Source organism: Pseudomonas sp. AC255, assembly GCF_979258175.1.
The window spans coordinates 1,194,403-1,251,661 of record NZ_OZ409841.1; the positions used below are offsets into that span (position 1 = coordinate 1,194,403).

General features: G+C 60.6%; 46 protein-coding genes and 4 pseudogenes (2 of these 50 running past the window's edge). 21 read left to right on the plus strand and 29 right to left on the minus strand.

Annotated elements, in window-relative coordinates:
- Nucleotides 1–588, plus strand: the 3' portion of a protein-coding gene (locus ACZZ0K_RS05665) for a spermidine synthase (protein WP_258707021.1). 168 nt of this gene lie to the left of the window's left edge; 588 of the gene's 756 nt are visible here — the last part of the coding sequence; its start codon lies beyond the left edge, outside the window; the stop codon is at nt 586–588.
- 108 nt (nt 589–696) lie between these two features.
- On the opposite strand, the pseudogene ACZZ0K_RS05670 reads toward ACZZ0K_RS05665, so the two are convergent.
- A pseudogene (locus tag ACZZ0K_RS05670) lies at nt 697–1,486 on the minus strand (crotonase/enoyl-CoA hydratase family protein).
- Between the two features lie 419 nt (nt 1,487–1,905).
- Here ACZZ0K_RS05670 and ACZZ0K_RS05675 point away from each other — a divergent pair.
- Nucleotides 1,906–3,579 (plus strand): DEAD/DEAH box helicase, encoded by a 1,674-nt coding sequence (locus tag ACZZ0K_RS05675; RefSeq protein WP_016770859.1) that lies wholly within the window; start codon nt 1,906–1,908, stop codon nt 3,577–3,579.
- A gap of 116 nt (nt 3,580–3,695) precedes the next feature.
- Here the strand turns inward: ACZZ0K_RS05675 and ACZZ0K_RS05680 are convergent, their stop codons facing one another.
- Nucleotides 3,696–4,463, minus strand: a complete 768-nt coding sequence (locus tag ACZZ0K_RS05680; RefSeq protein ID WP_463559014.1) for a DODA-type extradiol aromatic ring-opening family dioxygenase — start codon at nt 4,461–4,463, stop codon at nt 3,696–3,698.
- Between the two features lie 103 nt (nt 4,464–4,566).
- Between ACZZ0K_RS05680 and ACZZ0K_RS05685 the strand changes: the two genes are divergently transcribed.
- Nucleotides 4,567–5,220 (plus strand): thiopurine S-methyltransferase, encoded by a 654-nt coding sequence (locus ACZZ0K_RS05685; protein ID WP_258707020.1) that lies wholly within the window; start codon nt 4,567–4,569, stop codon nt 5,218–5,220.
- Nucleotides 5,221–5,395: 175 nt separating this feature from the next.
- Here the strand turns inward: ACZZ0K_RS05685 and htpX are convergent, their stop codons facing one another.
- A complete protein-coding gene (gene htpX / locus ACZZ0K_RS05690; protein WP_007908619.1) occupies nt 5,396–6,283 on the minus strand; it encodes a protease HtpX in 888 nt (295 codons plus the stop codon).
- A 303-nt stretch (nt 6,284–6,586) separates the two neighbouring features.
- The gene (locus ACZZ0K_RS05695; RefSeq protein WP_016770856.1) at nt 6,587–7,798 is read right to left on the minus strand and encodes a pyridoxal phosphate-dependent aminotransferase; all 1,212 of its coding nucleotides are present in this window, start codon (nt 7,796–7,798) and stop codon (nt 6,587–6,589) included.
- Nucleotides 7,799–8,022: 224 nt separating this feature from the next.
- Here ACZZ0K_RS05695 and msrB point away from each other — a divergent pair, with 224 nt between their 5' ends.
- The 3 genes from msrB (at nt 8,023) to ACZZ0K_RS05710 (ending at nt 9,463) form a co-directional block, all read left to right on the plus strand.
- On the plus strand, nt 8,023–8,418 hold the full coding sequence (msrB, locus tag ACZZ0K_RS05700) for a peptide-methionine (R)-S-oxide reductase MsrB (RefSeq protein ID WP_252878644.1): 396 nt from the start codon (nt 8,023–8,025) through the stop codon (nt 8,416–8,418).
- 104 nt (nt 8,419–8,522) lie between these two features.
- Nucleotides 8,523–9,008, plus strand: coding sequence for a glutathione peroxidase (locus tag ACZZ0K_RS05705; protein ID WP_016770854.1), 486 nt, complete (start codon nt 8,523–8,525; stop codon nt 9,006–9,008).
- The gene (locus tag ACZZ0K_RS05710) at nt 9,005–9,463 is read left to right on the plus strand and encodes a MarR family winged helix-turn-helix transcriptional regulator (RefSeq protein ID WP_095182197.1); all 459 of its coding nucleotides are present in this window, start codon (nt 9,005–9,007) and stop codon (nt 9,461–9,463) included. The genes ACZZ0K_RS05705 and ACZZ0K_RS05710 overlap by 4 nt, the downstream gene beginning before the upstream one ends.
- Here the strand turns inward: ACZZ0K_RS05710 and ACZZ0K_RS05715 are convergent.
- Complete coding sequence (locus ACZZ0K_RS05715; RefSeq protein WP_258707019.1) at nt 9,447–11,768, minus strand: hybrid sensor histidine kinase/response regulator; 2,322 nt, start codon at nt 11,766–11,768, stop codon at nt 9,447–9,449. The two genes, ACZZ0K_RS05710 and ACZZ0K_RS05715, sit on opposite strands and share 17 nt — an antisense overlap.
- A 164-nt stretch (nt 11,769–11,932) precedes the next feature.
- On the opposite strand from ACZZ0K_RS05715, the gene ACZZ0K_RS05720 reads away from it, so the two are divergent.
- Nucleotides 11,933–12,823 carry an ATP-binding protein gene (locus ACZZ0K_RS05720; RefSeq protein ID WP_041478431.1) on the plus strand — a complete coding sequence of 297 codons (891 nt, stop codon included), beginning with the start codon at nt 11,933–11,935 and terminating at the stop codon, nt 12,821–12,823.
- The gene (locus tag ACZZ0K_RS05725; RefSeq protein ID WP_016770850.1) at nt 12,820–13,302 is read left to right on the plus strand and encodes a GAF domain-containing protein; all 483 of its coding nucleotides are present in this window, start codon (nt 12,820–12,822) and stop codon (nt 13,300–13,302) included. The genes ACZZ0K_RS05720 and ACZZ0K_RS05725 overlap by 4 nt, the downstream gene beginning before the upstream one ends.
- Here the strand turns inward: ACZZ0K_RS05725 and ACZZ0K_RS05730 are convergent, their stop codons facing one another.
- The 8 genes and pseudogenes from ACZZ0K_RS05730 to ACZZ0K_RS05765 all read right to left on the minus strand — a co-directional run bounded on the left by ACZZ0K_RS05730 (nt 13,303) and on the right by ACZZ0K_RS05765 (nt 24,676).
- Entirely contained in the window at nt 13,303–16,248 is a 2,946-nt protein-coding gene (locus ACZZ0K_RS05730) for an HD domain-containing phosphohydrolase (RefSeq protein ID WP_258707018.1), read from the minus strand.
- A 49-nt stretch (nt 16,249–16,297) separates the two neighbouring features.
- A pseudogene (locus ACZZ0K_RS05735) lies at nt 16,298–19,941 on the minus strand (transporter substrate-binding domain-containing protein).
- A gap of 8 nt (nt 19,942–19,949) precedes the next feature.
- Complete coding sequence (locus ACZZ0K_RS05740; protein WP_041478434.1) at nt 19,950–20,576, minus strand: response regulator transcription factor; 627 nt, start codon at nt 20,574–20,576, stop codon at nt 19,950–19,952.
- Between the two features lie 380 nt (nt 20,577–20,956).
- On the minus strand, nt 20,957–22,285 hold the full coding sequence (locus ACZZ0K_RS05745; protein WP_076563711.1) for a deoxyguanosinetriphosphate triphosphohydrolase: 1,329 nt from the start codon (nt 22,283–22,285) through the stop codon (nt 20,957–20,959).
- Nucleotides 22,286–22,354: 69 nt separating this feature from the next.
- Nucleotides 22,355–23,518, minus strand: a complete 1,164-nt coding sequence (locus tag ACZZ0K_RS05750; RefSeq protein ID WP_041478435.1) for an EAL domain-containing protein — start codon at nt 23,516–23,518, stop codon at nt 22,355–22,357.
- Between the two features lie 119 nt (nt 23,519–23,637).
- Nucleotides 23,638–23,976, minus strand: coding sequence for a hypothetical protein (locus ACZZ0K_RS05755; RefSeq protein ID WP_016770844.1), 339 nt, complete (start codon nt 23,974–23,976; stop codon nt 23,638–23,640).
- On the minus strand, nt 23,973–24,359 hold the full coding sequence (locus ACZZ0K_RS05760; RefSeq protein WP_008079909.1) for a phage holin family protein: 387 nt from the start codon (nt 24,357–24,359) through the stop codon (nt 23,973–23,975). Before ACZZ0K_RS05760 ends, ACZZ0K_RS05755 begins: the two co-directional genes overlap by 4 nt.
- A gap of 2 nt (nt 24,360–24,361) precedes the next feature.
- Entirely contained in the window at nt 24,362–24,676 is a 315-nt protein-coding gene (locus ACZZ0K_RS05765) for an ElaB/YgaM/YqjD family protein (RefSeq protein WP_016770842.1), read from the minus strand.
- A gap of 301 nt (nt 24,677–24,977) precedes the next feature.
- Between ACZZ0K_RS05765 and ACZZ0K_RS05770 the strand changes: the two genes are divergently transcribed.
- Nucleotides 24,978–26,186 carry an ammonium transporter gene (locus tag ACZZ0K_RS05770; protein WP_041478438.1) on the plus strand — a complete coding sequence of 403 codons (1,209 nt, stop codon included), beginning with the start codon at nt 24,978–24,980 and terminating at the stop codon, nt 26,184–26,186.
- Here ACZZ0K_RS05770 and ACZZ0K_RS05775 read toward each other — a convergent pair.
- Nucleotides 26,183–27,895 (minus strand): cation:proton antiporter, encoded by a 1,713-nt coding sequence (locus ACZZ0K_RS05775; RefSeq protein WP_041478439.1) that lies wholly within the window; start codon nt 27,893–27,895, stop codon nt 26,183–26,185. The genes ACZZ0K_RS05770 and ACZZ0K_RS05775 overlap by 4 nt on opposite strands.
- Before the next feature lie 198 nt (nt 27,896–28,093).
- Here ACZZ0K_RS05775 and ACZZ0K_RS05780 point away from each other — a divergent pair, with 198 nt between their 5' ends.
- From ACZZ0K_RS05780 to ACZZ0K_RS05790, 3 genes are all read left to right on the plus strand, one after another.
- Nucleotides 28,094–28,333, plus strand: a complete 240-nt coding sequence (locus ACZZ0K_RS05780) for a glutaredoxin family protein (RefSeq protein WP_122746645.1) — start codon at nt 28,094–28,096, stop codon at nt 28,331–28,333.
- 109 nt (nt 28,334–28,442) lie between these two features.
- Nucleotides 28,443–28,760 carry a hypothetical protein gene (locus ACZZ0K_RS05785; protein ID WP_016770837.1) on the plus strand — a complete coding sequence of 106 codons (318 nt, stop codon included), beginning with the start codon at nt 28,443–28,445 and terminating at the stop codon, nt 28,758–28,760.
- Nucleotides 28,761–28,830: 70 nt separating this feature from the next.
- On the plus strand, nt 28,831–29,721 hold the full coding sequence (locus ACZZ0K_RS05790; protein ID WP_056788516.1) for a pseudouridine synthase: 891 nt from the start codon (nt 28,831–28,833) through the stop codon (nt 29,719–29,721).
- 82 nt (nt 29,722–29,803) lie between these two features.
- Here the strand turns inward: ACZZ0K_RS05790 and ACZZ0K_RS05795 are convergent, their stop codons facing one another.
- Both ACZZ0K_RS05795 and mobA read right to left on the minus strand, forming a co-directional pair.
- Entirely contained in the window at nt 29,804–30,025 is a 222-nt protein-coding gene (locus ACZZ0K_RS05795; RefSeq protein WP_016770600.1) for a YgdI/YgdR family lipoprotein, read from the minus strand.
- Nucleotides 30,026–30,103: 78 nt separating this feature from the next.
- Nucleotides 30,104–30,705 (minus strand): annotated as a pseudogene (mobA, locus tag ACZZ0K_RS05800) (molybdenum cofactor guanylyltransferase MobA).
- Between the two features lie 81 nt (nt 30,706–30,786).
- On the opposite strand from mobA, the gene moaB reads away from it, so the two are divergent.
- On the plus strand, nt 30,787–31,326 hold the full coding sequence (moaB, locus tag ACZZ0K_RS05805) for a molybdenum cofactor biosynthesis protein B (protein WP_016770598.1): 540 nt from the start codon (nt 30,787–30,789) through the stop codon (nt 31,324–31,326).
- On the plus strand, nt 31,310–32,536 hold the full coding sequence (locus ACZZ0K_RS05810) for a molybdopterin molybdotransferase MoeA (protein ID WP_252884627.1): 1,227 nt from the start codon (nt 31,310–31,312) through the stop codon (nt 32,534–32,536). Before moaB ends, ACZZ0K_RS05810 begins: the two co-directional genes overlap by 17 nt.
- Nucleotides 32,537–32,595: 59 nt before the next feature.
- Here the strand turns inward: ACZZ0K_RS05810 and ACZZ0K_RS05815 are convergent, their stop codons facing one another.
- The gene (locus tag ACZZ0K_RS05815) at nt 32,596–32,904 is read right to left on the minus strand and encodes a hypothetical protein (protein ID WP_172834003.1); all 309 of its coding nucleotides are present in this window, start codon (nt 32,902–32,904) and stop codon (nt 32,596–32,598) included.
- A gap of 315 nt (nt 32,905–33,219) precedes the next feature.
- On the opposite strand from ACZZ0K_RS05815, the gene yegS reads away from it, so the two are divergent.
- Nucleotides 33,220–34,137 (plus strand): lipid kinase YegS, encoded by a 918-nt coding sequence (gene yegS / locus ACZZ0K_RS05820; RefSeq protein WP_217851645.1) that lies wholly within the window; start codon nt 33,220–33,222, stop codon nt 34,135–34,137.
- Here yegS and ACZZ0K_RS05825 read toward each other — a convergent pair.
- The 3 genes from ACZZ0K_RS05825 to ACZZ0K_RS05835 form a co-directional block, all read right to left on the minus strand.
- Nucleotides 34,121–34,780, minus strand: a complete 660-nt coding sequence (locus ACZZ0K_RS05825; RefSeq protein WP_041478445.1) for a response regulator — start codon at nt 34,778–34,780, stop codon at nt 34,121–34,123. The genes yegS and ACZZ0K_RS05825 overlap by 17 nt on opposite strands.
- Nucleotides 34,777–35,670: a sensor histidine kinase gene (locus ACZZ0K_RS05830; RefSeq protein WP_024013690.1), complete on the minus strand. Its 894-nt coding sequence runs from the start codon at nt 35,668–35,670 to the stop codon at nt 34,777–34,779. Before ACZZ0K_RS05830 ends, ACZZ0K_RS05825 begins: the two co-directional genes overlap by 4 nt.
- A gap of 463 nt (nt 35,671–36,133) precedes the next feature.
- On the minus strand, nt 36,134–36,604 hold the full coding sequence (locus ACZZ0K_RS05835; protein WP_217851858.1) for a hypothetical protein: 471 nt from the start codon (nt 36,602–36,604) through the stop codon (nt 36,134–36,136).
- A 454-nt stretch (nt 36,605–37,058) separates the two neighbouring features.
- Here ACZZ0K_RS05835 and ACZZ0K_RS05840 point away from each other — a divergent pair, with 454 nt between their 5' ends.
- Nucleotides 37,059–37,994: a chemotaxis protein CheV gene (locus ACZZ0K_RS05840; protein ID WP_252884626.1), complete on the plus strand. Its 936-nt coding sequence runs from the start codon at nt 37,059–37,061 to the stop codon at nt 37,992–37,994.
- A gap of 187 nt (nt 37,995–38,181) precedes the next feature.
- Nucleotides 38,182–38,988 carry an MOSC domain-containing protein gene (locus ACZZ0K_RS05845; protein ID WP_258707016.1) on the plus strand — a complete coding sequence of 269 codons (807 nt, stop codon included), beginning with the start codon at nt 38,182–38,184 and terminating at the stop codon, nt 38,986–38,988.
- Nucleotides 38,989–39,060: 72 nt separating this feature from the next.
- Here the strand turns inward: ACZZ0K_RS05845 and ppnP are convergent, their stop codons facing one another.
- From ppnP to ACZZ0K_RS05885, 8 genes and pseudogenes are all read right to left on the minus strand, one after another.
- The gene (gene ppnP, locus ACZZ0K_RS05850; protein ID WP_024013687.1) at nt 39,061–39,345 is read right to left on the minus strand and encodes a pyrimidine/purine nucleoside phosphorylase; all 285 of its coding nucleotides are present in this window, start codon (nt 39,343–39,345) and stop codon (nt 39,061–39,063) included.
- Nucleotides 39,346–39,416: 71 nt separating this feature from the next.
- Complete coding sequence (locus ACZZ0K_RS05855) at nt 39,417–39,959, minus strand: 3'-5' exonuclease (protein WP_024013686.1); 543 nt, start codon at nt 39,957–39,959, stop codon at nt 39,417–39,419.
- Nucleotides 39,960–40,029: 70 nt separating this feature from the next.
- Nucleotides 40,030–41,991 (minus strand): acetyl/propionyl/methylcrotonyl-CoA carboxylase subunit alpha, encoded by a 1,962-nt coding sequence (locus ACZZ0K_RS05860; RefSeq protein ID WP_258707015.1) that lies wholly within the window; start codon nt 41,989–41,991, stop codon nt 40,030–40,032.
- Nucleotides 41,992–42,112: 121 nt separating this feature from the next.
- Entirely contained in the window at nt 42,113–42,907 is a 795-nt protein-coding gene (locus tag ACZZ0K_RS05865; protein WP_258707014.1) for an enoyl-CoA hydratase/isomerase family protein, read from the minus strand.
- Nucleotides 42,904–44,061 (minus strand): citronellyl-CoA dehydrogenase, encoded by a 1,158-nt coding sequence (gene atuD, locus ACZZ0K_RS05870; protein WP_056788533.1) that lies wholly within the window; start codon nt 44,059–44,061, stop codon nt 42,904–42,906. Before atuD ends, ACZZ0K_RS05865 begins: the two co-directional genes overlap by 4 nt.
- Before the next feature lie 30 nt (nt 44,062–44,091).
- On the minus strand, nt 44,092–45,708 hold the full coding sequence (gene atuC, locus ACZZ0K_RS05875; RefSeq protein WP_150742496.1) for a geranyl-CoA carboxylase subunit beta: 1,617 nt from the start codon (nt 45,706–45,708) through the stop codon (nt 44,092–44,094).
- A 3-nt stretch (nt 45,709–45,711) separates the two neighbouring features.
- Nucleotides 45,712–46,596 (minus strand): SDR family oxidoreductase, encoded by an 885-nt coding sequence (locus ACZZ0K_RS05880; RefSeq protein ID WP_073472477.1) that lies wholly within the window; start codon nt 46,594–46,596, stop codon nt 45,712–45,714.
- Nucleotides 46,597–46,608: 12 nt separating this feature from the next.
- A pseudogene (locus tag ACZZ0K_RS05885) lies at nt 46,609–48,392 on the minus strand (acyclic terpene utilization AtuA family protein).
- A 184-nt stretch (nt 48,393–48,576) separates the two neighbouring features.
- Between ACZZ0K_RS05885 and ACZZ0K_RS05890 the strand changes: the two are divergent.
- From ACZZ0K_RS05890 to ACZZ0K_RS05900, 3 genes are all read left to right on the plus strand, one after another.
- Nucleotides 48,577–49,200, plus strand: a complete 624-nt coding sequence (locus tag ACZZ0K_RS05890) for a TetR/AcrR family transcriptional regulator (RefSeq protein ID WP_463559015.1) — start codon at nt 48,577–48,579, stop codon at nt 49,198–49,200.
- 93 nt (nt 49,201–49,293) lie between these two features.
- The gene (locus ACZZ0K_RS05895) at nt 49,294–50,091 is read left to right on the plus strand and encodes a substrate-binding periplasmic protein (protein WP_217851629.1); all 798 of its coding nucleotides are present in this window, start codon (nt 49,294–49,296) and stop codon (nt 50,089–50,091) included.
- An 85-nt stretch (nt 50,092–50,176) separates the two neighbouring features.
- Nucleotides 50,177–51,190 (plus strand): GNAT family N-acetyltransferase, encoded by a 1,014-nt coding sequence (locus ACZZ0K_RS05900; protein ID WP_258707012.1) that lies wholly within the window; start codon nt 50,177–50,179, stop codon nt 51,188–51,190.
- Nucleotides 51,191–51,326: 136 nt separating this feature from the next.
- Here ACZZ0K_RS05900 and ACZZ0K_RS05905 read toward each other — a convergent pair whose 3' ends face one another.
- Nucleotides 51,327–51,881 (minus strand): RNA polymerase factor sigma-70, encoded by a 555-nt coding sequence (locus ACZZ0K_RS05905; RefSeq protein WP_008088195.1) that lies wholly within the window; start codon nt 51,879–51,881, stop codon nt 51,327–51,329.
- A gap of 370 nt (nt 51,882–52,251) precedes the next feature.
- On the opposite strand from ACZZ0K_RS05905, the gene ACZZ0K_RS05910 reads away from it, so the two are divergent.
- A protein-coding gene (locus ACZZ0K_RS05910; RefSeq protein WP_258707011.1) for a non-ribosomal peptide synthetase crosses the window boundary here: on the plus strand, nt 52,252–57,259 show its beginning. Its footprint extends 7,991 nt past the window's final position; 5,008 of the gene's 12,999 nt are visible here — the first part of the coding sequence; the start codon lies at nt 52,252–52,254; the stop codon falls past the right edge of the window.

Below are 57,259 nucleotides of genomic sequence, written 5' to 3' on the forward strand. Positions count from 1 at the left end.
GCCATGCTGATCGGCGCGCTGTGCCACGAGCAGCCGGAGAGCGCGCTGTTTCTCGGTTTGGGTGCGGGCACGCTGACCCAGGCTTGCCTGAAGTTTCTGCCGCTGGAAGACGTCGAAGCCATCGAACTGCGCCCGGACGTGCCGCGCCTGGCCATTGAATATCTCGGTCTGGATGATGATCCGCGGTTGTATATCCGCGTCGGCGATGCGCTGGAATTGCTGCCGACTGCCGAGCCGGCGGATCTGATTTTCGTCGACCTCTATACCGATGTCGGTCCCGGTGTCGGGCATCTGGCCTGGAGTTTTCTCGGCGATTGTCAGAAGCGCCTGAATCCGGGCGGCTGGCTGGTGATCAACCAGTGGGCCACCGAGGATGGCAAACCGCTGGGCGCGGCGTTGTTGCGCGGGCTCTATCACCGGCATTACTGGGAGTTGCCGGTGAAGGAGGGCAACGTGATTCTGATCGTTCCTGCGGATCTCGATCAGGCGCTGGACATGCAGGCGCTGACCCAGCGGGCCGAAGCGCTGGCGCCGCAGCTGGGTTATTCGTTGCAGTCGTTGATCAACGCGATTCGCCCGGCGACCTGAGCCGGCAGGACCGCCCCTTCGCGAGCAGGCTCGCTCCCACATTTGAAATGCGTTCTACCTGTGGGAGCGAGCCTGCTCGCGAAAAGGCCCTGACAGGCAGCAGAATCTTCAGATGCCTTTGAAGATCCCCGGACGCCGCTCCACCAACGACCGCACCCCTCCCGGGCATCCTCAGTGGCGAGCAACTTCTTCACCAGCGCCGGTAACGCCTGCGCCGCCGCTGTCTCCCCTCATAGCGCGCCTGTCGCGCTGACATCAAGGTCGCCTGCACCCCCAGCGGCGCCTGCCGGGCAATCCGTTCGGCCAGCTCGATCGCGCGGGGCAGCAAATCTTCGCTGGCCATCACTTCCTGCACCAGGCCCAGATGCAACGCATCGTGGGCATCAAATTCATCGCCAGTGAGCAACCAGCGCATCGCATTGCCCCAGCCGGCAATCTGCTGGAAACGCAAAGTCGCGCCGCCAAACGGAAAGATCCCACGCTGCACTTCCATCTGCGCGAAGCGGGTATTGCTCGCGCACAGGTTGATGTCCGCCGCCAGCATCAGCTCGATGCCGATGGTCAGGCAGTAACCCTGCGCGGCGACGATGACCGGTTTGCTCACCCGTGGGCCGACGAAAACGCCCCAGGGATCGCAGCCGCCGCTCGGAACCTGCCAGCCTTCGGCCAGCGCCGCGCTGGCATTGACCAGATCGAGTCCGGCGGTGAAGTGTTCGCCATGGCCGAACACCACGGCGACCCGCGCTTCGCGGTCGGCTTCGAACTCGCCGTAGGCCAGGCTCAGGTCGTTGAGCAGGTCGATATCGAAAGCGTTGCGCTTGGCCGCACGATCGAGGCCGATCAAGTGCACATGACCACGACGTTCTCGACTGACGCGGCCGGCGCTGGGCTGATTCATGGCTAAATCCTCAAGCGGGAAGGGCGGGTGCGCGGCGCTTTGCCGCAGGTCGGTGAACCGTTTAAGCGTCATCGCCCGCAGGGCCGGGCCTTTGCAAAATAGACCGTTGCGCGATTATCCGCAAAACCCCGTTACACGGCGGTGACACACGGATAAGGGCCACAAAAAAAGCTCCCTTTTCGGGCGAAATCCGGTATAGTGCGCGCCGGCCTTTAACCGGGCCGCGTTTAGGTAGCGCATTTCCCGAAGTCAGCTTCGGCTGCACGTCCGCATTGCGGGCTCTTCCTTGACGATTCATCTTCATTCATTCGTTTTCGCAAATCCCCGCCGACAAAGCTGCCAGGGCGACTCTTGAGTCTCAACACGGCATGCGCAGCTTTGGAGCATGGGTCTTTGCGGATGCACTTAGAGGCAGACCCATGACCCAGGAAACCGGCGGATTCGCCGCTTTTAATCTCAACCCGAATATTCTTGCAGCCGTCGCAGCGACTGGCTACGAAGAGCCTTCGGCGATTCAGCAGCAATCGATCCCGATCATCATGGCCGGCCAGGACATGATTGGCCAGGCGCAAACCGGTACCGGTAAAACCGCCGCGTTCGCACTGCCTATTCTGCACCGCATCGATCCTGCCAAGCGCGAACCGCAAGCCCTGATCCTGGCGCCAACCCGAGAGTTGGCGCTGCAAGTAGCAACCGCTTTTGAAACCTACGCCAAGCAAATGCCAGGCGTCACCGTCGTGGCTGTCTACGGCGGCGCGCCGATGGGCCCGCAACTCAAGGCAATCCGTAATGGCGCACAGATTGTTGTCGCTACTCCGGGTCGTTTGTGCGACCACCTGCGTCGCGACGAGAAAGTCCTGTCGACTGTGAACCATCTGGTTCTCGACGAAGCTGACGAAATGTTGAAGCTGGGCTTCATGGATGACCTGGAAGTCATCTTCAAGGCTCTGCCATCGACCCGCCAGACCGTGCTGTTCTCGGCGACCCTGCCGCAGTCGATCCGCGCCATTGCCGAACGCCACCTGCGCGATCCGCAACACGTCAAGATCCAGACCAAGACCCAGACCGTTACCGCGATCGAACAGGCTCACCTGTTGGTTCACGCTGACCAGAAAACCTCGGCCGTACTCAGCCTGCTGGAAGTCGAAGACTTCGACGCCCTGATCATGTTCGTGCGCACCAAGCAAGCGACCCTGGACCTGGCCAGCGCCCTCGACGCCAAAGGCTACAAAGCCGCCGCGTTGAACGGTGACATCGCCCAGAACCAGCGTGAGCGCGTGATCGACTCGCTGAAAGATGGCCGTCTGGACATCGTTGTCGCGACCGACGTTGCTGCCCGTGGTCTGGACGTTCCGCGCATCACTCACGTGTTCAACGTTGACATGCCGTACGACCCAGAGTCCTACGTGCACCGTATCGGCCGTACCGGCCGTGCCGGTCGCGAAGGTCGTGCACTGCTGCTGGTGACTCCACGTGAGCGCCGCATGCTGCAAGTGATCGAGCGCGTAACCGGTCAGAAAGTTGCCGAAGTACGCCTGCCAGACGCTCAAGCCGTTCTCGATGCACGCATCAAGAAACTGACCAACAGCCTGTCGCCGCTGGTTGCTGATGCCGAATCGACTCACGGCGAACTGCTTGATCGCCTGACTGCCGACATCGGTTGCACCCCGCGTGCACTGGCTGCTGCGCTGCTGCGCAAGGCCACCAATGGTCAAGCGCTGAACCTGGCCGCGATCGAGAAGGAACGTCCACTGGTGCCGAACAACGCACCGCGTGGCGACCGTCCTGAGCGTTCCGGTGACCGTCCTGATCGTGGTGACCGCGAGCGTCGCGCGCCAATGCCTTTGGGCGAAGGCCGCGCTCGTTGCCGTACCGCGCTGGGTGCGCGTGACGGTATCGCTGCGAAAAACCTGCTGGGCGCCATCCTCAACGAAGGCGGTCTGGCCCGTGAAGCGATCGGTCGCATCCAGGTGCGTGACAGCTTCAGCCTCGTCGAACTGCCGGAAGAAGGTCTGGAAAAGCTCCTGACCAAGCTGAAGGACACTCGCGTGGCTGGTAAGCAGCTCAAGCTGCGTCGCTACCGCGAAGATTGATCTGCCCTTGGGCTGATTGATCGAACATAAAAAATCCCCGACTGGTTCGGGGATTTTTTTGCCTGCTTTTTGGGTTTACACAAAACCCTGTGGGAGCAGGCTTGCCAGCGATGACGTCAGCCGAAGCGATAAATATCCATACCCAGCGCCCCCATCGTGAAACCCTGATGCGCCACGCTGAAAACCCCGCCCGCGCCGCGAGCAAAATACAACGGCAACAGATGCTCATCACTCGGGTGACTGCGCACCGCATTTGGCGCCTGCTGGCGATAATCATGCAGCGCCGTTTCATCGTCGGCCGCCAGTTTGTCGATCATCCAGTCACGAAAATCCCGCGCCCACGGTTCAATGCTTTCCGGGCCGGCATGCCAGTCCAGCTCGCGGAGATTGTGGGTGATGCTGCCGGAGCCGATCAACAGAATGCCGTGTTCGCGCAGGCTCGCCAGCGCGCGGCCAACTCGCGTCTGCAACGCCGGCCCGCCACGACTCGGCAGCGAGACTTGCACCACCGGAATGTTGGCCTGCGGATACATCAACGACAGCGGCACCCAGACACCATGATCGAACGGTCGTTGCGGATCGAGCCGAGCCGGCAGGTCATTGGTGTTCAACCGCTCAGCCACCTCTGCGGCCAGTTGCGGATTACCCGGGGCCGGGTACTGAACTTCAAACAGCGCACGGGGGAAACCGCCGAAGTCGTGCCAGGTTTCCGGATGCGGGTGGCTGCTGTCCAGCAGTTCCTGGCTTTCCCAGTGTGCAGAGACGATGACGATGGCTTTGGGACGCGGCAGTTCGGCGGCCAGTCGCGCCAGTGCCGGGCCGCTGGCACCGGGCTCCAGCGCCAGCATCGGTGAACCGTGGGAGATAAACAGGCTGGGCAACATGGACGGGCTCCTGAGCGCTAAGATGAACCATCTTCAGTCAGATCATCGATCTGAATCCAATATAAGTTTCTGCGGTTTTTCATCGGTTTTTCGGGAGTGATCCATGCAGCCTGAGTTTTGGTACAAGAAATGGGATTCGAACCAGATCGGCTTTCATCAGGCCGAGGCCAACCCGTATTTGCAGCGCTATTGGCCGGAGCTGGCGATTGCACCGTCAGCACGCGTGCTGGTGCCGCTGTGCGGCAAGAGTCTGGACCTGCTCTGGCTTGCCGGGCAGGGACATCAGGTGCTTGGAGTGGAGCTAGCGGAAAAGGCTGTCGAGGAGTTTTTCAGCGAACATCAGTTGCAACCGCAGATCAGCGAGCAGGGCGCATTCAAGGTTTATCGCAGTGTTGCGTTCGAATTGTGGTGCGGTGATTTTTTTGCGCTGACGGCCGAGGACGTCGCAGATTGTACTGCGCTGTATGACCGCGCCGCGCTGATTGCCTTGCCGGACGCGATGCGCCAGCGCTACGCGGCGCATCTGCAGCAGTTGCTGGCGCCAGAGATGAAGGGGCTGGTGATTACCCTGGATTACGATCAGACGCAGATTCCGGGGCCGCCGTTTGCGGTGAATGATGATGAGGTGCAGCGGCTGCTGGGCCAGGGTTGGCAGCTGGAGAAACTGGAAGAGCGAGATATTCTGGCTGAGAGCCCCAAGTTTCTACAGGGCGGGGTTGAGTGGTTGGTGGAGCGGGTTTATCGGGTTTCTGCCTGATGGTTTTCTGTTAGCAGCTCCGGCGTCTTCGCGAGCAGGCTCGCTCCCACAGGGGAATGCGTTTCAAAGGTGGGAGCGAGCCTGCTCGCGAATGGGACTTTGCTGACAACGCATGATCTGAAGATACAAAAAAAGGCCCGCATCACTGCGGGCCTTCTTTTTTATTGCGATCAAATCAACCGCGACGACGCAGTGCGTCAATACGCTCTTCCAGCGGCGGGTGGCTCATGAACATGCGGGCGAAGCCCTGTTTGATGCCACCGTTGATGCCGAAGGCATTCAGGGTGTCGGGCATATGCACCGGCAGGCCCTGTTCGGCGCGCAGACGTTGCAGTGCGCCGATCATCGCGCTGGTGCCAGCCAGGCGGGCGCCGGCTTCGTCGGCACGGAATTCGCGCTTGCGCGAGAACCACATGACGATTGCGCTGGCGAGGATGCCCAATACCAGTTCGGCGAAGATGGTCGCCACGTAGTAGGCGATGCCCTGGCCTTCTTCATTCTTGAAAATGACCTTGTCGACGAAGTTGCCGATGATCCGCGCGAAGAACATCACGAAGGTGTTCACCACGCCCTGGATCAGAGCCAGCGTGACCATGTCGCCGTTGGCGACGTGACCGATTTCGTGGGCCAGTACGGCTTTCACTTCATCGGGCGAGAATCGCTCGAGCAGGCCCTGGCTGACCGCGACCAGCGCGTCGTTCTTGTTCCAGCCGGTAGCGAAAGCATTCGCTTCGTAGGCCGGGAAAATCCCGACTTCAGGCATCTTGATCCCGGCTTCGCGGGACAATTGCTCGACCGTTTGCAGCAGCCATTGCTCATGACGAGTGCGTGGCTGGCTGATGATTTGCGTACCGGTGCTCATCTTCGCCATCCACTTGGAGATGAACAGCGAGAACAGCGAGCCGGCGAAACCAAAGACCGCACAGAAGACCAGCAGCTGACTGAGGTCGAGGTCGACCCCGTTGGCCGCCATGAACCCGTTGAAGCCGAACAGGCTCAGGGTGATGCTGGCTATCAGCACGACCGCCAGGTTAGTGGCCAAAAACAGCAGGATGCGCATCATGGTTGTAGAACTCTCCTCAAGCTAAAGATGTAGCGTACTGCGGGGTATATAAGGTGCGGCACCGGGCTATTCAACCGAGTGACTATTTCAAACTGTGTCCTACAGCGGTTTCTTGAGGAAAAAGAAAATTCCCACCCTCGATTCCGATACGGATGACACAGCCTTTCGCCCCGCCGCCATTAGGTCAGACACGTCTGTACGGCTCGCATCGCAAGTGTAGAAGGGCTGCAAAGGCGCGGAACAAAGATGTGTTGCTGAATCAGACAGTGCGCAACAGCCAATCCGTTGCGCACTGCAGGCCGGTTACTGGCGGTAGGACTTGAGGAAGTTGCCGATGCGGCCGATGGCCATTTCCAGATCATCGACGCGGGGCAGGGTGACCACACGGAAGTGATCCGGCCACGGCCAGTTGAATGCCGTGCCCTGGACCACCAGCAGTTTTTCGGAAAGCAGCAGGTCGAGAACGAATTTTTCGTCGTTGTGGATCGGGCAGACCTTCGGGTCGATTTTCGGGAACGCGTACAACGCGCCCATTGGCTTCACGCAGCTGACGCCGGGAATATCGTTGAGCAACTCCCAGGTGCGATTACGCTGCTCCAGCAGGCGACCCTGCGGCAGCACCAGATCGTTGATGCTCTGGTAGCCGCCCAGCGCGGTCTGGATTGCGTGCTGGCTCGGCACGTTGGCGCACAGGCGCATGTTGGCCAGCATGTCGATGCCTTCGATGTAGCTCTGCGCGTTGTGTTTCGGCCCGGAGATGGCGATCCAGCCGGAGCGGAAACCGGCCACGCGGTAGGATTTCGACAGGCCGTTGAAAGTCAGGCAGAGCAGATCCGGCGCCAGCGAGGCAGTGCAGATATGCACGGCGTCGTCATAAAGAATCTTGTCGTAGATCTCGTCCGAGAACACCACCAGGTTGTGCGCGCGGGCGATTTCCAGCATGCCCAGCAACACTTCCTTCGAATACACCGCACCGGTCGGGTTGTTCGGGTTGATGATCACCATGGCCTTGGTGTTCGGAGTGATCTTGGCCTTGATGTCGGCCAGATCCGGGAACCAGTCGGCGCCCTCATCGCACAGGTAGTGCACAGCGTTACCGCCAGCGAGGCTGACGGCAGCGGTCCACAGCGGATAGTCCGGGGCTGGCACCAGCACTTCGTCGCCATTATTGAGCAGCGCCTGCAGCGACATCACGATCAGCTCGGAAACGCCGTTGCCCAAGTAGATGTCTTCGATGCCGACACCTTCAACCTGCTTCTGCTGGTAGTACTGCATCACCGCCTTGCGCGCGCTGAACAGGCCTTTGGAGTCGCTGTAACCTTGCGCGGTCGGCAGGTTGCGGATCACGTCCTGGAGGATTTCGTCCGGCGCTTCGAAACCAAACGGCGCCGGGTTGCCGATGTTCAGCTTGAGGATGCGCTGGCCTTCCTCTTCCAGTCGTTTGGCGTGCTTGAGCACCGGGCCGCGAATGTCATAGCAGACGTTGGCGAGCTTGTTCGATTTGCTGAACTGCATGGCGATGTGATCCCGAAAATGAACGATCCAGGCGGCAAAAGGACAACCGTACTGGGATTGCTGCGTCTTCGCACAGGCGGAGGTCTGGCGCTTTAGCGCTCAGAATCCGTTTGAATGCGCCCGGTCTGGCTGCCAGACTGGCGCGTGACGAGGCGCAATCATACGTGCCGCCCGATCCGTGGAAAAGGTACAGATCGGGCTTTTTCAGCCGCTGAGGTGTGATGATGGAAAAGTTGCAGAAAACCCTGGAAGAATGGCGTGCCATGCTCGACCCTGAGCAGTACAACGTCTGCCGTCTGAGTGCCACCGAGCGCCCGTTCTCGGGCAAATACAACAACACCAAAACCGACGGTGTCTACCACTGTGTCTGCTGCAACGAGCCGCTGTTCGATTCCAAGACCAAATTCGACTCCGGCTGCGGCTGGCCGAGCTTTTACGCGCCGATCGGCGATAGCGCGATGGCTGAGATCCGCGACACCAGCCACGGCATGATTCGCACTGAAGTGAAGTGCGCGCGCTGCGATGCGCATCTGGGGCACGTGTTCCCGGATGGCCCACCACCCACCGGCATGCGTTATTGCATCAACTCGGTGTGCCTGAATCTCGAGCCCCGGGAATAACCGAAACAGGCGACATCGCGTCGCCTTTTTATCGGTCAATTAGATTGCACGCAATTCAATTGCTCGTTATGTTTGCGCTTTCCTGACCATTGCGGAGCCGACCCATGAGCGACAACCTGCTGAATATCCCGTGCACTACCATCAAGGGCGAGCAAAAGACCTTGGCCGATTTCGCCGGCAAAGCCGTGCTGGTGGTCAATACCGCGAGCAAGTGTGGCTTCACTCCGCAATACAAGGGTCTTGAAGAACTCTGGCAGACCTATAAGGACCAGGGGTTGGTGGTATTGGGTTTCCCCTGCAACCAGTTCGGCAAACAGGAGCCGGGCAATGAGGGCGCCATCAGCGAATTCTGCGAACTGAATTTCGGCGTCAGCTTCCCGCTGTTCAAGAAGATCGACGTCAACGGCGCCGATGCCCATCCGCTGTTCGTGCAGTTGAAGAAGCGCGCCCCGGGCCTGCTCGGCTCGCAGGGCATCAAGTGGAATTTCACCAAGTTCCTGATCGGCAAGGATGGCCAGTTGGTCAAGCGTTTCGCCCCGACGACCAAGCCGCAGGACCTGAGCGGCGAGATCGAAGCTTTGCTGAAATGAGCCTGGCGGTTGATTCGCTGAAGCTCGACAGCCAGTTGTGCTTCAAGCTGTACGCGGCCTCGCGGGCGGTGATTCGCGCCTACAAGCCGATGCTCGATCAGTTGGGCCTGACCTACCCGCAGTACCTGGCGATGCTGGTGCTGTGGGAATGGCAGGATGCTGCGCCGGAGCAACCGACGGTCAAGGCCTTGGGCGAACGCTTGGCCCTGGACTCGGGGACGTTGACGCCTTTGCTCAAACGTCTGGAGCAGAGCGATCTGGTCCAGCGTCGGCGCTCGGCGCGGGATGAACGCGAGATGCACCTGAGCCTGACGCCTGCCGGAACAGCACTGCGCGAGCAGGTCGGGCCACTCAAGGCGCGCCTGCTCTGCGACAGTGGCGTAGATCTCGACCGGCTCAATGATTTGCGCGCCGGCCTCGATCATTTGCTCGGGCAGATCAAAGGGCTTTCGTAGTCGGCATCCACTGATCAAGCAGCGCGGCGAGTTCTTCGCGGCGAAACGGTTTGGCCAGATAGTCGCTCATGCCGGCCGCGCGACAACGTTCGCGTTCCTCGGACATGGCATTGGCGGTCAGCGCGACAATCGGCAGATTCGGCCAGCGCCCGCTCTGGCGAATCTGCCGACTGGCTTCATAGCCATCCATCACCGGCATGTTGCAGTCCATCAGCACCAGATCGAAATCGGCAAACTCCAGCTGATCCAGCGCCTCGGCACCATGGCCCGCCACCACTACATCGCAGCCAAGCTTGCCGAGCATGCCTTTGGCGACCAGTTGATTGACCGGGTTGTCCTCGACCAGCAGCACCTTGCCCCGGCGCGCGGACGGCAAGGCATCCGCTTGTGCTTCGCTGAGGGTGGCGGCGTCCGGTTGCAGAATCCGCCGCAGATGCTGGTACAGCGCGTTGCGCGCCAGCGGCCGGGCTTGCTGCTGCAAGGGCGCGAGGGCGGCGGCTTCTTCGCTGGGCAGAAAACTGCCATAAGCAGTCACCAGCAGGATCGGCGCGGTGATGCTCGGGCGCAGACCGAACAGGCATTCCGGACAATCGGTGATCAGCACATCCGGATTCAGGCCCAGCAGCGAATCATCAATAGTGCGCTGCGTGTATTCCAGGCCCCACACCGGCAACAGGCTTTTCAGCAATTCCGCCAGACCACTGCTGGCAGCGGTGATGGCGAGAACCTTGCCGCGTAACGGTATCGGCGGCAGCGCGCGGGTGTGAGAGGGCAGTGGCAGTTCGGCGCAGAACTGGCTGCCGAAGCCGCTTTCGGAGCTGATGGTCAGCCGACCCTGCATCGCCTCGCACAGGTTGTACGTCAGCGCCAGTCCCAGCCCGGTGCCGCCGTACTGACGGGTGATACCGGCGCCGGCCTGGGTGAACGGCTGGAAGATTTTCACCTGCGCTTCCTGGGCGATGCCTATGCCGGTGTCGCAGACTTCGATGCGCACGCCACCCTTGTACGCCGACAGACGCACATCGACCCGACCGAAACGGGTGAATTTCAACGCGTTGGACAGCAGGTTGCTGACGATCTGCCGCACCCGGGTCGGGTCGCCCAGCACCAGCGCCGGGAAGTGCGGTTCGATCAGACAGGTCAGCTCGACGCTCGGCGCGGCGTTTTGCGAAAGCAGGTTGGCGGTGTCTTCGATCAGCGAACCGAGGTCGAAGGGGATGTTTTCCAGCTCTAGTTGCCCGGCGTCGAATTTCGACAGGTCAAGAATATCGTTGAGCAGTTCCACCAGCACCTTGCCCGAGTCGTGGGCGATCGACAGTTGTTGCTGCTGCTCGGCGTTGAGCGGGCCGTCCAGCGACAGCGCGATCATCCCCAGCAGACCATTGAGTGGTGTACGGATTTCATGGCTCATGTTGGCGAGAAACGCCGAACGCGCTTCGGCCATGTCCAGTGCAGTACGGCGTGCCACTTCCAGTTCTTCGTTGGACTGGCTGAGGCGGGCGTTGATTGCCTTGAGTTCGGCGGTGCGCGCCGAGACGATGTCTTCCAGTTGCGCGAGGTATTCGGTCAGGCGGTTTTCCGCGGTGCGCCGCTGCTGGATTTCGGTGGCGATGTTTTCGAACTGCTGATTGGCGACCTTGACCAGCACGCCGATCTCATCGTTGCCGTGGCCGGCGGGGCACTCAAGCGTGGTCGGCTCCGCGCTGCGCGGGTCGCGGCCGCTGAGTTCACGGATGACCCGCACCAACGGCTTGGTCAGCATCACGTAGAACAGCGCCAGGAGGATCCCGGTCAGCAGCAGGCTGCGGGCAAAACCGTTGAGCAGGGTGACTTCCGCACGGCGCAGGAAGCGGCTGCCGAAGGCATAAGTGTCGACTTCAAGCTTGAGAACGCCGAGGGATTCGTTGGGCAAGTGGTCGAGGTACAGACGATCTTCGAAATGACGCTTGGCGCCGAACAGGAAGTCGCTGATCAGCCGATAGCTGCTCTGCAGTTCCGGGCGTTTGACGCTGGCCAGCACGGTATCGTTGTTGTCGATCAGTTGCGCGGCGATGATCGCCGGCGAGCGCAGCAGGCCCAGGGTGAGCTCCTGCGCGAGCTCGGCGTCGATGTTATAGGCGATGCGCGAGGCCGGATTGTGGCTGATTTCCAGCAGTGCGAGGATTTCCCGGTTGATGGAAGCGTCTTCGCTGGCATAATCGATGCCGATCTGCAGCAGACTGAGCAGGGTGCCCAGAATGAACCCGACCAGCACGGTAAGCCTGGCTTGCTTGTAAGACAGCCGGTGGGTGAATTTGATATCCATGGGTTGTTGAACCACTTCCGTTTCCCTTCGCTGCTCAAGCATAGTCGATCATGCAGGGATACCGAGGTTCCCGAATCGCCTTGTACAAGGCTTGCTGAGGCGATTTTATCTGTATGTCGTCGCTGGATCGTCATCATCACTGTGAAAGTGCCCGAGGAGAAGACGTGGATTCCCGATTGAATGCTTTTCTTGAACGCGCCGAGTCGGTTCTGGCGCGAATCGAACCACTGTTGCCGGCACCGCGCCCCGTCATTGACTGGAACACATGCCTGGCAGCGCGCTGGCAGCGTGACGGTCGCAGCGGTTACCTGTTGCCGCTGGAAGTCAGCCTAGACATGCGTCTGTCCGACCTGATCGGCGTCGACCGGCAGTTGGAGCAGTTGGGGCGCAACACACAACAATTTCTTGATGGCATGCCGGCCAACCACGCCTTGCTCTGGGGTTCACGCGGTACCGGCAAGTCTTCGCTGGTGCGTGCGTTGCTGGCCGAGCACGCCGGTGCCGGCCTGCGTCTGATCGAGATCGAACGCGATCACTTGGCTGACCTGCCACGCGTGGTCGAGCAAGTCGCCAAATTGCCGCAACGTTTCGTACTGTTCTGCGATGACCTGTCGTTCGAATCCGGCGAAGGCGACTACCGCGTGCTGAAAAGCGTGCTTGACGGTTCGCTCGAGCAGGCACCCGACAACGTCTTGCTGTACGCCACTTCCAACCGCCGCCACCTGGTGCCGGAAAAGGAAAGCGACAACGAAAACTGGAAGCGCGTCGACGGCGAACTGCACCCGAGCGAAGCGGTGGAAGACAAAATCGCCCTGTCGGATCGTTTCGGCCTGTGGCTGTCGTTCTACCCGTTTACCCAGGAACATTTTCTCAACGTCGTCGAGCACTGGATCGGCCAGTTGGCCGCCAAGGCCGGCCTGAGCTGGCAGCGCGACGAAGCACTCGACATCCTCGCCGTGCGCTGGGCCACCGGCCGCGGTAATCGCAACGGACGTTGCGCGTATCAATTCGCCCGCTACTGGGTGGGACTGAAATTGCTGGAGCACAAGGCATGATTGATTTGCAACAAAGCGGCCAGGGCCTCGAAGGCTACGGTATGTTGGCCGCACAACTGGAATCGCTACTGGCGGACGAACGCGATTTCATCGCCAATGCCGCGCAGTTTTCCGCGTTCCTGTTCAACCAGCTCGATGATTTGAACTGGGCCGGTTTCTACCTCAATCGTAACGAAGAGCTGGTGCTCGGCCCGTTTCAGGGCCAGATCGCTTGCGTGCGCATCCCGTTCGGGCGCGGTGTTTGCGGCGCCGCTGCTGCCAGCCTGCAAACCCAGCGCGTCGAGGATGTACATGCCTTCCCGGGCCACATTGCCTGCGACAGCGCTTCCAACAGCGAACTGGTAGTGCCCTTGGTCAAGGACGGTCGCCTGATCGGCGTGCTCGACCTCGACAGCCCGAAGCTGGCGCGTTTCGGCGCCGAAGATCAGGCCGGCATCGAGCAACTGGCGGCGATTTTCCTGCGCCTGACCGACTGCTGATCAACCGCCGAGGCCAGCCTTGTGCAACAGGCTGGCCGTATCCACGCTGTCGATTTGCGCGGGATCGAGAAACCGCGTTGCGTACTGCATGTACACCCCTTCGTTGATGAACAGGCCGAACAGCGGCGCATCGATGTGCGCTTCACGGCACATGGTCGCCATGATCCCCAGCGCGTCGCTCAGCGACTTGGCTTTCTTGTAGGGGCGATCGGCGGCGGTCAGCGCTTCGAAAATATCGGCAATCGCCATCATCCTGGCCGGCAGGCTCATCTCCTCGCGTTTCAGCTGTTTCGGATACCCGGTGCCGTCCATTTTTTCGTGATGGCCGCCGGCGATCTCGGCAATGCTGTCCAGGTGACCGGGGAAGGGCAGGTGGCTGAGCATCATGATCGTCTGCACCATGTGATGGTTGATGATGTAGCGCTCTTCGCGGGTCAGCGTGCCGCGGCCGATCTTCAGGTTGTACAACTCGCCGCGGTTGTACTTGTACGCGGGCACATCGAGTTTGAAGCCCCAGGGATTGTCCTCGGGGATCAGTTCGCTCTTGTCGCGTTCGATCAGATGCTCGGGTTTGTCGGCCAGCAGACTTTCACTGACGGGCAGCAGCGGCGCAGGGGTTTTCGCCTGGCGGCGGTTTTCTTCCCATGACACACCGAGGCGATCATCAAGTGTGCGCAGCCATCTGCGTTGCGCCACTCGCTCGAGACGTTGCAGGTCGGCCTCGGCCATAGCCTCGCCGCCGAGATTGCAGCGGGCGACAAAGGCAAAGTCGTCATCGAGCATCAGCAACTCACTATCACGGGCGCGGGCCAGCGCCGCTTCGTCTGCACCGCTTGCCAGCGTCTGCCAGTAGTCGATCCACACGTCACGCTTGAGCACTTCGAAGCGGGTGCGGATTTCGTGGATGCGGTCGTTGATGGTCTCGAGCTTGGTGGCTTTGTCGACCACGTATTCCGGCGTCGTGACCTTGCCGCAATCGTGCAGCCACGCAGCGATGTGCAACGCCTCCCATTCATCCTCGCTCGGTTGGTAGGCGCTGAACGCCGGGTCCTGGCTTGCCGCAGCAGCCTGGGCGAGCATCAACGTCAGTTCCGGCACCCGCTGGCAATGGCCGCCGGTGTAGGGGCTCTTGGCGTCGATCGCGCTGGCCAGCAGTTGGATGAAGGCGTCGAGCAGTTGTTTTTGCCGCGCTTGCAGACGCTGACTTTCGATGCTCACCGCCGCCGCGCCGGACACCGCCTGCAAGAAGGCAATTCGGTCAGGCCGCAGCTTTTCCAGATCACTCGGCTCACCACTGTCATTGACCAGCAGAATCAGCAGGCCGATGGTTTCATCGTGCTGGTTGTGCAGGCGGATGCCGATCAGGTGAATGCGCGGTGATTCCATGACGAGGAGGATTTTCTGCAAGTCGCCGGCCTGATCGAAGCCCAGATGGCTGACGGTATTGTTGGCGCTGGCCAGTTGCTCGAACCACGCCGGGCCGGTGTTCTTATGCAGCTCGCGTCCCTCAATGTCGAACGCCTCCAGCTTCTGCGGCACGCCATCGATGACCAATCCATAAGGCTCCATGCGCGCGCCGTCAGCTTCGCGCAGGTAGATCAGACCGGCCTGCGCCTGAGCAATCTGTACGGTTTCGAACAGCACACGTTCGAGCAGCGGGGCAAAACGGGTTTCGGCGCACAGGCTGTCGGTGATGCGGAAGAAACTGCCCAGGGTTTCTTTCATCCGCGCCATCGACAGGCTTAATTGATCGACTTCCAGTACGGGCGAGCGGCGCGCCAGCGGAGAGCTGAAGTCGAAGCTGCGGATCGCGTCGGCTTCCTTGACCAGGGCATGCAGCGGCTTGACCAGAATCCGCGAAATCACCCAGCCTAATGGCAGGCACAGCAACAGGATGGCGAGGGTGATCAGCGCGCCTTGCCAGCGCATGCGGAACGCATCCACCAGTAATTCGTCTTCCGGCACCAGCAGCGCCAGTTGCAGGCCTTTCGGCCCGCCTTCCTCGATGCTGGTGCGCGCGACGATCCATTGCCGGTCGTTTACTTGCAGACGCTTGCCGATATTGTCGGAGCTGAGCAGCACGTTCAGCTCAGGGCTGAGATCGGCCGCTCTGGCCAGCCGCGCAGTGCGGTCATCGACGATCAGGCGATGGCTGTCGGGGTAGGCCACGGCGTTGCCGTCGGTGTCGTACAGCGCGATCTCTGTCGAAGGCGTGACCTGGTGCTTGCCCAGGGCGGTCGACAGCGAAGCGAGGGTCAGGTCGGCGCCGATCACCGCGTTCTCGCCGCTGCGCCGGGCCAGCGTGGTGCCGACATTGTGGGTCGAGAAAAATACATAGGGCTCGGTGGTGATTTGCCCGGCCTGTTGCAGGGCGTCGCTGAACCAGGTCCGGCTGCGCGGATCGTACGGCTCTTGGGGATGCTCGCGGCGGTTGATCGGTGTCAGGGCCTGATCAAAGAACAATGATTGCGAGCGTACGGCGCCTTGTGGAGCATGCTCGATGCTCCAGACTTGATAGGCCGCCGCTTCCGGCGCCTGAAGCTGTGCCTTCAGAGCCGGAGTACGCAGCGCGCGCACCATGAAGAAATCGCCATTGGTATAACCCAGATACAGCGACGCCAGCGCCGGGTTATCGGTAAGCGACTGGCTGAAGGGTTTGAGCAAGGGCAGGCGTTGTTCCAGATCACTAGCCTGGGCTGCCGGGGTATCCGCCAGCAGGCTCAACAGGTTGCGGATCGGCTGATAGGTTGCCTGCAGATCGAGGCGTACATCCTGCTCGATGCGGTCAAACAGCTTTTCGCTGCTCGACAGGATGATCTGCGTGGTCTGGTGGTAATTGAACAGGCCCAGCACCACGCCGGTGAGCAATAAAAGAAAGGTGAACATGACGCTGATGTGCACGTGCAGCGGCAACCGGCGTTGCTCGGGGCGCAGTGGGCTGTGCATTGCAGGCTCTCCATGAATGTTTAACTCACTGCTCAGCGTCCAAGCATAGTTAAGACTCGCTCACTGTGCCTTGATCGGCCAGGGTCAATTGCTGTTGCAGGGCCTGCGCCAGTTCGAGCATCGCTTGGCTGGTTGCCGCCCAGCGACGGGCAATCTCCTGTGACGCGAGCGCTTGCTGGCAGGCGTCCTCGAGCTCATCGCAACATTCGATCAACCGCGAGGCCTGCGCGATGCGTGCTGCGCCCTTGATCTTGTGCGCAACCACTGCCAGCGCTTCGCGATCATCCTCGGGCGACAGCCTCAGCAGTTCTTCGCGGTCGAGACGGCTGCTCTTGAGCAGTTCCACCAGCATGCGCCGGGTTTGCCCGGGGTTGTTGCCGGTCAGCAGGCTCAGACTTTGCAGGTCGAAGACCGAGGCCGGTGATGCCGGCGTGATGCCGTCGATCCATTGTCCGAGCAAGGTCAGACTCAACGGTTTGAACAGGCAGTCGTCCATGCCGGCGAGCTTGCAGCGCTGGACTTCTTCGGGCTGGGCATTGGCGGTGAAACCCAGCACGGTGCACGGCGGGCGGTGGTTTTGCAGTTCAAGCTGGCGAATCCCACGGGTCATGTCATAGCCGTTCATCAAGGGCATGTTGCAGTCGACGATCACCAGATCGAAATGATCGGCCTTCCACCGCTCGAGGCCGCTGCAGCCATCTTCGGCAATGCTGAAGCGATGACCGAGAAACTCCAGTTGCTGACACATGAGCAAACGGTTGGCCGGATGGTCGTCGACAACCAGGACATGTAACGGCGTTGTCGCAGGCTTGATCAACGGTTCGCTTTTCGGCGGATTCGCCTTTGCCGGCAGGCTGTCCAGCGGCAGCGATATGCAAACCTGAGTGCCGATGCCGGGCTGGCTGCTCAACTGCAGTTGTCCGCCCATCATTTCGCACAGGTTGCGACTGATGACCAGCCCGAGTCCGGCGCCGTTTTTTGCCTGCCTACTGCCGTTATCCGCCTGCGAGAAAGGTTCGAACAAGCGCTGTTGATCTTCGGCGCTGATGCCTGAGCCGCTGTCCTGCACGGTCAGCTGCATCAATGTTCGCCCAGCAGCGTCTGCCGGGATCAGGTCGAGGGTGATCCGCACGTGGCCGCTTTCGGTGAACTTGATAGCGTTGCTGACCAGGTTGGACAGCACCTGCTTGAAGCGCAGCGGATCCAGATGCACATCCACAGCCGGGTTCGGCGGGTTGAAGACGACTTGCAAGGCAAGGTTTTTCTGCCGCGCTAGGCCGTCGAAGATGCGCGCAACGGAGGTCACCGTGTCGACCAGATTGATCCACTCCGGAGACAGGCTCAGACGGCCGGACTCAATGCGGGCGATGTCGAGGATATCGCCGATCAGCCCGAGCAGATCCTTGGCCGAATGGTAGGCCGTGTCGATCGAAGCGCGATCGGGGTGCTGCGGATCGATGCGTCGCAGGGTCAGTTCGAGCATGCCGATCACGGCGTTCATCGGTGTACGGATCTCGTGGCTCATGGTTGCCAGGAAGGTACTTTTGGCCCGGTTCGCCTCGTCTGCCTGTTCTTTGGCCGCACGCAGTTTTTCAAACAATTGGCGGCGTTCACTGATATCGATCCAGCCGCCAATGATGCCCTGGACGGCACCGCTGGAGTCGCGGTAGGGAAGTATCCAGTGGTAAATCGTCAGGCGGCGGCTGCCGATGTGCAGAGGCCGGTCGAGTATCAAGGGAATGCCTTCGGCAATGACTCTCTGGTAATCGGCCTGGAACGCCTCGGCCTCGAACGCGTTGCTCAGGGTGCCTTGCACGACGCCTTTGCCGATGATGTCCTCGCGTCTGGCGTTGAACGCTTCGAGATAACTGTCGTTGCAACTTTGCAGCAGACCCTGGCGATCTCGCACGTAAATCGGGTGTGGTGTGCCGTTAACCAGCGAGCGCATGAACTCCAGTTGATCGTTCAGCGCGCGTTCGGCAGCCTGACGTTGCTTGATCTGGTGGCGCATGTAGGCGTTCCAGGTCAGTAACAGCAGCAGGATCAGGCCGGCGGCCGCGACTACTTGATAGAACAGCCGCTGATAGTTTTGCCAGATGTTCTGGGAGGCGGTGGAGTAACCGCGCCAGCGACCGTTGATCACGCCGAGCTCCTCGGGAGCGATGCTCAGCAGCGCCTTGTTGATGATCGAGGCCAGTTCGGTGTTGTCACGGGCGGTCGCCAGCGAAAAGGCCGCCTGACTGGTGCCGATGGTGGTGGTGATTTGCAGTGGCCGATCGAATATGCGCGATGAGATGAAATAGTTGGCGATCACCAGCGAGTTCACCGCGCCGTCGACATGGTTGTCGGCCAGCATCGACACGGCGCTGAAGGTGTCGGGGGTTTCGATCAGTTCGATGCCCGGAAAATTCTCATGCAAGTAGGCGACCAGCGGATTGCCTTGGGCGATCGCCAGACGCTTGCCTTTGAGTTGGGCCAGGTTGGTCGGGCTGTCGGCGCTTTTGCGGGTCAGCAGCACGTAGGAATTTTCCAGATAGGGACGACTGAAACTCAGGTTTTTTCACGTTCGGCGCTGGGCAGCAGGGCGGCAATCAGATCGGCCTTGTGATTGTCGATCTGCCTGATCATTTCCGCATCGTTACGGCTGCGCTGAATCTCGAAACGCAGGCCGGTACGCAAGCGAATCAGTTCGAGCAGGTCGGCACTGATGCCGCGGAAATTGCCGGCGCTGTCGAAGAAGGTCAACGGTGCGTACGCTTCATTGACCACTACGCTGACGACGGGATGCTGCTTGAGCCAGTTCTCCTCACGATCCGTCAGCTGGAGTTTACTGTCGGTGAGCAGCAGGTCGCTGCCGGCGCTCCAGCGTTTGGCGATGTCATCGCGCTGGCTGCGCGGGATCGCTGCGAGCACTGTGTCGATGATGCCCAGCAACTGCGGATTGCTGCGCCGCACGGCGAAGCTGAAGCCATGGGCTTCCTGCTTGCCGAAGTTGGCCATGCGGACGTTGTTGAGATAGCCCTTGTTGATCATGTAATGGGTGGAGAGGGTGTCGCCGAGAAACACATCGGCCTGGTCGAAGGCCACCGCGTTGATTGCGTTCTGATAGGACGGATAGCAGGTGATCAGCGCTTTGGGATACAGCGCCTTGATCTCCGGCAGCGGCAAATAGTGATACACCATGCTCAGGCGCAGGCCGGCGAGGCCTTCGGTTAGCGAGCGGGTTTCATCTTCGCGGGTCACCAGTACCGGCTGATCGACCGCGTAAGGTGTGGAGAGCGCGAGGTTGGCATTGCCTGCTTCGTAGCCGTTGGCTGTGCCAAGCAGGTCGATCTGGCCATCGATCAAGGCGCGAATTGCAGCCTCGCGCGAGGGAAAGCGTTGCACGCGAATCGGCAAGCCGGTGGCCTGACCGAGAATCCCTGCGTAATCGGCGGTCAGTCCCTCGTAGTCCTGGCCACTGACGGTCATGTCGAATGGCGGGTAATCAGGTGCGGAGGTACCCAGTTTCAGTTCGCTGCGAGTCTGTAGCCATTGCCGTTGTGACGGTTGCAGGACAATCCCGACAGCCTCGGTTGCCGAGCGGCTGAGCAACGCATAGTCGGGTGAGGGGCTTGGCGAGGCGAAGGCATTGGCGCTCAGATACAGAACGGCGCTCAAGGTGATCAGGTAGTCCTTCAGACGGCTGGGCATGTGGGGTCTCACACGAGTGCGTTGCGTTTGGCCATCTCGATAAGTTCTACAAGGGATCTGGCTTTGAGTTTTTGCATCAGGCGCTTTTTGTAGGTGCTGACGGTTTTGTTGCTTAGAAACATGCCCTTGGCAATTTCCTTGTTGGTGCGTCCTTGTGCAAATAACTGCAATACCATCAGCTCGCGGTCATTAACGGATTTGAATAGTTCAAGTTCTGCATATCGAGTGTCATCGCTGCGCACCGGATTAAGTGCCTGACTGGGGAAGTAGTTGTAACCGGAAAGTACCGCTTTGATTGCGCTGACCAATTCGCTCAAGTCTTCCTGCTTGCAGACATATCCCGATGCACCGGATTGCATGCAGCGGATACCGAACAGCGTAGGACACTGCGCCGTCAGAATCAGAATCTTGAAATTGGAACCCATGGTGTTGAAGCGGGCCAGCACTTCGAGGCCGTCCAGCTTGGGAATGCTGATATCGAGAATGACCAGGTCGGGCATGCATTCACGGACCATCTGCATGGCATCGACACCGTTATCGGTCTCACCGACGACCTTGTAGCCTTCATGTTCCAGGAGCATTCGCACGGCGAGGCGGATGACCGGATGATCGTCCACAATAAAAACGGAGTTCATAAATAGAGTCCCATGCAAGCATGAATAAAGCGCGCACCTTAGCTCAGATGCATGAGCACTCGCATGGACTGGTAGTGTCGCGACTACGTTATCGGATTAATCCTACGCGTAATGAAGAAATGGACTACGTTGAAATTAGGATAGGCGTAAGGAAGCACGAGCGTTCAATTCGCCGAAGATGGAAATTATCCGAGAGCCAATATTGATCTCCAATTATTTACTGGTGTTTAAAGTTGTGTTTAACAAGTGCGGTTCGTTTTGTTTGGTTGCCTGGGTCAGCGCGATCCAGTCTTACCAGTTTAAAGAACGCGTATAACGTTCGTGGCGATAACTCACCGGGCATCAGCCGGCCAGACCAATGGCCGGCTGATGCGGGACGATCAATGACTTGAGCGGCCGGTCATTTCCAGTGCCATGTCACTGGCGTAACTGTCGGTCATGCCGGCGATGAAATCGATCATGCGCAGAAACGAACTGTGCAGCGAACCTTGAGGGTCCGGCGCATTGTTGCCGAGCAAATCGAGAATACGCCGGCTCTTGAACGACGGCGTGCGGCCGTTGTGCTGCTCCAGCGCGGCACCGCAGAACGAATTGAGCAGAATCTCCAGTGTCGTGTACGCGCCGATCTCATGCAGGGTCTTGCGTTTGTCCTGAAAGATTTTTTTGCGCGCGATGTCCTTGGCGTTCAACACGCAGCGCTTTGCCGGCCCGTGCATGTGTTCGACCAGATCGCCGTGCAGTGTGCCGGCGAGCAGAGCATCCTGCTGTTCGACAAATGCTCGCGCTGCCGCGTTGGTCAGGTGCTCGATGGCCTTGCCGCGCAGGATCGCCAGTTTACGCCGCCGGGAATCCTGCGGGCCGAGCTGGCGATAGGTTTCCGGCAAATCGTCACCGACCAGGCCGAGCAGCAACGACTCGACTTCGGCGTATTCGAGCAGCTCCATTTCCAGACCGTCTTCGAGATCGATCAGCGCATAGCAGATGTCATCGGCGGCTTCCATCAGGTAGACCAGTGGATGGCGTGCCCAGCGCTGGTCTTCGATTTGCGGCAGACCGAGTTTGTGCGCGATCTGTTCGAGCAATGGCAGCTCGCTTTGGTAGCAGCCGAATTTGTGTTTCTTGTAGCCGAGGGAGTCGGCGTGGCGCGCGGTCCACGGGTACTTCAGATAGGTGCCCAGCGTCGCGTAAGTCAGGCGCGTGCCGCCATCGAACTGGTGATATTCCAGCTGCGTCAGCACGCGAAAGCCTTGAGCATTGCCCTCGAAATTGAGGAAGTCACCACGCTCGGCGTCGCTCATGCCATCGAGCCAGCCGCGCCCGGCGGCTTGTTGAAACCAGTGGCGAATCGCGTCTTCGCCGGAATGGCCGAATGGCGGATTGCCGATGTCATGCGCCAGGCAAGCCGATTGCACGACCATGCCGAGGTCGGCCGGGTCGCACCAGTCTGGCAGCGCGCTGCGCAAGGTTTCACCGACACGCATGCCCAGCGAACGGCCGACACAACTGACTTCCAGCGAATGGGTCAGGCGCGTGTGAATGTGATCGTTGCTGGTGACCGGGTGCACTTGGGTCTTGCGCCCGAGGCGGCGGAAGGCCCCGGAGAAAATGATGCGGTCATGGTCTTTGTGAAAAGGGCTGCGGCCGAGTTCTTGCGGGCTGTGCAGCGGCTTGCCGAGGCGTTCGCGGTTGAGCAGGGTTGGCCAATCCAAGGCTGAATCTCTCCGTCTGGTGACTGATCGCCCTAGCTTCCCGGTTCGGCTGCGCGCCTGCAAGCGGAACTACAGACCCGCCGCATCGATATCAATCAGCAACAGCCGTTCGCCGTTATCGAAAAACTGCCCCGCAGTCAGGCAATACTGGTTGCTGGTGGCATCGCGATAGGTGTTCGACAGGGTCAGGCGGCGTTCTTCCCAGCCTTCGGCCAGCAGATGATAGAAGTACGGTCGCCACGACCAGTTGTGCCCCAGATAGCGATCATCGGCGAACCAGCCGTCATGGCGCCATTCCAGGTTGGGGGTCAGTTGCGTGCCGTGGCGGTCGCACTGATAAAAGCGCAGCAGCCAGGGAAACGCCTGCAATTGCGGCAATGCACTGAGCGGGGCGCGGGCCTGCGCCCATTGCTGCAGAATCGCCATCAGCTCGCTGAGCTGCTGACGCATTTGCATCAGCCGCCCGCGCTCACTGAGTTTCTGCTTCACGTAGCGTTGCCGCAATTGCGCGAAATGCGCGACGAAGGCATCGGTAGCGAAGAATTCTTCTTGTGCTCGGGCGAAGAGAAATCCCTGCACATAGCGCGAGCCGCACTCCAGCGCGAAATTCAGCTGCGCTTCGGTTTCGACGCCTTCGGCGATGATCCAGCAGCCGGTTTTCTCGGCCATCTGGGCGAGAGCCTTGACCACATCGCTGCTCGGTCCGCCGAGGGCTGCAGCCTGAAACAGGCGCATATCGAGCTTGAGAATGTCCGGTTGCAGGGCCAGGACCCGATCCAGCTGCGAATAGCCTGCGCCGAAATCATCAATGGCGATTCTCGCCCCTGCGTCACGGTAGCGCCCGACCACGTGGGCCAGGCGTTCGCTGTTACCACCCAGTTCGGTGATTTCAAATACGATGCGCTGCGGATCAACCTCGTGTCGCGCCAGTTGTTTGAGACTTGGCAGCGCTTGATCGGCGCGCAGGCGGCTGATCCAGCGTGGCGACATGTTCAGGCTGAGAAACCACTCGGCCGGCGCTTCATGCAGGCGGCTGAGGGCGTGATCACGAATTTGCCGGTCGAGACGGCGCAAGGCAGTGGCCGGCGTGCGCGGATCGGCGAACAACGGTCCTACCGAGGTCAGTTGACCATCGCTCTGACGCAGGCGGCCCAATGCTTCGACGCCTGCAATGCGGCCGGTGGCGGTATCGATGAAAGGCTGAAAACAGGCGAGCGGTTGCCCGTCGATCACGGCAAGTCCTTAATCTTGTTTTTGGTTTGGCCGCGCTTGCCGGATAGGCACGCGGGATGAATCTCCCGATAAGGAGATTCATCCCGGCGCTATTGCAAGAATGTAGCCAGAAGGGCGCTTCAGCGTTTGCCCGAGCTGTGCATGACCAGTCTGATCAGCGGCCCAAGCGTCGTGCCCAGACGCAGCAGTCGCGTCAAACCGCCACCACTGCTGCGTTTCGAGCCTTTGCCGGTGAGGAAACCCAGCAGCGTCACCGCTGCCACGCCCCACAACGGCGCGTGCTTGATGCCGAAACCATCCTGCACGTTCTGCTTCATGCCACGCATGCGCTGCAACGGTTGCAGCACTTGCGCGGTTTCGTGGCGGATTTCCTGACGGTGCATTTCCATGCGCAGGCGGATCAGCGCCTTGCGCATTTCCCGGCGGGAGCTGTTGTGCGGAAGTTCAGGCAGGCTCATGGCAGCAGACGCTCCCGGTCGTTGGCCAGCTCTTCGAGCGTGCCGTGGAAAGGCGAGGACTCATCGAAAATCGCCGCTTTGAGGCGCAGACCGCAGAAGATCGACGCCAGCGTGTAAAACACGCACAGGCCGATGATCGCCGCCAGGCGGTAGGTGTCCCAGAAGATGATCATCACCAGCGTCGACAGACCTACCAGCAACAGCAGGGCAAAAACCAGCGCCAGGCCTGCGAACAGCAGCAGGCTGACAGTGCGTGATTTCTGCTCCTGCAGCTCGATGCCGAACAGTTCGACATGACTGTGCAGCAGGCCCAGAACGGCAGCGCCGAGGCGACGCGTAGAGGAGGCGGTGCCCGCAGTCGGGCCGGATTCACCGATCGACATGATCAGCGCCGAGTTGCCAGCAGGCCGATCAGAAAGCCGACGCCGGCAGCGATGCCCACCGACTGCCATGGGTTGGCCGACACATAGTCTTCAGTAGCGGTTACGGCCGCCTGACCGCGCTCACGCAGGGTGTCTTCGGTCACCTTCAGGGTTTCCCGGGCACGCAGCAGGCTGTCATGAATCTGGGCACGCAGCTCATCGGCCTGATCACCCGCGAGGGTCTTGGTGTGTTCGAGCAAGCGTTCGGTGTCGGCGACCAGAGTCTGGAAGTCGTTCATCAGGATTTCTTGAGCAGTCTTTGCCTTGATGCTGGCCATGGGTGGATCTCCGTAGGTGGCTTTGAAGCGTTCGAGTATGAGCCTTGCGCGAAGGTTCAGTGCAAATGCCTGGTACAACTTTTGCTGTGTCGTGGTGCGTCGCTCGGCGTATGTGCGCTGTTGCCGGGCGTCCCAGCAGAAAAACTCTAATTAATTTACTAGCAGTTCGTGATCGGACATCGATAAATGCGCCAAATCAGTTCATCAACCCTGCCGTTGGATATTTGATGAGTCGTAATTTGGTGCATGAAATGCACACATGAACCGCTTTGGTGCCTTTTAGCCTTGGGTCTGCCTCCTCATGGAAAATCTGCAAAGCGCTGTGGACACGCTGGTTCACAGCTCCAACACGTTGTTCATTCTGATCGGTGCGGTGATGGTACTGGCGATGCACGCCGGTTTCGCCTTTCTGGAGGTCGGCACGGTCCGGCAGAAGAACCAGGTCAACGCGCTGGCGAAAATCCTCAGCGACTTCGCCGTGTCGACCCTGGCCTATTTCTTTATAGGCTATTGGATCTCCTATGGCGTCACCTTCATGCAACCGGCGGCGGTGCTCACGGCTGACCATGGCTATGGACTGGTGAAGTTTTTCTTTCTGCTGACCTTCGCTGCCGCGATCCCGGCGATCATTTCCGGCGGCATTGCCGAACGCGCGCGGTTTGTCCCGCAGTTGTGCGCGACGGCGCTGATCGTGGCGTTTATCTATCCGTTCTTCGAAGGGCTGATCTGGAACGGCAACTTCGGTTTGCAAGGCTGGCTGGCGGCGCAGTTTGGCGCGGCATTCCATGATTTCGCCGGCTCGGTGGTGGTGCATGCCGTGGGCGGTTGGCTGGCGTTGGCGGCTGTTCTGCTGCTCGGCCCGCGCAATGGTCGCTACCGCGATGGACGCCTGGTCGCGTTCGCGCCGTCGAGCATTCCGTTTCTCGCACTGGGCTCGTGGATCCTGATTGTCGGCTGGTTCGGCTTCAACGTGATGAGCGCGCAGACGCTGCAAGGCGTCAGTGGCCTGGTCGCGGTCAACTCGCTGATGGCCATGGTCGGCGGTACCGTCGCGGCGTTGATCGTTGGGCGCAATGACCCGGGCTTTCTGCACAACGGCCCGCTGGCCGGGCTGGTGGCGATTTGCGCCGGCTCCGACCTGATGCATCCTGTCGGAGCACTGGTGACCGGCGCGATCGCCGGAGCCTTGTTTGTCTGGTGCTTTACCGCTGCGCAAGTCAAATGGCGCATCGATGATGTCTTGGGTGTCTGGCCGTTGCATGGTTTGTGTGGCGTGTGGGGCGGGATTGCCTGCGGCATCTTCGGTCAGTCTGCGCTGGGTGGCCTGGGCGGCGTCAGCCTGATCAGCCAGTTGATCGGCACTGCGCTTGGCGTGGCAGTGGCGCTGGTCGGCGGCTTCGTCGTCTACGGCGCGATCAAGGCATTGCATGGGCTGCGCCTGAGTCAGGAACAAGAGTATTACGGCGCCGACCTGTCGCTGCACAAGATCGGCGCGGTGAGTCAGGACTAGATTTCCTCATCATTGGCTCCGGGATAGAAACCGTGGAGCAGGCGATAGCGATCGATACGCACTTGATCGACCTTCTCCTGCACTTTGTGCGCGGGCAGGCCAAGCATGATCAGCGCGTGTGAAGCGAGCATCAGGCTTGACTCCAGAAGCTCCGGCACCACCTCGGTGGCGCCGGCGGCTCTGAGTTCCGCCGATTGGCTGTCGTCACGGGTGCGTACCAGAATCGGCACCTGTCGGTTGAGTCGCCGGGCTTCGCGCAGAATGCGCAACGCCACGTCACTTTGATCCACGGCAATCACCAGCAGCCTGGCGCGCAACAGGCCAACCGCAGTAAGCAGATCGCCACGCGCCGAGTCGCCGTAATGCACGTCGCTTTCCGCGGATGCGGCTTCCTGCACCCGCACCGGATCGTTGTCCAGCGCAACATAGGCTTGCCCCGCATTGCCCATGAAGCGGCCGATGGACTGGCCGACGCGACCGTAGCCGCAGATCACCACGTGCTGGTCGAGGTCGGCGTTGAGCGCGCTGATCTGTTCGATCTGCGCTTCCTGATTGGGCTTGCGGTGCAGCACGGCGGCAATGCGCGGCGCCGCACGCAACAGCAGTGGCGTGAGCAGCATCGAACAGAACGTCGCCGCGAGCAGCAGTGCACCCGGTTCGGCCGGCAACAGGCTGTTCTGCTGCATCTGCGCCATCAAGGCAAAACAGAATTCGCCACCCTGGGCCAGGGCCAGACCGCTGCGCCACGCGGTTTCGCTGTCACTGCCGCGCCACTTCACCAGCAGCGCGACCACGATGCCTTTGATCAGCATCAGGCCGAGCGTCAGGCCGATGATCAACAGGCTGTGACTGACGAACAGTTGCAGGTCGATCAGCATGCCGATGCTCACGAAGAATACGCCGAGCAGAATGTCGCGAAAGGGCCGGATGTCAGCTTCGATCTGGTGCCGGTAATGGCTTTCCCCGAGCAACATGCCGGCGAGGAAAGCGCCGAGTGCAGGCGACAGCCCCAACAAGTGCGTGAGCCAGGCAGTCAGCAGCACGATCACCAGCGCCAGAAGAACGAACAGCTCCGCCGAACGCGAGGCCGCCACCTCATGAAACAGCCGTGGCAATAACCAGCGACTGGCGAGCAGCAGGCCGAAGAACAGCACCAAGGTTTTGCCCAGGGTCAACGGCAAGGCCCAATACCAGGCCTGCTCGCTGGTGCCGGCGAAGACCGGAACCAGTGTCAGCAGCAATACCGCGACAACGTCCTGAAACAGCAACACGCCGACCGCGTTCTGGCCGTGGCTGCTGAACACTTCACCAAGACTGCCCAGCTCCTTGGTCACGATCGCCGTGGATGACAGCGATAAACCGGCACCGAGCAACAGCGCCGGCATCAGCGGCATGCCCAGGCCCATCAACAGGGTGCCGAGCAGCGCTGCGCTGATCAGCACTTGCTGACTGCCGAGGCGAAACACCACCTGACGCAGCGCAATCATCTTCGACAGGGAGAACTCCAGGCCCAGGGAGAACAGCAGAAACACCACGCCCAGCTCGGCGACATCCGGCAGATGTTCGCTCTCGTTGACCCAGTCGAATGCGTTCGGCCCGACCAGTAATCCCACGCACAGGTAACCCAGTACCGGCGGCAGTCGCAGGCGCCGGAACAGGGCAATCACCACCAGGGATGAGGCGAGGATGATCAACAGATTTGCAAACACGGGACACTCCGCTGTCAGGGCGTTGGCCTCTGAAGCGTAGAGGCAAAAAGTCCGCGAGGATGACGCATTTGCAATTTGCGCTGAATGATTTGCGTCAGGATTTTGCGCCGGGAGCGCTGGGTCCTTTGAGCGGCGCTGGGTCGACGAGGGTTTAGTGGCGTCCTAGAATGGGCTCACTTGTTTTCCGGTAATGCCGTCATGCCTCCTGAATGTCAGCTGTTCGGCACCCTCGGGTGTCATCTGTGTGAAGTCGCCGAAGCCGAGCTGATGCCCTTCGTCGAGCATGGTCTGCTGGTTGAACTGGTGGACATTGCCGAAGACGAATCGTGGTTCGAAAAATACAGCTTGCGCATCCCGGTACTGCGGCGCGTTGACACTGGCGCGGAGCTGGATTGGCCGTTCAGCGCCGACCAGGTGGTGGCATTTTTAGGCTGTTGATTTTGCCTTGATCCTTCCGCTGGTCGCAGCGATACATCCTTGCGTTGGCGCTCGCTGACTTCTTCGGTTACTGTATGTCCATACAGCAATCGAGTCAGAGGGATGAACCGTGGTCAATGTCGAACAGTTGAAGAGCAGCGTTAACCGGATGTCGGTCGACGTGGTGCGCGAGGCCGTCCTCGAATTGCGCCTGGACGGGCTGGTCACGGAAGGCAAGACGCCGTTCAACAAGCTGCATTTCAACACCTGCTTTGCCGAGATCGAAGCCCTGTTTCAGCGCGCCGGTTATCACAAGCAGCTGGATGTGGTCGGTTATCAGGGCCTGCTGTATGCCTTGTACGATCCGGGTCGCTGGGAGGCGGTCGATGTCTTGCGCTGGCTGAAGGAGTTCACCGAAGCGGCGGCACTCAAGTCGATTCCGGCCTGATGAAACTGCGCTAGGTGGCTTTGCCTCACTGTTGGATAATGCCGGCCTGCATTGAGGATTTCTGTTTCGTATGACCAGCCCCGTATTTTCCGCTGCGCACAATCAGGCCAGCACCTTGTATTTACCGCCCGGTCCCTGGCTGACAGTGCTCGATTGCCTGTGCGAGCACTTCAGTGCCATCGGCCGCGAACAATGGCTCGACCGGATTGCTCGGGGGCGGGTGCTGGATGCGCAGGGCCAGCCGATTGCGCTGGACTTGCCGTACAGGGAAGGTCTGCGCATTCACTACTTTCGCGAAGTGCCGGACGAGAAGCCGATCCCGGTGCTCGAGTCGATTCTCTACGCTGACGAACATCTGGTAGTGGCCGACAAACCTCATTTTCTGCCAGTAACCCCGGCCGGGGAATATGTCGAACAAACCCTGCTGCGCCGGCTGATCCGTCGGCTGGACAATCCGCATCTGGTGCCGCTGCACCGCATCGACCGGCACACGGCAGGTTTGGTGATCTTCTCGGCCAACCCGCAAACCCGCTCGGCCTATCAGTCGTTGTTCCCGACCCGGCAGATCGACAAGCGCTACGAAGCGATCGCCCCGGCGTTGCCCGAGCTGAATTTCCCCTTGGTGCACAAGAGCCGCCTGGTCGATGGCGAGCCGTTCTTCCGCATGCAAGAAGGGCCTGGCGCCAGCAACACCGAAACGGCGGTCGAGGTGCGTGAGAAAAATGGTGATCTGTGGCGCTATGGCTTGTATCCCGTGACGGGCAAGAAGCATCAGTTGCGGGTGCACATGACGGCGCTGGGAGCGAGTATTTGCAACGATCCGTTTTATCCGACTGTGTTGAAAGATGTCGAGGACGACTACGCCAATCCGTTGAAGCTGCTTGCGCAGGGCCTGCGCTTCATTGACCCGGTGACCGGGGAATTGCGGGAGTTCGAGAGTCGAATCACCTTGCAGTGGTAATGCTGAAACTGCTTTCCGAGCGCCCATGAAAAAGCCCGCATGACAATGCGGGCTTTTCTGTATCCGGTAACGACGCGGAGCCTTACAGCTCTTTAACGGTACGAACCTGATCCTTGTTGATGCGGGTCTCTTTGCCGTCCAGCTGCTGGAACTCGTAGAAGCCCGAATCATCATCGTATTTCGGGGTGTCGACGGCCTGGATTTCGCGACCGTCATTCAAGGTGATCACTGTCGGCGAGGAGCAACCGGCGAGGGTTGCCAGGCCCAGTGCGAGCATGAAAGTGGCGAGGGTCCGTTGAGTCATGAGTGTGTCTCCGAATGGGAAATCTTCTGGTTACTGAGCTTGAGACGTAAACAAGGCGTGAGAGTTCCTTGGATAGTGTCAGTCTGACACAGTGTTGTGCAGATGTAACAATTCGGGGGTGTTGAGGTTGGCCAGTCGCGGGTCGTTGTCAGGGCATTGCAATGCGACGGCGCCGAGACTGCGCATCACCCGCCCCGGGCTGCGTTCACCTGCATTCCAGGCTGCTTCGAATGCCGGCAACAGCGCCACCGGAATCACGCACAGCAGCGGTTCCCAGTGCTCGCCGTGGCGCAGCATTAAAGGTTTTTCACGTTGCAGATCGGCTGTGGTCAGCATGGCTTCCAGCAACGCCGTGTCGATTCGCGGCACATCGCATGGCAACACCAGCAAATGCGCATGGCGCGCCGCTTTCAGTCCTGCACGAATACCGGCCAGCGGCCCGGGAAATCGCCTTCATCATCCATTACCAACTGATCGGCAAACCCGGCATAACGCTCGCGATTGCGGTTGCACGAGATGATCAGGTCGTCGGTCAACGGGCGCGCCTTGCGCTGCAGATGCGCGATCAAAGGCTCGCCCAGCCACTCGATGAGGCCCTTGTCCTGACCGCCCATGCGTTGACCGCGTCCACCGGCCAGAAGCAGGACGGAGCAGGGTGGCAACGGGTTGTTCGAGGGCATGACGACTCTCCAGAGGGGCGGCGGAAAAATGAGCCGCTGTGATATAACACCGGGCTGTTTCCCCTACAACTGGAAGAGCCTATGAAAGCCAAGGCTGATGTACCTTTCGTGCCGCTCAATATTGCGGTGCTGACTGTCAGCGACACCCGAACCCTGGAAACCGATACCTCCGGCCAGGTCTTCGTCGATCGCTTGATCGCGGCCGGTCACGCGCTGGCCGAGCGTGTTTTGCTTAAAGATGATCTCTACAAAATTCGCGCGCAAGTCGCCAATTGGATTGCCGACGATGTGGTCCAGGTTGTGCTGATCACCGGCGGCACCGGCTTCACCGGGCGTGACAGCACGCCGGAAGCGGTGGCATGCCTGCTCGACAAACAGGTCGACGGATTCGGCGAACTGTTCCGCCAGATCTCCGTGGCCGACATCGGCACTTCGACCGTGCAGTCCCGTGCCTTGGCGGGTCTGGCCAACGGCACGCTGGTGTGCTGCCTGCCGGGTTCGACCAATGCGGTTCGCACCGGCTGGGATGGCATCCTCGCTGAGCAACTGGACGCCCGCCATCGTCCGTGCAATTTCGTCACCCACCTGAAGCAGGCGGCGCCGTGTGAATCCCGTGGGTAAGCCGGGCAAGACCGGCAGTCTGCTGCCTGTCGAAACGGCGCTCGAGCGTTTGCTGGCCATGGCCGATGCGTCGCGCATTGTCGAGCGCGAGCACTTGCCGCTGGCTCAAGTCGAAGGGCGGGTGCTGGCTGAAGATCTGATCTCGACGCTGGATCTGCCGCCGTGGCCGAACAGCGCCATGGACGGCTACGCCTTGAACTTGGCTGATTGGCAGGGCGAGCCGCTGCCGGTCAGTCAAAAGGTGTTTGCCGGGCAATCTCCGCAGTCGTTGGAACCAGGTACCTGCGCACGCATCTTTACCGGGGCGCCGTTACCGGCGGGCGCTGACTGTGTCGAGATGCAGGAAAACGCCGAAGTTCAGGCCGACGGCCGAGTGCGCTTTCTTGAACCTTTGAAAGCCGGGCAGAACATTCGTCCGCAAGGGCAGGAAACCACGGTCGGCGAATTGGTACTGCAAGCTGGAACCCGGCTCGGACCGATTGAGCAGGGCCTGGCTGCTTCGCTTGGCTGTGCCGGGGTTAACGTCGTGCGCAAGCCGCGGGTGGCGGTTCTGTCCACTGGGGACGAACTGGTTGAACCCGGTCAGGCATTGGGGCCGGGCCAGATCTACAACAGCAATCGCGTACTTCTGTGCAGCTGGCTGCAGCGTCTGGGCTGCGAAGTCATCGATGGCGGAATTCTTCCGGACGATCTACCCGCGACGCGGGCGCGGCTGGGCGAGCTGCAAAATGTCGATCTGATTCTGTCTACTGGCGGTGTCTCGGTCGGTGAAGCAGATTTTCTCGGCATTGCCTTGCGAGAGGAAGGCGAACTGGCCTTGTGGAAGCTGGCCATCAAGCCTGGAAAACCGTTGACGTTCGGCCATTTCCGCAACGTGCCGGTGATTGGCCTGCCCGGCAATCCCGCCTCTACGCTGGTGACGTTCGCCTTGCTGACGCGGCCCTATTTATTGCGACGCCTGGGTGTGCAAGATGTCGAGCCGCTCAAGTTTGCAGTGCCAGCAGGCTTTGTCTGGCCGGTGGCCGGCAACCGTCGTGAATATCTGCGCGGGCGCTTGGAACAGGGGCGGGCGATCATTTACCGCAACCAGAGTTCGGGTGTGCTGCGTAGCGCGGCGTGGGCCGACGGATTGGTGGAAGTCCGAGAAGGCCGCACGCTGAGCGAGGGTGATGAAGTGAGCTTCATTCCCCTCAGTGACCTTCTGGGGTAGAGCATCTCGCCCATGCACGCGTCGGCTGATACGCACGGCGCGTGCAACGAATGATTCGGTCAGTTGCTGATCAATGTCACCAACTGGTCGAATCGGCTGTTGGCCACCCAGCCCAGCAGTCCGAGGATGACAGCGGTGGCACCCGCCGAATACGCCAGACGGTGTTTGATCGTCCGGACATCATTGAGCACTTCGTCCATATCGCGGCGCATGTATTTGAAGTGAGTCTCCAGCTCGCTGACTCGGGGTTCCATATCAAACTCTCCAGGGGTCTTGGCGCTGTTACAGAAGTCTGGTTTCTTGCTGGCACGACTTTCGGCGAGAGCGGCGACCGGGCTCACCGGTGCCTTGGTTTCATGGTTGTGCATGGAAGTTCTCGCCGATCGTATCAACTGCACGCTTGCTGGTTTCGCCATTGCTCGATTCATGGAAATAAATCGGGGGGTATCCGTTCATTACCGGCACATCCTTGTGTTATTGGGTTGAAGGTTGATGCTGCTGGCACACGGTGACCCAATGGTCGGACGGGGTCAATTAAGCCGATTCCTCTTGTTTCGTAAGAAAAAATACCGCTGTGTAGGACGCCAGCAGTTGGACGAAGAATTAATTGCCAGCGCGGTGGCTTTTTTAAGGCGCACAGTGGTCAAGATGTTTCAATCGATTTCAATTCTTGGAGTGACGTTATGAGTGAACGCCGGGCACTGCTGATCTTGCATGGCAAACAGGCACTCAACGAGGATGTCCGCGCTGCCGTAGAAGCCAAGCGTGAGCAAGGCTGGGAACTGGCTGTGCGAGTGACCTGGGAGGCCGGCGACGCCCAGCGTCTGGTCGAGGAAGCGTTGGCGGCCGGCTACAGCAAAATCATCGCCGGTGGCGGTGATGGCACGTTGCGCGATATTGCCGAGGCGCTGGCTCAGCATCCGCAAAAAGCCAGTCTTGTGTTGCTGCCGCTGGGAACCGCCAACGATTTCTCCCGCGCCGCCGGTATTTCCCTGGAGCCTGCCGAAGCCCTTGAGCTACTGGATGTTCAGCCCTCGGATATCGATCTGGGCGAAGTGGGCGGGCAGATTTTCCTGAACATGGCGACCGGCGGATTCGGCAGCCAGGTGACCGCCAATACTTCGGAAGATCTGAAAAAGGTCTTGGGCGGCGCCGCGTATCTGTTTACCGGCCTGACCCGGTTCAGCGAACTGCATGCCGCTTACGGCGAGTTGCAAGGCCCGGATTTCCATTGGCAGGGTGAGCTGCTGGCGCTGGGCATCGGTAACGGGCGGCAGGCGGGTGGCGGCCATGTGCTGTGCCCCGAGGCACAGGTCGATGATGGTTTGCTGGACATCAGTATCCTGCCGGCACCGCAAGAACTGGTCGGCACGCTGAAGAATCTGCTGAGCGAGGGCTTCGGCCTCGACAACATGTTCGTGCGGGCGCGATTGCCGTGGGTCGAGATCAAGGTCGCCGAAGGGCTGAGCATCAATCTCGATGGCGAGCCGCTGGAGGGCGACAGTCTGCGTTTTGTTGCGAAACCTGCAGCGTTGCAGGTGCATCTGCCGAAAGACTCGCCGTTATTGGGCCAACAACCGTCAATCAGTCATCAAGGCTGATGATCTGCTCACGCACGGCGAACAGCACCAGGCCCGCCACGTCATAGATCTGCAAGCGCTTCATGATCTGTGCGCGGTGGGTTTCCACGGTCTTGACGCTCAAGCCCAGGCCGTTGGCGATTTCCCGGGTCGATTTGCCGCGCACGATCAGGCGAAGGATTTCCAGCTGGCGCGCGGTCAGATTGTGCGAATCGGCGATGTCCGGCTGGCTTTTCTGGTTGCGGGTCAGTGCCTGATTGATCACGGTGTGAGCGATGGCCGGGCTGAGATAGCGTTCGTTGTTGCGCAGGGCTTCCAGCGCGTGCTCGAGCTCGGTGGCCGTGGTGTCCTTGAGCAGGTAGCCATGGGCACCGGATTCCAGCGCCTGCATGATCAGCGCCGGATCGGTGTGCATCGACAGGATCAGCACTTTGCTCTGCGGCCGAACGCGCTTGAGGCGTTGCAGCGCTTCCAGGCCACCGGTTTCCCTCATCGAGATGTCCAGCAATACGATGTCGGGGCTCAGTTGCTCGACCATTTCGAGCAATTGCGAACCATCACTGGCTTCGCCGATTACCGCGTAACCGGGAATATCCAGAACCAGAGCACGCACGCCGGCTCTGATCAGCGAGTGGTCATCCACCAGAAGTAAGTTACAAGTCAACGCATAACCTTATTCGTACTGGCCCGTTCGAGCGCTCGCGGCGCCCAGGGGAAAAGTGCTTCGATTCGAGTGCCTTTGCCCGGCTCGCTGATAACGCTCAATGTGCCGCCCAACTGTTCGATGCGCTCGGCCATTCCGGCCATGCCGCGTTGACCTTCTCTGGCCGGGTCGGCCGCCGGGGCAAAACCCAGGCCGTCATCACTGATCAACAGCGTCAGACCTTGCGGCAATCGCTGTACCCGAATCAACAGGTTTTTTGCCTGTGCGTGGCGCAGGATGTTGGTCACGGCTTCCTGGGCGATGCGAAACGCGGCGACGGCCATTTCCTCGGGGATGCCGTTGAGCCGTTGCTGGCAATCGAGACTCCAGTTGACCGGCGTGTTGGCCAGTGTTTTGAGCAAGTGCGCACGCAGGCTGGCTTCTAGGCCCAGGCTGGTCAATTGCCGTGGATTGAGAATCGCCGAGACGTCACGCACCTTGGTCAGGGTTTCATCCAGCGTGTCGCAGAGCACCTTGCATTGTTCCTGCAGATCCTCCGGCAAGCGGCGTTTGAGCCAGTCACTTTGCAGCTTGGCGGCAGTGAGCAACTGGCCGATATCGTCGTGCAATTCACGGCTGAGGCGATGACGCTCGTTTTCCTGGACTTGCAGAAGTCGATCAGCCAACTCTTGTGGCTGAAACTTGATCGATTTGCGTGACAAGCGATATTGCACCCAGACGCACGCGGTGGCGGCGATGTCGAGCGCCAGCAATCCCAAAGGAAGGCGTGCGGAAACAACATACGCCAGCAGACTGCCCAAGGTCGCCAGAACACACAGGACAAGTGTGAAGCGCCGGGCGTTTTCCCGAGAAGGTGGCCATGTGATAAGTGACTTGAGACTGGCGTACATAACGGATGGAGCCAATGGATGTTCGCTGCGGGCAGACCGACCGGTGACTGGCGGATCTCTGTGTGGAAATACTGTCATTTATGTTATTGATTCAATCCGCATTCATTAAGCGATCATTGACTGGCAATAACATCGAAAAGGTAACACTGAAGTCAGTATGCCATTAACCGGCAGGCAACTAACCGGCGGCATAATACCACTTAACATACCGTTGGTCGCGGTTGCTATATATGTCCATTCAGTCAGGAAATATCGGATTGTGGACGCAAGTTCCATATTGGAAAAAGTTGGAGTTGTTGTATTTGGGCCACTTCGATTTGCCTGGAAGTGTCGCTGGGTGCACACAGGGAAAACCCTGATGGCGGCACCTGAAAATTAACCGTTGGTCGGGCTGATTATTTGCCCCGGATTGTCGCTTTCAGGCACGAAGTATTCATTTACGACAATATCGCGACTTACCGGCTCAAGCCTGGCGCGCGGTAAAGGATGAAGAGAGCAAACGTTTGCTCACCATCTTGGGCTCGAACGAGGTTTGGCCCATTTGTGCCGCGAAGGCTTCGAGCAGATCAGTCTGTTCGCTTTTATCCAGGGTCAGCTGCCCGGTCTTGGGATCGACCAGCTCGAGCTGCCACGCCATCAAGGTCAGGCAGTCGCGTAACGCATCGAGGGCCTGCTCGTGCAGATCGACGTGGTCCTGCTGCAAATTGAGCAGGCTGTAGATGTGCAGGGAAAACTCGGAGATCGCTTCCAGCGCCAGTGCTTCGGCCCGGCCGGCCAGCTTCAGCAGAGTGCCGAGCATGCAGTCGATGGCATCCTTGTCATTGCTGATCAGTTGCAGATGGCTCAGGCATTCTTCGGACTTGGCGAGAAGCGTTTCGGCCTCGACCAGAAATTCGGGGAAGCGTTGCGCCCAGTCTTTACGGTCGATTGGCATGTTCATCTCCACCACGTCGTGTTGGTTGACGGATGGCCGTGTGTGGCGACGATCGTGAATCGTCGGCAGATCGCGCCCGGCGGTGCAGGTGCACGGACCGAGGGGTTCCAGAGGGTGGGTTGCCACTGAATTGCGATCGCACACAATAGCCTGACTCCGTTCATGCAATGAGAATGGCGTCACAGTAATGGCTATTGGAAATGGCGAATATCAGGTTGGGCCTGATTGATCCTAGGGGAATCCCTTAGGCGCGGGAACCTAACGTGCAAACCGAGGTCGCGCCGCAATGAATCTAGCAGATGAAATCACGATTGCCAGTAAAGCATGATGTCAGTGTGACATCAATGGCCGTTTGTGGCATTTTTAGCGACGTGCTTTACAGCAATCAAGATTAGCTGAATGCAGCCGATAAACCCCCATAGTGAATTCATCAGAACAAGCCCAGGAGTCATTGATGGCCGGCATTCTCGACACGGTAGACCAACGCACGCAACTGGTGGGTGAGAATCGCCTGGAAATCCTCATGTTTCGCCTGGCCGGACGCCAGCTGTTTGCGATCAACGTGTTCAAGGTTCAGGAAGTTTTGCAACTGCCCAAGCTGACCCTGATGCCGCAGCGTCATCCTTTCGTCTGCGGCGTGGTCAATCTGCGCGGGCAGACCCTGCCGGTGATCGACCTTTCCCAAGCAATCGGTATGCGCCCACTGGTGCCGGGCCCGAACAGCACGATCATCGTCACCGAATACAACCGTTCGGTGCAGGCCTTCCTCGTCGGCGGTGTCGACCGCATCGTCAACATGAACTGGGAAGCCATTCTGCCGCCGCCGACCAGTGCCGGCCGCCAGCATTATCTGACCGCGATCAGCAAGGTCGACGATCAACTGGTGGAGATCATCGACGTCGAGAAAGTCCTCGCGGAAATCGTCCCGTACAATGCCAAGGTCTCGCGCGAGAAACTCGACGATCCGGTACTCGAGCGCGCCCGTGGCCGCGAAGTGTTGCTGGTGGATGATTCCAACGTGGCGCTTTCGCAATTGCGCGATACCCTCGGCCAGCTCGGGGTGAAAATGCACATTGCCAGCGACGGTCTGAAAGCCTTGAACATGCTCAAGGCCTGGGCCGATACCGGCGTGCAAATGACCGATAAACTGCTGATGATCTTCACCGATGCGGAAATGCCGGAAATGGACGGCTATCGCCTGACCACGGAAATTCGCAACGACCCTCGCCTGCGTGGCCTGTATGTCGTGCTGCACACCTCGCTGTCCGGCAGTTTCAACGACTCGATGGTGAAGAAGGTTGGTTGCGACAACTTCCTTTCCAAATTCCAGCCGGACAAACTGGTCGATGTGGTGCGCCAGCGTCTGATGCTCGACGCCGTGCCGGCCTGAAACACGCACATTTTGCTTCCTGTGGGAGCCTGCTCGCGAAAGCGCAGGGTCGGACACATTGATGGTGAATGTGCCGGCCTCTTCGCGAGCAGGCTCGCTTCCACAGAACTGTACTTACATTAATGACGGCTTTGATTCGGTATCGAAGCTCGTATAGGGTGGCGTTTTTCCTCCAAGGAAGCTGGCCATGCTGCGTCTGAGCGCGCTTTATCGTTACCCGTTGAAATCCGGCAAGGGCGAAATCCTGCAAAGCATCGAGCTGGACAAGCTCGGGCTGGCGGGCGACCGACGCTGGATGCTGGTGGACGAGGCCAGCGGGCGCTTTCTGACCCAGCGTGCCGAAGCGAAGATGAGTCAGTTGTCGGCGTTGTGGAATGTCAGCGGCGGTCTGACCCTCAGCGCTCCCGAGCAGGGTGCTATCGAAGTCGCGCTGCCCGCTGCCGACGCCGAGCTGCGCGGTGTGACGATCTGGCGTGACACCCTGCGGGTGCCGGACGCCGGTGATCAAGCCGCGCGGTTTGTCAGCGACTTCCTCGGCAAGCCGACACGCCTGGTGCAGATGCCGCTGGAGCGGGCACGTACCACGCAAGCGGGTTTCGGCAAGGATGACGATCAAGTGGCGTTCGCCGACGGTTATCCATTGCTGCTGATCGGCGAAGCCTCGCGGCTGGCGCTCTCGGAAACGGTAGGGCGAGAGCTGGAGATGCTGCGCTTCCGTCCGAATCTGGTGATCGAAGGCAGCGCGCCTTACGCCGAGGACCAATGGAAACGCATTCGCATCGGCGATATCGAATTCCGCGTGGTCAAGCCGTGCGCGCGTTGCATCATGACCACTGTCGACCCGCAAACCGGTGAGCGCAGCGCCGATCGCGAGCCGTTCGCGACGTTACAGAAACATCGCTCAACCGCCGATGGCGCGATGTTCGGACAGAATCTGGTCAACGACGGCAAAGGCCGCCTGGAAGTCGGCATGCCGGTGGAAATCCTCGAATAGGTTGTCGCTGAAACGAAAAATGCCCGGGTCTTTTGGACGCGGGCATTTTTTTGCGCTGTGAAACCGTCGGGATCAGCCGCGGTATTCGCACAGGTAAGCGGTATCCACTTCGACTTTCAGCTGAAACTTGCTGTTGGCCGGGACGTTGAACTGGCTGCCGGCGGCGAAGGTTTCCCAGTCGCTGCTGTCTGGCAGTTTTACGCTCAGCGCGCCGGAAACCACATGCATGATCTCGCGCTGGCTGGTGCCGAATTCGTATTCGCCCGGGGCCATGACGCCAATGGTCGCCGGACCTTCAGCGGTGCCAAAGGCGATCGACTTGACGGTGCCGTCGAAGTACTCGTTGACTTTAAACATGGGCGGATTCCTCGAAAAGGGCTTAAAAGGGGGCGGCCAGTATGCACAAGGCTTTTCGCGCCGTCACGCGTCTAAAGCGGCAGGACCAGCGGCAATAACCGTGCGGTATTGCGGGCATCTTCCAGTGCGCGATGTTGTTGGCCGTTGAACTGCATGCCCGCCAGTTGCAACGCGCCGTTGAGCCCCAGCGGTCGTTCCAGGCGCCGGGCCTTGGCGAAGCGCTGTTTGAGGTTCATGTGCGGGACTTTGCTCAGGCCGCTGTCGATGTTCAGGCGCTGCCACTCCTGGAGCAACTGCTGGCGATCGTAACCGCCCCAACTGGCCCAGCCTTCAAGGCGAGCCTGATGCTGCGCCAGCCAACGCTCAAAGGCCGGCCAGACTTCGCTCAGCGGTTGCGCCGAATCGATGTTGGCCTGAGTGATGTGCGTCAGCTCCCGACAGAATGGCGTCAGCAATGGCCGGCGGGTCGGTTTGACGAAGCGCTGGAAGTGATCCTGCTCGCGCCCGGCGCGGTCGACCAGGGTCGCACCGATCTCGATTATTTCCATCTCCGTGACCGGCCAGCCACCCTCGTCTGTGGTGGCTTCCAGATCTATGACCAGCCAATGGGGCATCGCAGGGTTCCTGATTTCCGCGTTCTGATTTATCAGAGCGTAGTCAAACCCCGCGCTTGTGCCTGGGCGACTACTCGACCTGCAACAGAACCTGACGATTTTTTACCTGATCGCCGACCTTCACTTGCACCCGTTTGAGCACGCCATCGATGCCGGCCTTCAGCGGATGCTCCATTTTCATTGCCTCCAGCACCACCAGCAATTGACCCTTGCTGACGGTACTGCCTTCGCAGACCAGCACGTCGACAATGGCACCGTCCATCGGTGCTTTGAGGGTGCCGGAGGCGACGCTGGTCTGACTGTCGATCGGCGCATGAGTTCGATCCTCCAGGCGCAGGCTGCCTGGATGGGTGAACAGCCACAGCTGCCCATCGTGCAGACGGTAGGCATGACGCTGGCGCAGGCCGTCGATTTCCATGGTTACCGATTGCGCGGTGTGCTTGATGATTTTCAACTCCAGCGTGCGTTCGCCCAGCTGCACGACACATTCGCCGGATTTGCGCGCCAGCACCGACAGCGTCCAGTCCTGCTCGTCACTGCCGAGTCGATAGTGCAACGGCACGCTCGCGTTGTTGCGCCAGCCATTCAACGGGGCGCGATGGGGCAGGGCGCTGGCCTGATAGAACAACACCACAGCAATCGCCAGTTGCTCCGTCGTCGGCACATAAGTGTTGAGGCTGGCATGGCTGGAAAAATGGTGCTGGATGAAGGCGGTGCTGAAATCGCCGCTGATGAACTGCGGATGTTGCAACAGGCCCTCGAGCAAACGTTGATTGCTTTGCACGCCGAGCAGCACGGTGTCCCGCACCGCACGCAACAGCTTGCGCCGCGCCTCTTCGCGGGTTGCACCGTGGGCGATCAGTTTGCCCAGCATCGGATCGTAGAACGGGCTGACCGACTGACCTTCAAGCAGACCGTGATCGATCCGTGCGCCGTGATCAGAAGCCGGCTGCCATGCCGCAATTCGGCCGGTTTGCGGGAGAAAATCCGCAGCGGGATCTTCAGCGTAGAGGCGCACTTCCATGGCGTGTCCGTCGAGACGGATCTGCTCCTGGGTCAGCGGCAGCGGCTGGCCCTCGGCAACCAGCAGTTGCCACGCGACCAGATCGAGGCCGGTGATCATTTCCGTTACCGGGTGTTCGACCTGCAGGCGGGTGTTCATTTCCAGAAAGTAGAATTGCCCGCGCGCGTCGAGCAGGAACTCCACGGTGCCGGCGCCGACGTAATCCACCGCGCGCCCGGCCTTGAGTGCTGCTTCGCCCATGGCCTGGCGCAGCTCGGCGGTCATCACCGGGCACGGCGCTTCTTCGATGACTTTCTGATGGCGGCGCTGGATCGAGCAATCGCGTTCGCCGAGATAGACCAGATGCCCGTGCTGGTCGCCGAACAGTTGCACTTCGACGTGGCGCGGGTTGATCAAGGCCTGCTCGAGAATCAACTCGTCACTGCCGAAACCGTTCATTGCTTCGGACCGCGCGGTACGCAGTTGCGCCGCCAGTTCGCTGGCCTCGTGCACCAGACGCATGCCGCGTCCGCCGCCACCGGCGCTGGCCTTGATCATCAGCGGATAACCGATGCGCTCGGCTTCGGCCAATAGGGTCGCGTCGTCCTGCGCTGCGCCTTGATAGCCGGCAATGCATGGCACGCCCGCGTCGAGCATGGCAATTTTCGACAGGCGTTTGCTGCCCATCAGTTCGATCGCTTCGACGCTGGGGCCGATGAAAATCAGCCCTGCCTCGGCGCAGGCGCGGGCGAAATCGGCGTTTTCCGAGAGAAAGCCGTAGCCCGGGTGAATCGCATCGGCGCCGCAGCGTCGGGCGGCGTCGAGGATCGCCGCAATGTTGAGGTACGACTGCTGCACCGGCGCCGGGCCGATATGTACGGCTTGGTCGGCCATTTGCACGTGTAGCGCATCGGCGTCGGCGTCGCTGAACACGGCGACGGTGCGATAACCCAGCGCCTGGGCCGTGCGCTGGATGCGGCAGGCGATTTCACCGCGGTTGGCGATCAGGATTTTGTGGAGGGTGGGCATGGTGGGGTTCCTGAGTTTTTTGGCGTTGAATGTGATGGCCTCATCGCTGGCAAGCCAGCTCCCACAGGTTTTTTGAGCGAATGAAAATCCGTGTGGGAGCGGGCTTGCCCGCGATGCTTTTTCAGGCCCACCCCGGTTTGCGTTTCTGCATGAATGCCATGGTCCCCTCGATTCCCTCGTCTCCGGTCACCGCCGCGCTGAACCACTGCGCCGCCTCATCGAGCAATGCACTCGACGGCTGTCCGGCACTCGCCAGCAACAATTTTTTCGTCATCGCATTCGCTTCCGGTGCGCAGCGCAGCACCTGTTGCAAGACCTCATCCAGTCGCTCGGCCAACGCTTGCGCATCCTGTTCAACGAAATGCACCAGCCCCAATCGCTGCGCCTCAGCGCCATCGAAACGCGCCGCCGTCAGCGCGAGTCGGCGGGTTTCGGTCAGGCCGATCCGTTGCACTACAAACGGTGCGATTTGCGCCGGGATCAGGCCAAGGCTGGTTTCCGGCAAGCCGAACTGCGCCTTGTGATCGCTAATCGCAATATCGCTGACGCAAGCCAGGCCGAAGCCGCCGCCGAGCACGGCGCCTTGCAGCACAGTGATCAGCACTTGCGGCGCATGTTGGGCTTGTTCCAGCAGCGCGCCAAACGCCCGGTTCAACTCGCGGTAAGCGTCCGCGCCCTGAGCCCGGGCATTGGCCATGTCCTTGATGTCGCCACCGGCGCAGAAGTGCCCGCCGGCACCGCTGAGCACCAAGGCCCGCACTGTGCGGTCATCACACACCGCCGCCAGCACCGCGCGCAGTTCGGCGACCATTTGCAGGCTCATCGCGTTGCGGCTGTCCGGGCGGTTGAGGGTGATGTGCAGTACGCCACCATGCAGTTCCAGCAACAGCGCCTGGCAATCGGGCAGGTTGCTCATTTCTTTTTCCCCGGCAGGATGCCCATCAGTTTGCAGATGATCCCCAGCATGATTTCGTCGGCGCCGCCGCCAATCGAGACCAGGCGCACATCGCGATAGGCGCGGGCCACCGGGTTGTCCCACATGAAGCCCATGCCGCCCCAATATTGCAGGCAGCTGTCGCTGACTTCACGGCCGAGGCGTCCGGCCTTGAGCTTGGCCATCGATGCCAGGCGCGTGACGTCCTGGCCTTTGATGTATTGCTCGGTGGCCTGATAGACCAGGGCGCGCAAGCATTCGATTTCGGTCTGCAATTCGGCGAGGCGGAAGTGGATCACCTGGTTGTCGATCAGCGCGTTGCCGAAGGTCTTGCGCTCCTTGCAGTACTCGATGGTGCTGTCGATGCAATATTCCAGGCCCTTGATCATGTTCGCCGCGCCGAACAGACGTTCTTCCTGGAACTGCAGCATCTGCATCATGAACCCCGCGCCTTCATGGCCGATGCGGTTGCGCTGGGGCACGCGCACGTTGTCGAAGAACACCTGCGCGGTTTCCGAGCTGCGCATGCCGAGCTTGTCCAGGTGCGAACTGAGGCTGATTCCCGGGGTGTTCATCGGCACCATGATCAGCGACTTGTTGATGTGCGGCTTGTCGTCCGAGGTGTTGGCCAGCAGACAGATGAAATCGGCGCTCGGCGAGTTGGTGATCCACATCTTGCTGCCGTTGATCACGTAGTCATCGCCGTCCTTGCGTGCCGTGGTTTTCAGCCCGGCGACATCGGAGCCGGCGCCGACTTCGGAAACGCCGATGCAACCAACCTGTTCGCCGGTGATGGCCGGGCGGAGGAACTCTTCGCGCAGTTCATCGGAGCCGAAGCGCGCCAGCGCCGGGGTGCACATGTCGGTCTGCACGCCGATCGACATCGGAATCCCGCCGCAATGAATGGTGCCGAACTCTTCGGCGGCGACGATCGAATAGCTGTAGTCGAGGCCCATGCCGCCGAATTTTTCCGGCTTGGAAATGCCCAGCAGGCCCAGCTCACCGGCCTTGCGGAAAATTTCGTGGATGGGAAAGCGTCCGGCCTTTTCCCACTCTTCGACGTGCGGGTTGATCTCGTGCGTGACGAACTGGCGGACGGTGCGGCGCAGGGCTTCGTGTTCCGGGGTGAAGATCATTGTTGTTGTTCTCCGTAGGATCCGTGGCGGTCAGAAGCGGCTGACGCCGAAGCTGTTGGGTTGCAGCTTGCGCGTGTCGGCTTCGTGGCAGATATCCAGCAAGTAACCGAGAAGGGTGCGGGTGTCGCGCGGGTCGATCAGGCCGTCGTCCCACAGGTTGGCGCTGCCGTACAGGGCGGTGGATTGGCTGTCGAGTTTCTGCGCGGTCATCTGTTCGAGCATGTCGAGCATTTTCGGATCGGGCTCGATGCCGTCCTTGAGCTGTTTGGCTTCGGTAACGATGCGCAAGACCTTGCCGGCCTGTGCACCGCCCATCACTGCCGTGCGGCTGTTGGGCCAGGCGAAAATGAAACGCGGATCGAGCCCGCGTCCGCACATGGCGTAGTTGCCGGCGCCGTAGGAACCGCCGACGACGATGGTCAGTTTAGGCACCCGTGCGTTGGCCACCGCTTGAATCAGTTTCGAGCCGTGCTTGATCACCCCTTGCTGTTCCGATTCGGTGCCGACCATGAAACCCGTGGTGTTATGAAAAAACAGCAGTGGTGTCTGGCTCTGGTCGCACAACTGGATGAACTGCGCCGCCTTGCTCGCACCTTGCGGGGTGATCGGGCCGTTGTTGCCAATGAAGCCGCAGGCGCGGCCCTGGATTTTCAACTGGCCGCAAAGGGTTTGCTGATCGAACTCGCCTTTGAACTCGAGAAAGTCCGATTCATCGGCAATCCGCGCGATGATTTCGCGCACGTCGTAGGGCTTTTTTGCATCGTCCGGGATCAGCCCGAGCAGTTCGTCGATGGGGTAGAGCGGTTCTTTGAATTGCGGCTCCGGCAGCCACGGCAACTGCTCGTTCCATGGCAGCATGCGCATGATGTCGCGGACCTGGCGTATGCCGTCAGCGTCGTTTTCAGCGAGATATTCGGCAGTGCCGGCGACTTGCGCGTGCATTTCGGCGCCTCCGAGTTCTTCATCGGTGGCCACTTCTCCGGTCGCCGCTTTGAGCAACGGTGGGCCAGCGAGAAACAGCTTGGCCTTGCCGCGCACCACCACCACGTAATCCGACAACCCCGGTTGATAGGCGCCGCCTGCGGTGGCCGAGCCGTGCACCACGGTGATCTGCGGCAAACCCATTGCTGACATGCGCGCCTGATTGGCGAAACTGCGCGCGCCTTCGACAAAGATCTCTGCTGCGTAGTTGAGATTGGCGCCGCCGCTTTCGGCGAGGGTGATCATCGGCAGTTTGTTTTCCCGCGCGATCTGTTGCAGGCGCAGGGATTTTTTCAGGCCGCTCGGCGAGATCGTGCCACCCTTGATCGCGCTGTTGTTGGCGACCACCATCGCGCGGATGCCGCAGACATAACCGATGCCGGCAATCAGCCCGCCACCGGCCGAACTGCCGTCCTTGTCGTCGTGCAACTTGTAGCCGGCGAGGCTGGCCAGTTCGAGGAACGGCGCACCGGGGTCGAGCAACAGGTTCAAGCGCTCGCGGGGCAACAGTTGCCCGCGTTTGCTGAATTTTTCTTTGGCTTCGGCGGCCTTGTTCAACAGGTTCTGTTCGAGCTGCTGCACCTGCTCGATGGCGGCGAGCATGGCCGCGCGGTTGCGCGCGAACGCTTCGCTGTGCGGATCGAGTTGCGACTGAATCTGCGCCATGGCTTATTCCTTGTCCTTGAGCACGTCGGGACGCAACACTTCTGGTAAATACGCGCGGTGGAAACCATTGAACGATTCGCTGTGGCTGGCCTTGTGCAGCGGCCAAGCGCGACTGCCGAGGCTGGCGGCGCCGTCGATTTTCACTGTGGTGCCGCTGATGAATGCCGCCGCCGGGCTGAGCAGAAACACGATCGCCGCACTGACTTCCGATTCGGTGCCGATACGCTTGAGCGGCACATGCTCGCGCAGGGTCGGAATCACCGCTTTGAATGCGCCTTCGTAAGTGTCCATGCCGCTGGACGCAATCCAGCCCGGCGCCACGGCGTTGACCCGGACCCCGGCGTAACCCCACTCAAACGCGGCGGTCTTGGTGAAATTGTCCATGCCCGAACGCGCTGCCCCCGAGTGGCCCATGCCGGGCATGCCGCCCCACATGTCAGCGAGCATGTTGACGATGCTGCCGCCATGTTTGCTCATCGACTGGTTGAACACTTCGCGGGCCATCAGAAATCCGCCGACCAGATTGGTCCGCAGCACGGTTTCGAAGCCCTTCTGATTGATCGAGGCCAAGGGCGACGGGTATTGGCCGCCGGCGTTGTTGACCAGGCCGTGGATCGGCCCGTGTTCGGCGATCAGCTCTTTGACCAGTTGCTTGACCGCTTCTTCATCGCGGATATCGCAGGCCTTCCAGTGCGCGCGGCCGCCGTCCTCGGTGATTTCGGCGGCGACTTTTTCGAGCTTTTCCGGCTTGCGCCCGACCAGCAGCACATTGGCGCCGAGCGCCGCCAGTTCATGGGCGGTGCAGCGACCGATGCCGCTGCCGCCACCGGTGACAATCAGGTTCTGGCCGCTGAACAGATCGGCGCGGAAAATCGACGCGTAAGCCATGCACACCATCCTCTAGTCGAGCTGTTCGGCGATGCTCTGCGGCACCGGAATCTGGATTTCCAATAGTTGCTGGGCGAAGGCTTTGCCCTGCGGGTCGATGCGCAGGCTGGCGACACCGCCACCGCCAAGGGCGTTTTCCAAAAGAAAATTAAGGCTGTGGGTGCCGGGCAGATACCAGCGTTCGACACGCCCGAGAAGCGGATCGAGGACGTGACGCATCCAGTCGACCACCACCGAGGTGGTCAGCGCTTCGGCGATCCACGGCAGGTAATCGGGATGGCGCGGCATCACGCCGATATTGCTGTGGTTGCCCTTGTCGCCGGAGCGCGCCACCGCCAGTTTCACCAACGGCACACTGGCATCGGCGCGGCCCTGGGGTCTGGGCGGCTGATGGGCGAGTGGCAAATCTGCGCTGTCGAGGGCCACCGGGTCGGGCAGGGCGCACGGATGACGCTCGCCTGCGATGTCGACTTGCAGGGTGCAGGCGCTTTTATCGATGAGGAAAGAGAACAGACGGATGAGGGGGTATACGGTCGGACGACCGCCGACGATGCCGGTCAAGCCCGGCGCCATGCCGGTCGCGGCCTGGGCGATCTCTCTGGAAAACAGTACCAGTGCGCGTTTGTCGGGATGGCGCACGGCGATTTTGATCACCACTTCACGGCTGTCGCGGCGCTGGCCGTGGGGGCCGTAGGTGGCTTCGCTGCCGAGCAGTTCGACATGGGTTTCGCTGTACGGCGCCCAGCCGCGCAGGCTGAACATCTCGGCGGTCTTGTCGATGATTGCCTGACTGACCCGCCGTGCCTTGTCCACTGCGTCGATGCCGGCCATCAGGCAACTGGCGGTGCAGCGAAAACCGTCCGGGTACGTGGCGCTGACCTTGTATTTGTCGGTAGGCGGCAGGCCTTTGGCACCGTGCACGTGCACGACGTTTTTGCCTTGTTGCTGGATTTTGACCTGAGTGAAATCGCAGATCACGTCGGGTAACAGATAGGCCTGCGGATCGCCGATTTCGTAGAGCATCTGCTCGCCGACCGTCAATGGCGTGACCAGTCCGCCGGAGCCTTCGGGTTTGCTGACGAGGAACTGGCTATCGGCGCTGACCTCGACGATCGGAAAACCGATGTGCTCGTAATCCGGCACCTCGCGCCAGTCGGTGAAATTACCGCCGGTGCACTGCGCGCCGCATTCGATGATGTGCCCGGCCAGTGCGGCCTGGGCGAGTTTGTCGTAGTCATGCCACGACCAGCCGAATTCGTGAACCAGCGCCGCGCTGACCACGGCGCTGTCGACCACCCGGCCGGTAATGACGATGTCGGCGCCCAGGCGCAAAGCTTCGACAATCCCCGGCGCGCCGAGGTAGGCGTTGGTCGACACGCACATCCGCGGAAGTGGCGCGCCGCTGAACATTTCCCGGATGTCTGCGGGGTGTTTGAGTTGTCCTTGCAGGTCATCGCCGAGCAACACGGCAATCTTCAGCTGGACCCCAGCCTGGTCGCAAGCCGCTTGCAGGGCCGCCGCGCAAGCCTGCGGATTGACCCCGCCGGCATTGCTGATCACGCGGATCTTCTGTTCGGCCAGTTGCGTCAGCAGCGGCGCCAGCACTTCAACGAAGTCACCCGCGAACCCGGCCTGTGGGTCTTTAAGACGCGCACCAGCCATGAGCGACATGGTGATCTCGGCCAGATAATCGAACACCAGATAATCCAGGTTTCCGCTGGAGACAAGCTGGGCGGCAGCGGTGGAGGTGTCGCCCCAAAAGCACTGGCGCAGCCGATTCGCACGGTGGTTGGCATTTTTATCTCCGACTCAGGGACCTGCGACAGAAGTGTCTGGAGGCTACCAAGCAAGCGCTTGGTTTGTAAACAGGCGAAACATTCTTCTGCCCAAGCGCTTGCTTGGTGCCCGCGCGCGGCTTAAATTGCGCGCAACCCTGCGGTTACAGGGGGCAACACACTGATCGACTGTAGGAGAGAACGGGTGTACGAGCAAAAAGCCCTGCGGGTCATGCGCGAACTGGTCGACCAAGGCCAGTTGACCGACCCGGACAGCGCCCGTGGCAAATTGCTGCAAGTGGCGGCTCACCTGTTTCGCAACAAAGGCTATGAGCGCACCACAGTGCGTGATCTGGCCAGTGCTGTGGGCATTCAGTCGGGAAGCATTTTTCATCACTTCAAAAGCAAGGATGAAATTCTCCGCGCGGTGATGGAGGAAACCATCCGCTACAACACCGCGTTGATGCGCGCAGCCTTGGCCGAGGCGAGCGATGTGCGCGAAAGGGTGCTGGCACTGATTCGTTGCGAGTTGCAGTCGATCATGGGCGGCAGTGGCGAGGCGATGGCCGTGCTGGTGTACGAATGGCGCTCATTGTCCGAGGACGGTCAGGCTAAAGTCCTCGCTTTGCGTGATGTTTATGAAGACATCTGGTTGCAGGTTCTGGGCGAGGCCAAGGACGCCGGCTTTATTCGCGGCGACGTTTTTATTACCCGACGTTTCCTTACCGGCGCACTGTCCTGGACCACCACCTGGTTCCGTGCCGGCGGCAGTTTGAGCCTCGATCAACTCGCCGATGAAGCGTTGATTCTGGTCCTCGAAGCGCGTTGAACGGTTGTCGGACCAGCCGGGAAACTGGCTAAGTCGGCGAAACCGCCTAGCTTGAATGCATTGATCGCTATTTTTTTCGGGGAGTGGGGTGTTTTGAAGTCTTCGCCAATTCGGACAGCCGCCGGGCTGCTGCTCGCTGCGCTGGCTGCGTTATGGGTATTGCCCGCTCAAGCAGCGCAATTGGTCCGGGTCGGCGCCGCGCATTTCCCGCCTTATACGATTCGCCCGGAAAACGGCGCCGATACCGGCCTGTTGCCGCAATTGGTCGAGGCACTGAACCGCTCGCAGAGCGACTATCAGTTCGTCCTGGTGCCGACGTCGATCCCGCGCCGCTTCGGTGATTTCAAGCAAGGCCGCATCGATATGGCGATCTTTGAGAACCCCGAGTGGGGCTGGAAAGACATTCCCCACGACGACGTCGACATGGGCCTGGAAGACGCCGAGATTTTCGTCGCGCAACGCGAAGACGGCCGCCAGCAAAACTACTTCTCGAGCCTGTCGGGCAAACGTCTGGCGCTGTTCAGCGGTTATCACTACGAATTCGCCGACTTCAACGCCGACCCGAAATATCTCGCGAAAAACTACAACGCGACGCTGACCTATTCCCACGACAGCAACCTGCTGATGGTCCTGCGCGGGCGCGCCGACATTGCCCTGGTCACCCGTTCCTATCTGTTCGATTACCTGCTGCGCAACGAGAAGGTCCGCGATGAGCTGTTGGCGTCGCAGCGTACCGATCAGATCTATCACCATTACGCGATTCTGCGACCAAGCGCTCCTATCACCGGCGAAGCCTTCGGCAACCTGTTGCAGCGTTTGCGCGACAACGGCGAATTGCTGAGGATTTTCGAGCCCTACAGGATTGCCGTGATGCCGGCGCCTCATCACTGAAGCGCTAATTGCCTCTCGCGCTTAAATTTCCCCTCCCGGCTCACGTCACTTCGTTGAACTGTCGACGATTACGTGAGCCCGACCCATGTCCAATCTGAATGACCTGACTGCCCTGGCGTTGCCCTCGGGCAGTCGATTGATCGCTGATGCTACCGAGAGCCGGCTGAGCCTGAGCCTGGACGGGCAACCGCTGATTCGGCTGCGCCTGGACCGCGAGGCCAATGGCCCGATCCAGCTTGATGAGCGTTTTGCCCTGCCGCCCGGCCACGCCTTGTGGGCAGCCTGTTATTGGCTGTTCGCCCGTGACCCGGCGTGTCAGCAGTTGATCTGGCAACTCGATCAGCCACCGACCGAAGCCTTGCGCAGTGGTTTGCTGATCAACACCGAAGTCGCCGGCGAATATCGCTGCGAGCGCACGCTGTTCTGGCAATTGCCGCAGCCGTGGCTGGGCACTTCACTGACCGGCAGCTATCCGCAGCAAATGGTCATCAGCCACGGCAGGCGCCATCCGCTGCGACCGGTGAAACCGCGCGGTGAAGTCTATCGGCGTTTCGATGCGCGGCTCGGCGCGTGGATTTCCTTGCGTACGCTGGAAATCGAAGAAGATCTGTCGCGCTTCAATCGCTGGCAGAACAGCCCGCGCGTGGCGAGTTTCTGGCAGGAGGAGGGCAGCCTTGAGCAGCATCGCGAATACCTCGGCAAGCTCGAGGCCGATCCGCACACGCTGACGCTGATTGGCTGTTTCGATGACCAGCCTTTCGCTTACTTCGAAGCCTACTGGGCCAAGGAAGATCGCATCGCGCCGTTCTACGATGCCGGCGATTACGACCGTGGCATTCACATGCTGGTCGGCGAGGAAAGTCATCGCGGCCCGCACAAAGTGGCGAGCTGGTTATCGGCGCTGGTGCATTACCTGTTTCTCGATGATCCACGCACCCAGCGCGTGGTCGCCGAGCCGCGTGCCGACAACGCGAAGATGATCGGACATATGCACAACCAATGCTTTCACTGCGAGAAGGAATTCGATTTTCCGCACAAGCGCGCGGCGCTGATGATTCTGGGGCGGGAGCGGTTTTTTGATCGGTGCCGGTTGGCCTGATGTGTTCGGCCTCGGAATTTCGTTGGGTCTGAGGCCGCTTTCGCGAGCAGGCTCGCTCCCACACTGGGTTTGTGTCGTTGATCAAACCCTGTGGGAGCGAGCCTGCTCGCGAATGGCTTGACGCAGAATCCGGATCCTAACGACGACCGGCAATCACCGCATCCCGCCGACTGCCCGAGACCTTGCGGCAGTGCACCAAAGCATCACGAATCATGAAGTTGACCAGGGTGGGCGATACGCCCAGTTCCTTGGCGATGTCTTTCTGCGGCACGCCGTGCAGACGGTACATCTCGAAGGCATAGCGGGTGCGGCTGGGCAGTTCGGTCAGCGCATCGGCGATGTGTTCCAGAGTCGAGAAGTTGATGTGCGAAGTTTCCGGCGAAGCGCCCTGAATCACCACGTTCAAGCCTTCCTCTTCCGGGCCTGAGTATTTCTGTTCGAGCGCCTGCTTGCGGTAGTGATCGATGGCGAGGTTGCGCACGATCTGGAACAGGTAGCTCAGCTGAGCCTTGATCGACGACGTGATCGGCGGGGCCGATTGCAGTCGGAAAAACGCATCCTGAACCACGTCTTCGGCACGAGACCTGCAACCGGTAATGCGGGCTGCAATCTTGACCAGAATCAGTCGATTGTCGACGAATGCCTGAAGTAGCGGTGAATCGCACCTGCTTGTGGATACTTGTTCCGTCATGGAAATCACCTTGCTGCCAATAGGTTAGTGGGAGGGCCTCGGGGGACGGCGCCGTCCTACACATCGAGCGACAAATTATGTTGAATGATAATGATTGTCAAATGAGAAAGAGAAGTAGTGCTGTAAGTCGATGTGTTTTGCGAACTGCGACACGCCGCCGCACCCTGGCCCCGCTGGACGTCGCGCCTGCCGACTAATTATTTCCCCACTCCATCCGTTCTCATTGGTGAATGGCCCGGGTGCAGATCCCCGGCCTCAGCGCATTCCGATGCCTTGCGCGGTCGGCACAGACCGCGCCCCGCACGCCTCTCGACAGGTGTGACGCAGCCACCCGATTCCACTTGCAAGCCGAATTCAGGCAGGAAACCTCATGACCGACGCGTTCGAACTCCCCAGCACCCTGGTCCAAGCCCTCAAGCGTCGCGCAGCCCTGACGCCGGACCGACTGGCCTTGCGTTTTCTCGCCGAAAACCCGGAGCAGGCTGTGGTGCTCAGCTATCGCGAACTGGATCAACGCGCGCGCACCATCGCCGCTGCGTTACAGGCCGAGGCCGGATTCGGTGAGCGTGCGGTGCTGCTGTTTCCCAGTGGCGCGGATTACGTCGCGGCGTTTTTCGGTTGCCTGTACGCCGGTGTGATTGCGGTACCGGCCTATCCGCCGGAATCCGCCCGTCGTCATCATCAGGAGCGTTTGCTGTCGATCATCGCCGACGCCGAGCCCAGGCTGTTGCTGACCAGCGCCGATCTACGCGACGCCTTGCAACAAATCGACGGCGCGCCGCCGCTGTTGTGTGTCGACACCCTCGACAGCGCACTGGCCGAACGCTGGATTGAACCGAGCCTGCTGCCCGAGCACATCGCCTTTCTGCAATACACTTCCGGCTCCACCGCGCTGCCCAAGGGCGTGCAGGTCAGCCATGGCAATCTGGTCGCCAATGAACTGCTGATCCGTCGCGGCTTCGGCATCGACGTCAACCCGGACGACGTCATCGTCAGCTGGTTGCCGCTTTACCACGACATGGGTCTGATCGGCGGTCTGCTGCAACCGATTTTCAGCGGCGTGCCGTGCATTCTGATGTCGCCGGCCTACTTCCTCGGCCGGCCGTTGCGCTGGCTGGAAGCGATTGCCGAATACGGCGGCACCATCAGCGGCGGCCCGGATTTCGCCTACCGTTTGTGCAGTGAGCGGGTCAGCGAGTCGGCCCTTGAGCGCCTCGATCTCAGTCGATGGCGCGTGGCCTATTCTGGCTCCGAGCCGATTCGCCTCGACACCCTTGAACGCTTCGCGGAAAAGTTCGCTGCTTGCGGTTTCAGCGAAAACAGCTTCATGGCTTCGTACGGTCTGGCCGAGGCGACCCTGTTTGTCGCCGGCACGCCGCGCGGCACCGGCATCCCGGCACTGCGCGTGGACGATCAGGCGCTGGCGCAAAACCGCGCCGAGCCGGGCGACGGCAGCGCGATCATGAGCTGCGGCATCAGTCAGCCTGAGCACGCGGTGCTGATTGTCGATCCCAACACGCTCGAGGAACTGACCGACAATGCCGTCGGTGAAGTCTGGGCCGCCGGCCCGAGCATCGCCCACGGTTACTGGCGCAACCCCGAAGCCAGCGCCAAGACCTTCGTGCAGCACGCCGGCCGCACCTGGTTGCGCACCGGCGACCTGGGTTTTATCCGTGACGGCGAACTGTTCGTCACCGGGCGCCTGAAAGACATGCTCATCGTCCGTGGCCATAACCTGTATCCGCAGGACATCGAGCAGACTGTCGAGCGCGAAGTCGAAGTGGTGCGCAAGGGGCGTGTGGCGGCGTTTGCGGTCACTCACAACGGCGAAGAGGGCATCGGCGTCGCTGCGGAAATCAGCCGCAGCGTGCAGAAAATCCTTGCGCCAGATGCGCTGATCAAAGCCATTCGCCAAGCCGTGGCCGAGGCCTGTCAGGAGGCGCCAAGCGTGGTGGTGCTGCTCAATCCGGGCGCGTTGCCGAAAACCTCCAGTGGCAAACTGCAGCGCTCGGCGTGCCGCAATCGTCTGGCTGATGGCAGTCTCGACAGTTACGCGCTCTTCCCTTCGATTACAGCGGCAACGGAAAACGCGACCAGCAGCACTTCGGACCTTGAAGCGTTGATCGGGCAAATCTGGGCCGAGCAACTCAACGTCAAGCAGGTCAGTGGCGATGACCATTTCTTCCTGCTCGGCGGCAACTCGATCGCCGCCACGCAAGTGGTTGCGCGGGTTCGCGAAGCACTCGATGTGGAGCTGAGCCTGCGCCTGCTGTTCGAAGCGCCAACCTTGTCCGCCTTCGCCGCCGCCGTGGCGCAGCAGCAACAGACTGGCGGCAGCGCCCAAGGTGCAATCAGCACGTTGCCGCGCAGTGAGCCGATGCCGCAGTCGCTGGCACAAAATCGTCTGTGGATCACTTGGCAACTCGATCCACAGAGCAGCGCCTACAACATTCCCGGCGGCCTGCGCTTGCGTGGCGAACTCGACGAAGACGCCGTGCGCAAAAGCTTCCAGCAACTGATCGAACGCCATGAATCTTTGCGCACACGTTTCTTCGAGCGCGACGGCGTGGCATTGCAGCAAGTGCTTGCCGCTGCCGAATTCAACCTGCAACTGATCGACATCAGCGACCTGCCAATGTCCGAGCGTGAAGCCCGTGCCGAGCAGATTCGCGAAGACGAGGCGCGCACTCGGTTCGATCTGGAAAAAGGCCCGTTGCTGGCGGTGACACTGGTGCGTCTCGATGACGAAGAACATCAACTGCTGGTGACCCTGCATCACATCATTGCTGACGGCTGGTCGCTGAATATTCTCCTCGACGAATTCTCGCGCCTCTATGCCGCCGCTACCCAAGGTGCAACGGCGACGCTGGCAGCGCTGCCCACGCAATACGCCGATTACGGCAACTGGCAGCGGCAATGGCTGGCGCAAGGCGAGGGCGAGCGGCAACTGGCGTACTGGAAAGCGCAGTTGGGCGAAGAACATCCGCCATTGGAACTGGCCACCGATCACCCGCGCTCGGCCAGACACAACCACAGCGCCGCGCGCCACAGCGTGCGCTTGAGTACCGAACTCAGCGAGGCGATCCGCCAGACTGCGCAGGCCCACCAGGCCACGCCGTTCATGCTTCTGCTCGCTGCGTTGCAAAGTTTGCTGCACCGCTACAGCGGTCAGCGCGACATTCGCATCGGCGTGCCCAACGCCAACCGTCCGCGCCTGGAAACCCAAAGCCTGATCGGCTTCTTCATCAATACCCAGGTGTTGCGTGCGCAAATCGATTCGCGCCTGACATTTGCCGAGTTGCTGAACCAGACCCGCCAAGCCGCACTCGGCGCCCAGGCCCATCAGGATCTGCCCTTCGAACAACTGCTCGAAGCGTTCCCGCAGGCCCGCGAACAGGGACTGTTCCAGGTCATGTTCAACCATCAGCAGCGCGACCTCAGTGCACTCAAGCGCCTGCCCGGTCTACTCGCCGAAGAACTGCCGTGGCACAGCCGCGAGGCCAAGTTCGATCTGCAATTGCACAGCGAAGAGGATCGCAACGGTCGTCTGAGCTTGGCGTTCGACTACGCCAGCGAACTGTTCGACGCCGCGACCATCGAGCGCCTGGCCGAGCATTTCCACAATCTGCTCAGCGAGGTCTGCGAACGGCCTCAGCAGGCCATTGGCGATCTGCGCTTGCTGACCGCCAGCGAGCAGAATCAGCAGAAAGACTGGAGCGTCGCTCCTTGCACCCCGGCGCAACAATGGCTGCCGGAACTGCTCGAGCAACAACTGCGCAAAACCCCGCAACGCACCGCGCTGGTGTGGGACAGCGGTAGTCTGGATTTTGCCGAGCTGCACGCGCAGTCCAACCGGCTCGCCCATTACCTGCGCGACAAGGGCGTCGGCCCTGACGTGTGCGTGGCCATCGCCGCCGAGCGATCGCCGCAACTGCTGATCGGCCTGCTGGCGATCATCAAGGCCGGCGGCGCCTATGTGCCGCTTGATCCGGATTATCCGGCCGAACGTCTCGCGTACATGCTCCGCGACAGCGGCGTCGAACTGCTCCTGACCCAGACGCAATTGCTCGAGCGTTTGCCGGCCAGCGATGGCGTCAGCGTGATCGCCATGGATGCGCTGCACCTGGATAAATGGCCGAGCCAGGCACCGGGACTGCGAGTGCACGGCGACAACCTCGCCTACGTGATTTACACCTCGGGTTCCACCGGGCAACCGAAAGGCGTCGGCAACACCCACGCCGCGCTGGCCGAGCGCCTGCAATGGATGCAGGACACTTACCGTCTCGACCAAGCCGATGTGCTGATGCAAAAAGCGCCGATCAGTTTCGACGTCTCGGTGTGGGAATGCTTCTGGCCGCTGATCAGCGGCGCGCGTCTGCTGCTTGCCGCCCCCGGCGAGCACCGTGACCCGTATCGCATCGCGCAACGGGTCCAGCAATACGGCGTGACCACGCTGCACTTCGTGCCGCCGCTGCTGGCGCTGTTCATCGATGAGCCGCTGAGTGCCGAATGCACCAGCCTGCGCCGGCTGTTTTCCGGCGGTGAAGCCTTGCCCGCCGAGCTGCGCAACCGGGTACTGGCGCAATTGCCGGCGGTGCAATTGCACAACCGTTACGGGCCGACTGAAACCGCCATCAACGTCACCCATTGGCACTGCACAAGTGTCGATGGCGAGCGCTCGCCGATTGGCCGGCCGCTGGGCAATGTGGTCTGCCGCATTCTTGATGCCGATCTCAATCCAGTGCCAGCGGGTGTCGCGGGTGAGCTGTGCATCAGCGGTATTGGTCTGGCTCGCGGTTACCTGGGTCGTCCGGCGTTGACCGCCGAGCGTTTTGTCGTCGATCCACTGGGTGAGCAGGGCGCCCGTTTGTACCGCACCGGCGACCGTGCGCGCTGGTCCTCGGATGGCGTGATCGAATACCTCGGCCGTCTCGATCAGCAGGTCAAGCTGCGCGGCTTTCGCGTCGAACCTGAAGAAATCCAGGCGCGACTGCTGGCGCAAAATGGCGTCGCCCAGGCCGTGGTGCTGGTGGGCGAAACCGCTGCCGGCGCGCAACTGATCGGCTACTTCACGGCGAGCGATGCGCAGGAAAATGCCGATGAGCAAATTATTCGGCTGAAAGCTGCCCTCGCTGCCGAGCTGCCGGAATACATGGTGCCCGCACAATTGCTGCGCCTTGACGCCATGCCGCTGAGTCCCAGCGGCAAACTCGACCGCCGCGCCTTGCCCGAGCCGCAATGGCAGGTGCGTGAACACGTCGAACCGGTCAGCGAACTGGAGCAACAAATCGCCGCGATCTGGCGCGAAGTGCTGGGTCTGAAGCAGATCGGCCTGCGTGATGATTTCTTCGCCCTCGGCGGTCACTCGCTACTGGCCA

Excerpts from the sequence above, each read along its gene's own strand:
- ACZZ0K_RS05675 (WP_016770859.1), top strand. The coding sequence starts at position 1,906 with ATGACCCAGGAAACCGGCGGATTCGCCGCTTTTAATCTCAACCCGAAT.
- ACZZ0K_RS05710 (WP_095182197.1), top strand. The coding sequence starts at position 9,005 with ATGAGCCTGGCGGTTGATTCGCTGAAGCTCGACAGCCAGTTGTGCTTC.
- htpX (WP_007908619.1), bottom strand. The coding sequence starts at position 6,283 with ATGATGCGCATCCTGCTGTTTTTGGCCACTAACCTGGCGGTCGTGCTG.
- ACZZ0K_RS05790 (WP_056788516.1), top strand. The coding sequence starts at position 28,831 with ATGACCAGCCCCGTATTTTCCGCTGCGCACAATCAGGCCAGCACCTTG.
- ACZZ0K_RS05900 (WP_258707012.1), top strand. The coding sequence starts at position 50,177 with ATGTCCAATCTGAATGACCTGACTGCCCTGGCGTTGCCCTCGGGCAGT.
- ACZZ0K_RS05845 (WP_258707016.1), top strand. The coding sequence starts at position 38,182 with ATGCTGCGTCTGAGCGCGCTTTATCGTTACCCGTTGAAATCCGGCAAG.
- ACZZ0K_RS05840 (WP_252884626.1), top strand. The coding sequence starts at position 37,059 with ATGGCCGGCATTCTCGACACGGTAGACCAACGCACGCAACTGGTGGGT.
- ACZZ0K_RS05765 (WP_016770842.1), bottom strand. The coding sequence starts at position 24,676 with ATGGCCAGCATCAAGGCAAAGACTGCTCAAGAAATCCTGATGAACGAC.
- ACZZ0K_RS05835 (WP_217851858.1), bottom strand. The coding sequence starts at position 36,604 with ATGCCAATCGACCGTAAAGACTGGGCGCAACGCTTCCCCGAATTTCTG.
- ACZZ0K_RS05780 (WP_122746645.1), top strand. The coding sequence starts at position 28,094 with ATGCCTCCTGAATGTCAGCTGTTCGGCACCCTCGGGTGTCATCTGTGT.
- ACZZ0K_RS05815 (WP_172834003.1), bottom strand. The coding sequence starts at position 32,904 with ATGCACAACCATGAAACCAAGGCACCGGTGAGCCCGGTCGCCGCTCTC.
- ACZZ0K_RS05905 (WP_008088195.1), bottom strand. The coding sequence starts at position 51,881 with ATGACGGAACAAGTATCCACAAGCAGGTGCGATTCACCGCTACTTCAG.
- ACZZ0K_RS05685 (WP_258707020.1), top strand. The coding sequence starts at position 4,567 with ATGCAGCCTGAGTTTTGGTACAAGAAATGGGATTCGAACCAGATCGGC.
- ACZZ0K_RS05795 (WP_016770600.1), bottom strand. The coding sequence starts at position 30,025 with ATGACTCAACGGACCCTCGCCACTTTCATGCTCGCACTGGGCCTGGCA.
- ACZZ0K_RS05740 (WP_041478434.1), bottom strand. The coding sequence starts at position 20,576 with ATGAACTCCGTTTTTATTGTGGACGATCATCCGGTCATCCGCCTCGCC.
- ACZZ0K_RS05730 (WP_258707018.1), bottom strand. The coding sequence starts at position 16,248 with ATGCACAGCCCACTGCGCCCCGAGCAACGCCGGTTGCCGCTGCACGTG.
- ACZZ0K_RS05860 (WP_258707015.1), bottom strand. The coding sequence starts at position 41,991 with ATGCCCACCCTCCACAAAATCCTGATCGCCAACCGCGGTGAAATCGCC.
- atuD (WP_056788533.1), bottom strand. The coding sequence starts at position 44,061 with ATGATCTTCACCCCGGAACACGAAGCCCTGCGCCGCACCGTCCGCCAG.
- atuC (WP_150742496.1), bottom strand. The coding sequence starts at position 45,708 with ATGGCGCAGATTCAGTCGCAACTCGATCCGCACAGCGAAGCGTTCGCG.
- ACZZ0K_RS05715 (WP_258707019.1), bottom strand. The coding sequence starts at position 11,768 with ATGGATATCAAATTCACCCACCGGCTGTCTTACAAGCAAGCCAGGCTT.
- ppnP (WP_024013687.1), bottom strand. The coding sequence starts at position 39,345 with ATGTTTAAAGTCAACGAGTACTTCGACGGCACCGTCAAGTCGATCGCC.
- ACZZ0K_RS05830 (WP_024013690.1), bottom strand. The coding sequence starts at position 35,670 with ATGTACGCCAGTCTCAAGTCACTTATCACATGGCCACCTTCTCGGGAA.
- msrB (WP_252878644.1), top strand. The coding sequence starts at position 8,023 with ATGGAAAAGTTGCAGAAAACCCTGGAAGAATGGCGTGCCATGCTCGAC.
- ACZZ0K_RS05770 (WP_041478438.1), top strand. The coding sequence starts at position 24,978 with ATGGAAAATCTGCAAAGCGCTGTGGACACGCTGGTTCACAGCTCCAAC.
- ACZZ0K_RS05865 (WP_258707014.1), bottom strand. The coding sequence starts at position 42,907 with ATGAGCAACCTGCCCGATTGCCAGGCGCTGTTGCTGGAACTGCATGGT.
- ACZZ0K_RS05880 (WP_073472477.1), bottom strand. The coding sequence starts at position 46,596 with ATGGCTTACGCGTCGATTTTCCGCGCCGATCTGTTCAGCGGCCAGAAC.
- ACZZ0K_RS05695 (WP_016770856.1), bottom strand. The coding sequence starts at position 7,798 with ATGCAGTTCAGCAAATCGAACAAGCTCGCCAACGTCTGCTATGACATT.
- ACZZ0K_RS05855 (WP_024013686.1), bottom strand. The coding sequence starts at position 39,959 with ATGCCCCATTGGCTGGTCATAGATCTGGAAGCCACCACAGACGAGGGT.
- ACZZ0K_RS05680 (WP_463559014.1), bottom strand. The coding sequence starts at position 4,463 with ATGTTGCCCAGCCTGTTTATCTCCCACGGTTCACCGATGCTGGCGCTG.
- moaB (WP_016770598.1), top strand. The coding sequence starts at position 30,787 with ATGAAAGCCAAGGCTGATGTACCTTTCGTGCCGCTCAATATTGCGGTG.
- ACZZ0K_RS05755 (WP_016770844.1), bottom strand. The coding sequence starts at position 23,976 with ATGAGCCTGCCTGAACTTCCGCACAACAGCTCCCGCCGGGAAATGCGC.
- ACZZ0K_RS05705 (WP_016770854.1), top strand. The coding sequence starts at position 8,523 with ATGAGCGACAACCTGCTGAATATCCCGTGCACTACCATCAAGGGCGAG.
- ACZZ0K_RS05760 (WP_008079909.1), bottom strand. The coding sequence starts at position 24,359 with ATGTCGATCGGTGAATCCGGCCCGACTGCGGGCACCGCCTCCTCTACG.
- ACZZ0K_RS05725 (WP_016770850.1), top strand. The coding sequence starts at position 12,820 with ATGATTGATTTGCAACAAAGCGGCCAGGGCCTCGAAGGCTACGGTATG.
- yegS (WP_217851645.1), top strand. The coding sequence starts at position 33,220 with ATGAGTGAACGCCGGGCACTGCTGATCTTGCATGGCAAACAGGCACTC.